The following is a 57,671-nucleotide window of genomic DNA, read 5'->3' as shown; positions in this document are numbered from 1 at the left end:
GCATCACTTTTTCATGAGCCATGACAGCAGCACGCTTTTTCGACCAATGTGGCTCGCTGTAACTGCGTTTAATCAGGTGCTTTGCCAGCGGTTCAATCCACTCCGGTTGGATCTTGGCGATAATACGCCCCCACAACTTTGATGTTTCCACTAGCTCAGCAGACACAATCCACTTTGGCTGTTTCTTAAACAACCCAGACGCAGGGAAGATATGGAAGCGCGCATTCCGTGCCCCTTGGTACTCATTCTTCTCCTGATCTTTCATACCAATGTGAGAAAGTAAACCGACCAGTATCGCACTGTGAGTTGCTTGGTAGCTCGCTGGTTCATCATTGAGTTTGAAGTCCATCTCACGCATAGACTGGTGTATCTGGAAATAGACGTCTTGCCACTCTCGGACTCGGAGATAGTTTAGATAGTCCTGCTTGCACTGCTTGCGGAATTGGTTTCCAGACAGCGTTTTTTGCTGCTTCTGAATGTAATCCCACAAATTAACCAACGTCAGGAAATCAGACTCTTCGTGAAAGAAACGTCTGTGCTTATCGTCTGACGATTGCTGTTTATCGCTTGGTCTCTCTCTCGGATCCTGAATCGAAAGTGCAGAAGCGATAACCATGACTTCTTTCAGTGCCCCATACTTTGGCGCTTCCAAAACCATACGGGCCAAACGTGGATCGATTGGCAAACGAGCTAACTGGCGACCAATTGAAGTCAGACGCTTTTTAGGGTCTTTTGCATTTTCATTGATGGCACCGAGCTCTTCTAATAATCGCACACCGTCTTGAACATTGCGTTTATCAGGCGCTTCAACAAACGGGAAAGCTTGAATGTCACCCAACCCCAGCGCCGTCATCTGAAGGATAACCGATGCTAGGTTAGTACGAAGAATTTCAGGATCGGTAAACTCTGGACGAGACTCAAAATCTTCCTCAGAGTACAAACGGATACAAATGCCCTCCTCAACACGACCACAACGACCTTTACGTTGGTTGGCACTCGCTTGAGATACAGGCTCAATCGGCAGGCGCTGTACTTTAGTACGATAACTGTAGCGGCTGATACGCGCCGTACCCGGATCGATAACATACTTGATCCCTGGTACTGTCAGAGAGGTTTCAGCGACGTTCGTTGCTAAGACGATGCGACGTCCAGCATGTGGCTGAAAAATCTTGTTCTGTTCACCGGCTGAAAGACGCGCGTACAATGGGACAATCTCTGTGCTCTTCAGGTTACGCTTTGCCAATGCATCAGCAGTGTCACGAATTTCTCGTTCACCGTTCATGAAGATAAGAATATCCCCTAAACCTTCATCGCAAAGCTCATCGACCGCATCAAAAATACCTTCTAGCTGGTCACGTTCGACATCATCATCACCACGTAATGGTCGGTAACGCGTTTCGACTGGGTAAGTACGGCCAGACACCTCAATAATGGGTGCATCATTAAAATGCTTAGAAAATCGCTCAGGGTCAATCGTTGCCGAAGTGATGATCACTTTAAGATCAGGACGGCGTGGCAGCAGTTCTTTCAGGTACCCAAGGATAAAGTCGATATTAAGACTGCGTTCGTGCGCTTCATCGATAATAATGGTGTCGTACTGGTTCAAGAAACGGTCATGCTGGATTTCAGCCAGCAAAATCCCGTCAGTCATCAGTTTAATTTGGGTATTGTCTGAAATTTGATCGTTGAATCGGACTTTATAACCGACAAACTCACCCAATTTGGTTTCCATCTCTTCCGCGATACGATTCGCTACCGAACGCGCAGCAAGGCGTCTTGGCTGTGTATGGCCAATCAAACCATATTGGCCACGCCCAAGCTCAGCACAAATTTTGGGGAGCTGAGTGGTTTTCCCTGAACCCGTTTCACCGGCGACAATAACCACTTGGTTTTCTTCAATCGCCTTTGCAATATCATCTTTTTTCTGACTTACTGGCAGAATTTCCGGGTATTCGATGGTGGGTTTGTAACTGGCTCTTTGCTCGACATCCATCATGGATTTAGCAATATCTAAGGCTATTTCATCGAAAACGGCATGACGAGACGCTTCTTTCTTTATTTTACTGGCGCCTGAAATGCGCTTACTCAGACGAAACCTATCTTTGAGCATGCACTGATTCAATGCCTTACGCAGAGAAGTAGCCGTGTTGGCCTGCACTTTCTCTTCAGAGGCGGTATTTTTTTCTGGCTGTGACGAAGTCAAAGCGTTACCTATTCTTTTCACTACATAAAACTGCGACAAATTGTACCACAGTCACCGTGACAAATGTCTCAGTCCATACAACAAAAAAGCCGTTAGTGACGTTCTCACTAACGGCTTTTCATCATCGGCTCAATCAAAAGTCAAACTGCACATAGATGGTATTGTAGTTACTGCCACCTTTAATCCGACCATATTGGGACGCTTGTTCAAATATCGCGCTGCGATGATGTAGTGAATAACCCACCCACATGTTGTCTAAGTCACGCTTGTTGAATAAATCGCCAATGTTGACGTCAAACGAAAAATCGAGATAGTTAAGGAAATTACTCGCGTTGTAGCCCTTAGAGTCCATCTCCGTTTGTTCGATATACGTGATGCTGTCAATGAATGACATCCCTTCAGCCACACCAAATCGCCACTGAGACGGCCAATTAAACGTGTAGTAGGCTTTAATCGCAGCAACGTATTCGGTGCTGGCAGATTGCACATCTGAAGACCAGTGATGAACAATGCCCGGTGTAAAGTAAATATCCAGCGGCACACCAAACAATTCGTCCGTTAAAGGATGGCCATAGAAAAGCGACGTCATTTGGTTATTGTATGGGTCTTTTTCTGTATTGAGCTTCATGATGTCGCCGATATTGGATGGCGTTGCCCAACCATGCGCAATCCGAACGTAACGTTTATTCTTGAGTTCAGGCTTAGGCGCTTTCGATTTATCATTAAAAAAACCAAAGCCAACAAAAAACTCGCCTTGATACCTATCTTCAACGGTATTGGAATGATAGGCGTTATTATCCAGTCGGGTCACGCTGGTAGAACCCAACAGATACAAGTTGGAATAAACGTGATAACGCGCGTCTATTCCTATATTGAGATCAAGGCCACCACCAATATTTTCCTTGGTGATATCGGAAAAAGAGTAATACTGACTATTGAAATCCGCATCCTTATAACGAAGACGGGCATGTGGCCTAAGTTCCCAGTCCCCATAATCAAACTCACCACTCACGCTTAAGTTACTATGGAAACGAAACTCGTCATCTGTCATCAATTCAGCATCTAGGTACCAATCGTCATCAAGGAAATAGCGTAGTTGACCACCAAAGTCGACCGCATCTCCACCGTTAGCATTTTGTTCAGAAGAGGGGATGTCTACAAACCTAAGCCGCATTAATGCACTCAACTGGAAGGCTTCATCCTCTGGCTTAAAAAGATAAGCCCCGCCCTGCAAACCTTCGACAAACACGTGCTCGTTCTCAAAATACATCATCGGTACAAACGTACCAACCGTCTGGTCATTGTTACCCGTGTAAAAAGGGATGGAAGCCATACGATAGACAGCAGCAATACCCCAATCTTGTTCACTGATGCCTTTTTCTTCCTCGGCGACAGCAGAAAAACTGACGGCGTTTACTACTAGCATCGTCAGTGTCGATAGTCTCTTTACGCTAATCATTTTTTGTCCAAAACTGACCGAACGACTCAAATTCTCATCAATCGATAAAGTTAATACTTATCTTTAAGCACGATTCGCCGTTAATATAAGAGTACATGTTCGCCTAAATTCTAAAATTGTGAAAGCATCAGATTTAAAGAAAGTTCTCGACTCATTACCTGAAAACCAAGATCCGCACATAGTGACTGGAGAAGAATGGCTTCCTGAAAGGTTGGTTAATACTCACCTCGACAATGACATGCTATTTTTAGAATTTGATAACGCACCCGAAGAAACCCAAGGAGAGGAAGAAGGTCGTGGGTTTGTCGAGCACGAAGTTGACATGATTCGTCAGCGATTTAAACAAATTCTTGACGAAAGCTCCGATACAAAAACCAAAGCAGATGCTATGCTGGCGCTCTTTCTCATGGGTCACGAAATGTCGAGTTCTGAGATCATCGAAATATTGGAAGACCCTGAAGTACCTAAAGATCCGACAGAGAACCAATGAAACCAACACCTGAATTGCCCTTTCTCTTAGCTGGCCCCATTTTAAGAAAATCTACCGCTGATGAGCTTGTCTTCTGGTTAGCAACCAGTCGTCCCTTAGAGGGAAAGTTCATTCTTTCTCAAGCGTCCGATCACAACGTAGTCTTTCAAGACAATCTTTCTGAGTGCCAGCAAATTCAGGTGGGCACACACTGCTTCGTGACCTTAGCGCATTTTAAAAGTGACTTTCCAACTGATGTGGCGCTTAGTTATGAATTCGAGACTCACCTCGGTCCACTAAGCACGCTTTACCCGCATTTACTGCATACTGACGAAGAACAGTTGACGTTTAAAATCTCGACCAAAGCGAATTATGTCCTACATGGTTCCTGCCGCAATCCGCATTATCCTAGTAAAGATGCGCTCGCCACTATGGATAATAAGGTCGCCACTCAATCTCTAAATGAGAGACCAGACATGCTGATCTTGAGCGGCGATCAAATCTATGCTGATCATGTAGCGGGGCCAATGCTTGATGCGATCTTACAAACCATCGACATACTTGATTTGCCATCAGAGTCGTTTCCTGATGCTCCCATTGATTGTGCCGAGTCTCTATATGCGCATCCCGACTGCTTTTATGGACGAGATAAAATTCTACCCCACTACGTTGATGACGGGACATTCATCAGCAAATTATTTCCTAAGCGCCGTGTCCCTATTTTCAGCTCACGCGAAAACGAAAATCATCTGGTCACTTTTGCTGAGTTCCTAGCCATGTACATTTTGGTCTGGTCTCCCACTCTTTGGCCATGCCTCAATTTGACACGTCTACTCGATAAAGAATTTACCCATGGCGGTCAAACGCTTTCGCCTCGCTGGCAACAGCAATGGCGTGAAGAAAAACAAGTACTCGAAGCATTCATCGGCACTTTGCCTCAAGTACAGCGCTTACTTGCTCATATACCGACTTATATGATTTTCGATGATCATGATATTACTGATGACTGGAATCTGACCGTTGGTTGGGAGAAAGCCGCATACGAAAACCCATTCTCTAAGCGTATTATTGGCAATGGCTTGATTGCTTATTGGTTGTGCCAAGGGTGGGGAAATGAACCGGATAACTTCAATGACGAGTTTCTGTCTGAGGCATTGAATTACCTAAACCAACCCACAGCGCAAAACCAAGATGAGTTCATCAGTTACCTTTACAGTTTCGAGCGATGGCATTTTACCATCCACACTTCACCTAAAGTTGTCGTTCTGGACACCCGCACACGAAGGTGGCGTTCAGAATCAAGAATGAACAAACCCTCTGGTTTAATGGATTGGGAAGCACTAATAGAGTTTCAGCAAGAGCTAATGCATCAAGATAAAGTGATTGTCGTATCCGCAGCCCCCATGTTTGGCGTCAAGTTTATCGAAGCTCTGCAAAAAGGCATGACCATGCTTGGTCAACCATTGGTGATTGATGCTGAAAACTGGATGGCACACCCTGGCAGTGCAAATACGCTATTGAGCATTTTTACTCACACGAAAACACCTGCCAACTTTGTTATTTTGTCAGGTGATGTCCATTACTCATTTGCGTACGATATAAAACTCCGTTTTCGACGCTCTAGCCCCAATATTTATCAGATCACCTGTAGCGGCTTTAAAAGTCAGTTCCCTGAGCCTTTATTAGCAGTGTGTGACCATCTGGATAGGCTACTCTATTCCCCACGCTCACCACTCAACTTTCTGACTAAACGTAAACGTCTGAAAATCAAAAAGCGGGATCCCAATACCGAAGGAGCCCGTCGTTTGGTCAATGCCAGCGCCATCGGCGAAGTAAAGCTGGATGACAACGGTAAACCTAAACGGATCTCGATATTAACGGGAGATGGCAAAGAAATTGATTTTCCACCGATAGGAGAAAAGTAATCTTTTTGTAAAGAGACTTGTGCTTGCTTCGCATCATCACTATCTATAGAACTAGGAAACAAATTTGAGGCGCGTCACATGCTGAATTCCATCACAACTCTATTTAAACAACTTATCGACGGTCAAGATCTCGGAAAACACGTAGAGACAGACCCAAATCTTGCCATCGCCTGTTTGCTCTGCGAAGTCTCCGGTGCTGATCACCAAATCATTGGCGCCGAGACTGAGGCCAAGTGTCAATTGCTCACTCGTCTTCTAAATATCAGTCAACCTGAAGCGTCTTCTCTCCTCGAACGTGCTGCGATAAAAAGTAAAGAGTCTGCCTCTTTGTATGACTTTACTTCACAGTTAAGAGAACTCAGTCAGAATACTCGGTTTGACCTTATTAAAGCGATGTGGGAAGTTGCGCACGCTGACGGAAACATTGATCCACTTGAAGATGCTGTTATTCGCAAAGCCGCAGAATTGCTCTATGTCGATCACAGCGAGTTTATTCGCGCTAAATTGCAGGTGATTGAGAATAATAACGGCTAACCTAAGCCACCATGACGACAGCCTAAGGCCAACTTTCCGCCACTAAAGCATGGTTAACGCTAATTTAGCGAGATTATAGGCGTCAACGTATCCAGAGTGCTGTCGTCCTTCCCAGTCAATATTTTGTGCTTCCTGAGCGGCCTTGTGGCCAATGCGTTTATCTTTAAGGCGATGCTGGATGCGATACAGAGTAGCTAAGTTAATGAACTCTTTAAACGGCATTTCAATGCCTTTATCCTGACATTCTTGCGCTAAGATCAGATCGTCTCTACCCCATGAGGCGTAAATTTTATTCGCGCCGCCGAAGTTTTTGATCATCGACTTGAGCACTTCTTCGAGCGGGCGACCCTGTTTCTCAATTTTACGCGGTGTAATACCCGTTAGTTGAGAACAAAACAGAGACACTTCATTTTGTTCTGGTTTCACATAGTACTGAGCACGTTTGACGATCTCGCCTTTGACAAGATCAATTTCCGCCAGTCCGACTTCGATGATTTCACCAGTAGTACCGACACCGTTTTCATTCCAACAGCACATTTCCAAATCGAAACAAACTATACGGTTATGGTTCATTGCTCGCCTATGTTTTGTTTTCTGATAAAGCGCCGAATTCTACCTCAGTTGAAGCTAAAACTCGAATCACACCGAGTTGGTTGCGCAGTTCTTCCTCAATCTTGTGTCGAACTCACCACCTAATTTTGGTCAACTTACCTATAGTGTGACTCAAAATGCCTAAAAACAAATCAATCAGGCCTGTTACTGCCTCTTTTCTGAAGGCCTGTAGACTTGAATGTGATAATATTTGCCCCAATTTAACCCAATAATTACGACAATAGCACTCAGGTGTGACTGCTATTTCTTCCATCAATTAAGAGAAATGTCATGACGTTCGATTTACAAATGATCCCTCAAACGTTCGATATGCTGCACGCTGGCCTAACGGCATCAAGCGTCCTTTTACTTCTGATTGCGGTATCACGCAAATCTAAAGTCGTCGAGAAAGTGGTTGAAAAGCCCGTTGAGAAAGTCGTCGAAGTTGAAAAGCCTGTCGAGAAGATCGTTGAAGTAGAAAAAGTGGTCGAAGTTGAGAAAGTCATCGAGAAAGTGGTGGAAGTCGAATCTAAACTGGCAACCGCTTCAACAGATTCAGCGATGCAACTTTTATCTATCATGCAGCAGGAAGCCCGTCTGATTGACTTCCTAAAAGAAGACCTAACCTCATTCTCAGATGAAGAAGTCGGTGCGGCCGCTCGCGTTATCCACACGGGGGGGCAGAAAGTGCTGAACGATTACGTTTCGCTTGAGCATATACGTAATGAAGATGAAGACACTCGTATTACGATTGAAGACGGCTTTAACTCGCAGGAGATTCGCCTAACCGGTAATGTGACAGGAAGTGCACCTTTTAATGGCACCTTGATTCATAAAGGCTGGAAAGCACGTGAAATGAATCTACCGAAACTTGCTGAAAACTACGACGCTTCTATTATCGCACCTGCCGAGGTGGAGCTGTAATGGAACACCACAACACAGCGACTGACACGCCTAAATTCAGTGTTGGTATCGACTTAGGCACAACACACTGTGTGATGTCTTTTATCGACACGCACAATGAAGATGCGCAAGTTGAAGTGATGCCGATTCCACAGCTCACTGCACCTGGTACAGTAGAGACTCGCAGCCAATTAGGCTCTTTTCTATACCAACCACATGAGCACGAAATGAACCCGCAATCACGCGTTCTTCCGTGGTCGAGCGAGCCAAAAGCGCTGGTTGGTGCTATTGCACGTAGCCTAGGCTCTAAAACACCAATTCGTCTTGTTGCCAGTGCCAAATCTTGGCTTTGTCACTCAGGTGTGAACCGTCGTGATGCATTCCTACCAGCAGGTAGCCCAGAAGAAGTGGAAAAAGTATCCCCTCTTCGCGCGACAGAACTTTACCTAGAGCACCTAAAAGACGCTTGGAATCACGCGAATCCAAATCACAACCTTGCCGATCAAGACGTGACTATTACGGTTCCTGCTTCTTTTGATCCTGCTGCTCGTGACCTAACAGCAGAAGCAGCACGCAACGTTGGTTTTGTGCACCTAACGCTTCTAGAAGAGCCACAAGCTGCGCTTTACAACTGGATCGATAACAGCAACGACAAATGGCGTGATGAAGTCGAAGTTGGCGACATCGTACTTGTGGTCGATATCGGTGGTGGTACCACTGACCTTTCTTTGGTGGAAGTCACTGAAGACGGCGGTAACCTAACTCTGAACCGTATCGCGGTAGGTGAACACATCCTACTTGGCGGTGACAACATGGACCTTGCACTTGCGTACCGATTGAAGATGAAGCTAGCGCAAGAAGGCAAAGAGCTACAGCCATGGCAAGTTCAGGCAATGACGCACGCATGTCGTGACGCGAAAGAAGCACTATTGAACGACAGCGAGCTTCAGTCAGTGCCAATCGTAGTACCAAGCCGCGGTTCTAAACTGCTTGGCTCAACGTTGAAGACAGAACTGACTCAAGAAGAAGTACAACAAACACTGGTTGACGGTTTCTTCCCTAAAGTTGCGATTACGGACCACCCTGTTCAACGTAACCGTGGTGCACTAACGCAAATGGGTCTGCCTTACGCACAAGATGCGGGCATTACTCGTCACATTGCCGCGTTCCTGTCTAAGCAAGCTAATGCCCTTTCTACTTCAGGAAATGGTGGCACAGAAGCAACTCAAGATTTCAACCCATTCGCTAACATGCCGGGTATGCCAGGTGCTGATACAGCGCAATCGGCTGACTTCATCAAACCAACGGCAATCCTATTCAACGGTGGTGTGCTGAAATCGAAACTTCTAGCCAGTCGTCTAGAAGACACGATCAACGAATGGCTAATTGAAGCAGATGCTGAAATGGCAAAACGCCTAACAGGTGTGGATCTAGACCTTGCAGTTGCTAGCGGTGCGGCTTACTACGGCTCTGTGCGTCGTGGACAAGGCGTTCGTATCCGTGGTGGTATTGCTTCGGCTTACTACGTGGGTATCGAAAGTGCGATGCCAGCGATTCCGGGCATGGCGCCTCCAATGGAAGCACTTTGTGTCGCACCATTTGGTATGGAGGAAGGTTCAAGTGTTGACGTACCAAGCCAAGAGTTTGGTTTGATCATCGGTCAGCCAGTTAACTTCCAATTCTTCGGCTCAACCGTTCGTCGTGATGACCTAGCAGGTACTCACCTAGACTACTGGACACCAGAAGAGCTTGAAGAGCTTCCAGAAATTCAAGTAACGCTACCTGTATCTGAAGGTCGTCGTGAAGGTGAAGTGGTTCCAGTAACTCTAGCTTCTCGCGTCACAGAGCTGGGTACGCTTTACTTAGAAGCCATTGCCGCTGATAACGGTCAAAAATGGCATGTTGAGTTCGATGTGCGCGAAGACGCGAAAAGCGACTCAAACGAAGAAGAATAAATAGACATCAACGGCATCCAATCGGGTGCCGTTTTTAAATACACGAAGGTTTGTATGGCATCTCCTCGTTTTCTTGTTGGTATTGACCTTGGCACCACAAACACTGTGGTGGCGTATTGTGAAATCACCGACAACCTTGAACAATCCGAAGTATCCCTATTCGACATCGACCAATTGATTGGTCCGGGTGAAGTGGTTCGTAAACCATTACTGCCCTCTTTCCGTTACCATCCTGCGGTTGGTCAAATCTCCCCTGCTGACCTAACACTCCCATGGGAAAACGAACCCGTTTCTGGCGACATTAGTAATGTGATCGTGGGTGAATGGGCACGTGAATTAGGTGCGAAGGTAGAAGGGCGTCAGGTCTCCAGTGCAAAAAGCTGGCTATCGCACCAAGCAGTGGATCGTAGTTCAGACATTCTTCCTTGGGCTGGTGCGCAAGACGTGGATAAAGTCTCCCCCGTGATTGCCAGCGCAAGCTACCTCAACCACATTCGCCAAGCATGGAACTACCGTAACCCTAGCAACAAGCTAGAAGACCAAGATGTGGTTGTGACGGTTCCTGCCTCGTTCGATGAAACCGCTCGTAAGCTCACGCTTGAAGCCGCTGAGCTGGCAGGTTTAAACAAAATCGTCTTGCTCGAAGAGCCACAAGCGGTCTGTTACGACTGGTACGCTCGCCACCAGCAAACTGCAGCCGATGAGTTAAAAGAGCTACCACTGATCCTAGTTTGTGATGTGGGCGGCGGTACCACCGATTTGAGTTTAATCGAAGCAAAGTACCACAATGATGAACTGGCACTGGATCGTATTGGTGTTGGCGAACACCTGATGCTTGGTGGAGATAACCTCGACTTAGCATTAGCGCACCTTGCAGAAAGCCGCTTCAATCAAAGTAAGAAGCTCACCGCAGCAAGCCTAACTAAACTGATTCAACAAACTCGTAAAGCAAAAGAAGATTTGCTGTCAGTGAGCGCGCCTGACGAAGTAAAAATCACCATGCTGGGCAGCGGGTCTAAACTTCTGGGCGGAACAAAGAGCATTGCACTAAGCAAACAAGAAGTGCACCAAATTGCTTTGGATGGCTTCTTCCCGCGTTCTGATTTCAGTGAAGTTCCAGATAAACGCCGCAGCGCGGTGGTCGAGTTTGGTCTTCCCTACGTTGCTGACCCGGCAGTGAGTAAGCACGTCGCCGAATTTTTAACTCAGCATCAACAGGTCTCTCGCGCCGCGCTTGGCATTGAAGATGACAAACAAAATGCTATCCCCGTTGGAATACTGCTTAATGGTGGTGTATTCAACAGTGAATTGGTCACAGAGCGTGTCACCACGTTGCTTTCTGATTGGCGCGGAGATCCTGTCACCGTGCTGGATAACCCACACCCAGATTGGTCTGTGGCCCTCGGTGCTGTTGCATTTGGTAAAGCGCGTCGCGGGGCACAACTCAAGATCGGTGGTGGTGCCGCACGTTCTTACTTTTTGCACCTGCAAGAAAAGAACAAGATGGGTAAAGCGCTTTGCTTGCTGGCGAAAGGGACAGAAGAAGGCAACGAAATTCGCCTCAGTGGACGTCGCTTTTCGTTAACGCTTGGTGAGCCAGTACGCTTTAACCTTTTGACATCGACTCACGATACATTAAGCCAAAACACCGCCATTCAAAACGGCGTAATGGTTGATGTTGACCCAGATTTGTTTGCTCCTCTGCCACCTTACATCACCACCCTTGAAGGCGAAGGTGCCGAGCTGAAAGCCAACCAAAAAGAGCGCGTCGAAGTGCAACTGGCGTGTCAGTTGACTGAAGTCGGCACACTGAAAATGGAATGCGTCAGTGCAGAAGACGACAACAAGCGCTGGCAGTTAGAGTTTGAAGTTCGCAACAAGCAGGCCGAAGAAGAGGATCAGGTTGAACTTCACCCTCGTCTGAATGAGTGTAAAGAACTGATCGGTCGACTTTACAGTGGCAATAAGAAAAGCGCTGATGGTAAAGAGATAAAAACCCTAGCTAAAGATCTAGAAAAGAGACTTGGCAAGCGCGACGAATGGGACTTCACCACTCTACGCCAACTGTTTGATGCGTTTGCTCAAGGTCGAAAGCGTCGCCGCCGCTCTGAACCACACGAGAAAAACTGGCTGCGTTTAGCTGGCTTCTCTTTAAGACCAGGGTTCGGTGACGCTACGGATTCATGGCGTATCGAGCAGGTATGGGGGCTTTATCAGCAAGGTATCCAGTTTAAAAACCACCAAGGTTGGACGGATTGGTGGGTCTTTTGGCGTCGTGTTGCAGGTGGTCTTAGCCAAGAGCAGCAAGAAACCATCTTGGCGGACATTGCCAAATACCTCCACCCTGGCGCAATGAAAAACCCACAATCCGCCAAAGCGGCACAAGAAATGGGTTACGAGTCCATGGTACGCCTTGCGGCCTCCTTAGAGCAGTTAGAAGTCGAAGACAAAGTGCTACTCGCAAGCTGGTTTATGAGTAAAGCGATTAATCACAATCAGTTCGAGCAAGCGCACTGGTGGGCTCTAGGGCGACTCGCTTCACGAACACCTCTTTATGGTAGCCAACATAGTGTTATACCTCGCGAGCAAGCTGAACAGTGGTTGCCTAAGCTATTGGAACAAAACTGGCACAAAGAGCCAATGATCGCTTTCGCAGCAGTAATGATTTGTCGTAAGACGGGTGACCGCCTATTCGATATTTCTGACGACTACCGTGAACAAGTTCTCACTAAGCTGAAGCAAAGCAAAGTGCCTGAGTCTTGGTTATCACTGGTTGAAGAAGTCAAAGAGCTGTCTGAGAGCGAATCGAAGCGAGTCTTTGGTGATGCACTGCCGAGTGGCCTAACACTGGTCAATAGCTAAATGTCAGTGGCCTATCTGCTAGAAACATCGAGAGCAGATAGGCCATTGAAACTGTCGTATTGTATATTGGACAGATAAAGCCACACTATTTACGAAGTAAAGCCACACACTCGTCATATGATGGGTTATCACTGACTCCAATGTCCCACAGTTGCTTAGCCGCGTAGTGAGCAAAATTTGGATCAGCTGGGAATAAAGCCTGCCTAGAACGCTTCTTTTTCAGATAGATAATTTTTATTTCTTTTAATTCAGAACCAATAATATGCCTAGAGTTGGCACAGATTTCTGCAAGTCCTTCATAAGCATAAGCGTTAACTTCGGCCATATTAATCGCGGCAAACGCATGAACAGGGGCCAATACAGTCAACAGAATTATCTTGTTATGCTTTCTCATATGTTACGCCCCTGCCACATTACAGGTCGTGAGCGAATGGAACATTCCGAACCTCCAGCGCAAGCCTACATCCACTTGGTGAACTAATCGTCGTTCTGTATGTTTTGTAAAAAAGCGGCTTCCGATTGCATGATTTCACTGTACTCGCCGGTTTCCATCAAATGCTGTAAACCTGCGTTAAATTCTTTGACCAATACTTGACTGCGTTCACTATCAAATCGGCTGAAAATCACAAACATATCATCTTCAAGTAAAGGTTTAGAATCCAATCTAATGTGTTGCCTTAGCTCTTTAGGCACATAGTGTTTTATGAGGTACAAACCGCGTTCAACACCCGTTGGATAAGCATCAAGTCGTCCCTTAGCCATTTTCTGAAAATTAGTTTCTTCAGAGTTATTTATCTCTACTTTAACACCAAGTTTCTGCATCACATGGGTTGCTTGATACCCTTGAGTCGCACCTATTTGATACTTATGAAGATCGGCCACTTCCTGCCAAGAAAATAGCGTATCAGAGTGGTAAAAGAACTGAACCCGTTGACTAAAGAAGGGCTCTGAAAAGATAAACTCTTTGACCCTATCCTCATTTTTCATCCAAGGGAAAGTACCATCAAATTTACCTCTTATCGCATACTGATAAGATCTCACCCATGGGTAGTATTCGAGTTCTACGGTATAGCCTCGAGCTTCAAATGCCCTTCGTACCAATGTTTCCGATATTTTTAGCTCAGGATCAGACAGAGAGCTGGTATATGGCTCCCAATCTCCCACCGCAAACTTAACCACCTTATCGTCCGAAAAAGACGGGAATGAATAGAGTAAAAGAAGTAAAAAACTCACCCAAAAGCACTTCATAACAACACAACTATCAGTAACACCAATTGTAAGTGTAGCTCTAATACTCATATTCGATAAGCAGTATAGATTTTAGAAAGATCGCAGTGTTCTTAGAGCACTAGGTGCTTTGCCTGACCAGCGTTTAAAACTTCGCCTAAAATTCGCGCTATCGCTATAACCAAGACGAAAAGCGATGTCATCAACCGTCAAGTTTGTGCGCAACAAGAACTCTTTGGACAATTCAAAACGGACTTCATCAAGCAGAGACTGATAGCTGGTTTCTTCTTGGTTTAGCTGCCTTCGTAACGTCCGGGTTGAACAAGCGTGTAGCTGGGCGACGTCATCAAACGAAGGGAATACTCCAGCACTTTGGTAAAGATGTGCTTTAATCTGATTGCTCAGTCGCATCGGAGACTGCAATAATGCGATGACAGACTCACAAGAATGGAGGTAAATTCCGAGCAGATCAGCATTATGGGAAGTCAATCGCCAATCCAATACATGAGCGTCAAAGGTCAATGCGAACCGTCGCTGTTCAAAGTTAACTTCACATTGAAAGCGCTGCATATACTCTTCTGCGTACACTGGTGGTGCGAACGGGAGCTCAAGCTTTCTGACCTTGAGTTGTTGCCCCGTCAGTTCAGCAAATAACGATAAAAGTGAGCTAAAAAAGTACTCTGTACAAAAAGGCAATAACTCACCAATATTTAAGTCATTTTCGATCTCAATCGAAGCTGTATTATCGCCCCGTAATACTCTGACCGAGAAGATAGGGCCATTAAGATTCAAATACTTAAATCCAGCTTTTATTGCTTCAGAGACGGTTTGACTGCTCATAATGGCATAACCCAATATACCAAAATGACTGAGTGTGGCTTTTCCACCCAGTAATAAACCTAAGCCGATAGAGGGGTAGCACTGCTGAGCAGAGCGAAATAGCAGAAGCTTGTCCGAGTAACTGATATGGCTCTGGGGCTGCTGCCAATCTAAATCATCAAGGCCCGTTTGTCGTAATAAACTCTGCGAGTCTAAGCCGTATTTCTCTAAAATGGTAAGCAACAAAGAGACATCAAGTACCCCTAACTGATAACGATGTTCAGTGGGTAAATACTCCGCGATCACTTCCATATCAGCTCCCATTTCCAGTTACTGTTTAGAGTAACCAAGTTTAGCTCTCTTAATCGTGATGTTTATTCGTTTTCTGACCGAAAATGACCTGTCAAAATAAACCAAAGCACGTAAAACTAACGGAAATGTTATCAACTTGTGAATACATTATGTTACTGAGTCAAGCGGCTCCAGAGTGCCTAATTCAATCTAATGGGAAGCCTTATTTGGGCCACTTTGATGGCGTACCCAAGCAGCTGGGGATCACCCATTTTGATTATCGAAACAATATGGACCGTAAAGTCGGTAAGATGAAAAAGTACTTTCATTACAAGCAGTTTCAATTCGCAAGTATATCAACGTCTCGCTATGTCATCGGTATCGCTATTGCCGATATCCGCTATGTGGGTTCCGCATTTTGCTACGTCTACGATATGGAAACCGACATACTGATAGAAAAGAGCTGGCTAAGGCCGTTATGTATCGATAAACAAATGGCTGCATCTCCGTACCGCGGTAAGACGACCATTGCTGCAAAGCGCCTGATATTTAATATCGAACATCCTAGATGGCGCATGAAAGCCGATACTGATTTTCTACACCTTGATGTGTCACTGGAGCCATTACGCCATAGCTTACCGCTCTCGCTCTGCACACCGACAGGCTATAACGGCTGGACTTACACCCAAAAGCACAACGCGCTGACCGTGACAGGAAACATTGAAATTGGTGGTGACACTATCGACCTTTCGGGCGCGTTAGGCGGCTACGATTTTTCCGCTGGTTTCATGAGGCGAGAAACCAGTTGGCGATGGGCAAGTATTAATGGCAAGACTAAGGATGGCACACTAGGCCTCAATTTGGCCGCCGGTGTAAACGAGACCGGTTGCCATGAGAATGCCCTATGGCTCAACGGTTCACGACATTTGCTAGGAGCCGTCCACTTTCGTTTTGATCGTCAATCCTCTCAGAGAAAGTGGCATATTTTCTCGGATGATGGTCGAGTTGATCTCACCTTCACACCAATCAACAGAAGAAGCGAAAAGCTTAATCTTTGGCTACTACAAAGTAATTTTCGTCAGTTTATTGGCCGCTTTTCTGGTTTTATTGAGGATGGAAATGGTATCCGTCACACGCTAGATCAACAACTTGGGTTAACCGAAGATCATTTCGCTCGTTGGTAACTCTCTTGGAGCTTCACTCATGGACTTCAGAACTCTTATCGATCACCCAGAATGGCTGCTGATACTGTTAGCCCCCTTATTTATTGGTTTAATGTTAGCTGAATACTTCATCGGACAAAAACGCGGTAAGCTACCTAGAAGCTCTTCCTATATACTCCCTGAAGTTCTGTGTAACTTTACCCTTGCAGGCATGCACCAACTCGCAGATCTATTAACTGGGCTTTTGATCATTCAACTATATCAGTGGTTATTTGGCTGGCGTCTATTAGAGATTGAAATGGGAGTGACCAGCTTTGTGATACTGCTCGTTCTGCAAGATTTCTTTTACTACTGGTTCCATCGAGCCAGTCATCGTACTCGCTGGATGTGGGCAGCGCATGTCGCTCATCACAGTTCTGAGCGTATGAACTTCAGTACCGCCTTTCGCCAGAGCTTGATGTACCCTTTCGCTGGGATGTGGTTATTTTGGGTGCCTCTGGTGATCATCGGATTCGAGCCTAAATGGGTTATTTTCGCCGTACTACTGAACTTAGGTTTGCAGTTCTTCGTCCATACGCAATGGATACGCTCGCTTGGCCCCTTAGAGTCTATTTTTAACACTCCTTCCCATCACAGAGTTCATCACGGAAGAAACCCTCAGTACATAGATAAAAACTATGCGGGCGTATTGATTATCTGGGACAAATTGTATGGCACCTTCGAACCCGAAGTAGAGACCGTCCGCTACGGTGTCACAAAGCCAGTAAACAGCTTCAATCCTTTGATCGTGACCTTTCAAGAGTGGGGAAACCTATACCAAGATGTCTTCAAGAGTAAGACATCGATAGCCCACAAACTAAAGGCTTTATTTTCCCCACCCAAAGATCAATGAGCCCCCTAAGCCTTACAGGTAGGCTTCCCAAACACTACCGGCAAAATTTATTTCTTGTCTTGCCTAACAACCAAGAAATCCAACGTTTTCTGGAATTGAGGACAAACTCTTCCTCTGGGCCGATACCATCAACAATCCAACCATCAACATCCTTGCTTTGGCCAAGTGCTGAAAATTGCCAGTCTTGACTGCTGACTCGCTCGCCCTGAATCAAAGCCTTATTCAACGCTTGACTTCTCACCACGATTTTTATTCCCTCGGCCGAACCAATTCCTAGGCCTGATTCTCCTTTTTGCCCTACTGCAACTGGTATTTTCATCGTGCAGTGATGACCATGTCGATTCAACCAAGTGTAATTGCCTTCTCCCACACGACCTCGAAGCCAAAGCAATTCACCAGATGCCATATCATCGACCTCAAGAATACCCAGTACCTTTTCAGGGTAAATATGAGGGTCAAACCCCGCCATGGCTTCAGAAACAAAAACAAGTAGTAGCCATACTATACACTTCATGAGCATTGTCCTCCATGGCTTTCAGGCACAATGCCCTGCTGAACAAGTAGGTACGTCAACCAGAATGGGCCTAGGGCGGGGATAAAAAACACTAGCCCCCAATAGCCCGACTTGCCAATATCATGCATCCGCCTTGATACCAAAGCGATGATAGGAATAAAACTGGCGATGCTATACAACACGTCAAACGAAGATAAAGACAGGCTAACGTCCACAGCAATAAATACCAAACTCACCACTACATGAACCAACATAAACACCCAAAACTCTTGCCTTGATGAGTGACCCGAAAAGTCCAACCCTCGTTTCCAAGCTAACCAATAGAAGTGCATCTTTGTTCTCTCTAGATTGTAAAATGAGAGTGTATTTTGCTCATGAAAAGAGAAACGATGCGTCCTAAAACGGGTTTTAGGACGTTCTGATACCCGTTTTAGTCTAGTCTGAGCTTCTAATTCAGTTTCATATCGTTATGCTATGACGAGTTTATCTATCACTTTTTCAATCCAGGACAAACTATGCTCGCGATTCCTGTCCCTTTTGTTGTCTCATTGCTTTTAGGGCTACTGGCTGTCAGCCTCTATTCAAATAATCGTGATCAATCAAAGTTTGCTTGCGGTTTCTTACTTCTCTGTGCCTTGACGACCGCTGTTGTAGGGCTTAGATGGACATATCAGGCACCTCTTCTTTTGTTCGCTCAACCTATCTTAGCGTCTATCATTCCAATCGCAGCATGGTATGCATTCACACGTACTCATAACACAGCTCTAAGCTCGATATACAAGCATGCTGTGCTCCCATTGATTGTCGTACTATTTCTCCTTACCCAAACGTTTTGGCAGCCTCCGCTCGATGAATTACTGACGGTTATTTACTTGTTTTATGGCATCGCTTTGATGAGAACCTCTTCTGATAAAGAACTGCTAGTGAATGTCTCGCTGGGCAGTTGGGAAAGAGTGAAGCACGCAAGAGTGATAGCGGGTTGGATGCTCATGTTTTCCGCTTCCATCGACGCTTTTATATCGCTCGATTTTGCCTATAACCATGGCAACCTGACACTGTATATATTAACTATCGGACACCTTGTCCTCTTACCCATTTTATCTTTGGCGGTTGTGATTACAGGTATTCACACATCACCCAGCAGAGCAGAACCGGCATTTGAACACAAAGAACCGACAGCTCAACCTGCTATGTCAACATCTAAAGCCAAGGAAATCGCATCACAGCTGGATGAAACCATCAAAGAAAAGTGCTTATACCTAGATCCAGAACTGACGCTTTCTCGTTTATCGCGCAAGCTTGGTATTCCCGCTAAGCAAATATCGATGGCCGTCAATTTGGTTCACGGCAAAAATATATCAAAGCTCGTCAACGAGTATCGAATACGTCATGCACAGAACGCTCTAATTCAAACCAATGAGTCTGTTACACAAATTATGATGAACTCAGGTTTTCAGACTAAATCTAACTTCAATCGAGAATTTAATCGCATTGCAGGAATGAGCCCCAGCGAGTACAGGAAGCAATCAAAGTGAAGGATGAATAATTTAGGCGTTGTTTTGCTTGATACGGCGACTGAGTTTGCCCGGCGTGATCCGCGCAAAGCTCTTAAACTCTCTGGTCATATGCGCTTGGTCAGAAAAGCCTTGATAAGCGGCTAAGTCGGCAAGCGATAACTCGGGGTTATTTCGCAGCGCTTGAATTGATGTATGCACACGACGCAGGCGTTGAAAGTGCTTAGGGGACATACCAATCCAGTGCTGGAATTTGCGTTCCACCTGTCTTTGACTCTCACCGAAGCACTCACCTATCTTGCCATCCTGAGCTCGTTGAATCAGTTTCGCTCTCTCATCAGTGGTATTGCTTTGAGCCACAAAGCCCAAACACCAACGCATCAAAAGCACGATACGAACACTGTGGCTTGGCGCCTCTTTGAGTTGGGTAAGCAACTCACTTGATCCCTTAAAGGGAAACGTGTCTTGAAAGCACACTTGATTTGTCTCAACCAAACGATCCAAAAACGAAAAGCTCATCCCAGGGTGAAAACGAATACCACAAAGCTGGCTTTTTGGTGCAAGAGTAATGGTTTTGGTAATTTTGCTGTATGGCTGATACATCGCACTCTCAGTGTAGGTTTTACCTTCAAGGCCTACCATCCCTTGTAAAACAAACATCACACCAGAGCCGCCATCACAGTAGAGAGGTTTACAAACCTCACCTTCGTGAGGCACGTTGACCGACCATATTGCTTGAATATGGTCGGCGAGTGGCCCAATTGGGTTAACTATTTGAAAATCCATATTCTGAGAAATAGCTATACTCACTCTTTTGAAAAGCTGCCCACTTCTGGCTTGAATGCTTTGACAATACGATTCCAGCTGTTTATCGCATTGATTGCCAACGTCAGGACAACAAGCCCTTTTTCACCAAATGTATCGAGTGTCACTTGATAGTCAGCATCCGCTACCTGACCACCCTTCGTTAGACTCTCTGCCCAATGTAGCGCAACTTTTTCTTGTTCGCTATACAAAGGCATATCTCGCCATGCACTCAACCCTATCAAACGATGTTGAGACTCACCTTGCTTCAGAGCATCTTTACTGTGCATATCGATACAAAAGGCACATTGATTGATCTGGGATATGCGAAGTTTAACCAGCTCCCACAGCGTGATCGACAATGTACTTTGCTGCTCAAATTGAGCTTTAAGATACTCTTCTTGCCCCATTAAAATTTGGATACCTTCTGGCGCTGCATTAAAGTAATTTAATCTTGGTGTCATAAGTCTATCTCCTTGTTTGATATTGGTAGCCTACCCCCAGCAAAAAACAAAAGATTGAATATTTTCGACATCCCTCCCCACCAATCTTGTCTATGCTGTTAAAACACTCTCCACAACAAGGAATTAGCTAATGCGCAACCTGACATTGATGTTTTTTAGCCTGATCTTGCTAACATCGCCAGTACGTGGCGATGTTCTTACTCTTACATCTCTTGAGTGGCCTCCCTATGCAGGGCGAAACTTAGACGCTCAAGGAGCCTCCGTTGCTGTTGTAAAAGCCGCTGTAGAAGCGATGGGGCACGAGCTAAACGTCGAATTCTACCCTTGGGAAAGAGCGGTCCATCTCGCGAAGAATCAATCAAAATATGCTGGCTACTTCCCAGAATACTACTTCGACGCCTCTGACCTAATATTTTCGAACCCCATAGGGACCGGTCCCTTAGGCTTTGTTGAGAATAAAGCCAATCCCATCTCATGGAGCAGTTTACAAGACTTAAAATCCGTTAAAATCGGGGTGGTGCGTGGGTACGTGAACACCGAGGAACTCGACAGCATGATTGCGAGCGGTACACTTCAATCTGAAGCGGTCACCAGTGATAACCAAAACCTGAAAAAAGTCTCAGGGCAGCGCATCCCTCTCGCCGTTATAGATAGCAATGTTCTTAACTACTTACTGACGAGTGACAAGAGCCTCCAAGCAGCACAAGACAAGTTGCAAATGAACTCAAAGTTACTTGAAGAGAAGGAACTGTTCATTGCATTTGGCAATGATGAAACAGGTAAAAAGTGGAAAGCAATCGTTGATGAGGGGCTGAAAAAAATCGACAGCAAGCAAATTATGTCGGACTACTTTAAAAAATAGTCCTTGTGTTACGGATGCAAATGGGAGAAAAACTCCCATTTGCAGTTATATACTGACCAGATTCATAGATAACGATAACTGATCTCACCCCATCGCTTATCGCCTATTTTTTCAGTCACGGCCTTAACAAGTTCTGCAGATAGACTTCCATCAGTTTCAAATTTCAATTGAGTCATCAAGTTATCTAGACTTGAGCCTGCCCCATTCAAAGCTGAATCCAATTCATACCAAAACGCAGAGCCCTTAAAGTAAAACAACGGGTAATATTGACCTGCTCCCTGTTTATTGTAGAGGCGGTTTGCTTTAATCAGCCCTGTTGTTGAAAAAGGAAATTTTTTAGCAAAACTACCCCAGAAACGAGTCGGTTCTTCAGCAGCATAATCCGTAGCTTGCAGCGATTTTATCGCGTAGTACTCAGCCAAACTTTCCGCTGCCCAAGTTGGTCTGCTAAAGTCTAAAACATGCACTGACTCATGCGCTGCAATCTTGAGTAACATCTTTAGTGAAGCTGGGGTGAGTTTTCCTTTCTCTAGCCAGGCATTAATCAAGATCATATTTTTACCAGCAGCTCCACTTATACTCCCTGACGAGCTGTCCTTTTTGAAAAACGCCATTTGCCAATCGTGTCGCTGTGAGTTCGAGAATACGCTATTCAAGTAATTGAGTGACGTTTTTAATACTGGCTTCCATTGTTCCACCTGTTGCATTACTTGAGGAGCGTCGCTGAAAACGGTGACTTGTTTGTCGTTGATGTTTAATTCTGTACTTTCCATTCCCCAAACAACAAACAAGGGTGGCTCAGATAAGTCAGGCATCGACTGACAGCTATGAGCAGGAGTACAAACGCGAATATCTTCACTCCCTTTGAAACGCGGCAGGGAATTCCACTCACTAACGAAATACCAACCATCATTGATGCTCCTGCTATCAATTTGTTGTGAGGTATCCATACCTTGCTCAGGTGTGTGCTCCATTCGCAACGACCATTGAACCTGTTGGCATTCCTTAGGGTTCAACTGCTCTAAAGCTGTGACCCGCCCCAAACCAGATTGGCATGATACCGACGGCTGAGCCATGGTAGTTAAAGTGCGAGCAGGTATCATCTCTACTTGCTCTAAATTACTCGTGTCTACAGTGACGATGACAATATCAGCGTCATCAGGATCGACAGATAACTGATAAGTCAAAGACGGGTTAGCAAACACCTCAGCTGACACAAACACAGTTATAACGAGCAAAGCATGTTTCAAATTGAACATAAACGTATGGAGTTGAAAAGTTTGCTAGATAGGACATCGACTACATAAATAAAGTTCGACCAAGAAAGTGAAAACTAAATATTCACATAGCAGATTTTCAGTAAATTCGACGCAGAAGAACTTCGGCAAGCTGGTTAACTAACTATGACAAGAGGCCAGAGCTTATTGATAAGCTGCCTTTTCCCAATCAGTGAGCAACTTCATGATCTGGTATGAATCATCAAGGGTAGCACTTGGTCTGCTCAAGCTCTTCTTACCATTTTCAATGGCTTTGCGTATGTTCGCCACTTGGTAGAAGAACCCGTCCCCATCTGCCTCTATTTCGACTTGTCGTTGTGACACTTCATAAACTTCCACAGTGAATTGGTTGCTCTGTGTCGCAAGCCAAGGGTTTGAATCGAGCGAGATCGCCCCTTTGCTTCCCAAAATGGTGAAGCTGTGCTTCAAACCATGATCTTCAGCAGTATGAATTTGAGCGGTTAAGCTGTCACTAAAATGAATCAGCACTGAAGATTCACAAATATTACCGTCTTGCCCTAAACGACCCAAAGCCTGCATCGAGTAACTATCGAAGATCTGATCGCCAAATTGCGATTGAAGGAGTAGGTGCAGCAGAGACATTGGATAGCAGCCTAAGTTATACAGAGCACCTTTACTGCCCGGATTAGTAAACTGTGAGATAGCAGCAATATACGATGCCTGAATTGAACGAATTTCGCCGATGGAGCCCTGATTTAGCTCTTCAAGAATCGCGCTCACTAAAGGGTGATTGAGATACATCAGACCTTCCGCAAAAAAGACTCCACTCTGCTTCACTACTTCCAGTGCTTGCTGAGTTTTCTCCATATCCACCGATAACGACTTCTCACAAAGTATCGCTTTACTTTTTTGAGCCGCTTTAATGACATACTCATGATGAACATGATTTGGAAGCGCAATGTAAATGATATCGACGTTGCCATCATTTAGCACTTCATCGTAGTTTGAATAGGTTTTAACAGGCTTGTAGTTTGAAACAAAATCCTCCAAAGGTGCTTGGCTACGCCCTGCTACTGCATATAACTCGCTGCCTTCATCATTATTGATCGCTTCCGCCATCACGCCCGATATAAAACTGGTTCCGAGGATGCCCCATTTCATCGTTCCACCTCTCCACTTCGTGACTCAAACACCTGCACTAAATCCGTCATACCCATCTCGATAAACGCCTTTGTATGGCACATAGTAAAATGCGCTTCAATCGCTGTGCGATCCTGATACCTTTCCCAAAGAATCACTCGGCTCGGATCCTCTAGATCATACGTGGCTTTAGCTTCCAAGCAGCCAAGCTCATTCTCCATATCCCTACAAAACTGTTCGATCGCCATACGAGCTTCATGGCGCTGCACTTCAGGTTTAATTTTTAATTCGGCCGTGACGTAAATCATTTCTTTACTCTCAGAATTCGATTCATATTCAGACTCCATAATGTAATTATCTCCATTCAATTGATAAACTCAGCTTTAGTTAACTATTTGCAAACCCTGAGTGTTCAATGGATAAATTCACAAGTATGAGAGTCTTTGCCTACGTCGTAGAACATGGCAGTTTTCGTAGGGCAGCGAATCACTTTGGCCTATCACCGACCATGATCAGCAAACACATTAGTCACCTAGAGAGGAATCTGGCGACGCAATTGATCCATCGAACTACTCGAAAACAAACATTGACCGAGTCAGGTCAACTCTACTACAAGGAATGTCTGCGCATTCTTGAGGACATCGCGAATGCTGAGAATCTAATCCAAACGTTGGAAAATCGCCCGAAAGGAACGGTAAAAATCAATTGCCCAATCACTTATGGTAACAAGGTCATCGCACCACTTATTGCTGATTTTCTCTCATTGAACCCCAACATTAACGTCGAAATGGAGCTCAGTAACGAGCTCGTTGACCCACACCTTACTGACGCAGACATGATGGTACGGATCGGCAATCTTGAAAACTCGACTCTGGTCGCACGTTACCTCGGAGATTATCAACTCATCTTCTGTGCTGCACCTAGCTACCTTAGTGCTCACGACCCCATCCATTCAATCTCTCAACTTAACCAGCACCAATGCCTTGGCTTCAGTTACAGTGAAGGCAGCGCCAATCTAACCACGCAACTGGCTAGGAGCGCGTTCTTACGCGGACAGACTCGACTAGCCTCGAACAATGGCGAAGTATTGCGCAGTGCTGCGCTATCCGGTGTAGGTGTGACGCTGCAACCTGCTATATTAGTCGCTGATGATCTAGCGAGTGGCAGACTGGTAGAAATACTCAAGCAGGATGCACCAGAGCCAAAACCCATACACTTGCTTTACAAGAATAAACACCTGTCGCTAAAGAACCGAACATTTGCTGATTTCATCCTCAAAAACTGCCGGCATAGTCAATTGAGATAAAGCCTAACAGGCTGTTATGATGTGGAAAATTTAAAAAGGGCAACGTGTATGACTGTTGAGAAATTTGAACATATCTATCAGAGAGCGGCACAACGAAAAGGTGGTGAAGAGCAACTGGAAGCCCTACTCTCTACTCCGCTGAGTAAAGAAGAGATCGCTGCTATACCCAACGATCGTTGGCTATCAGCATTCAGTATGAAGGTATTCCAAAGCGGGATCTCATGGAGTGTGGTTCGTAAAAAATGGCCTAACTTTGAAGAAGTTTTCTTCGGTTTTAAAATTGAACCGCTACTGATGTTGTCTGAAGAGCAATGGGATAACAAAGCAGCGGATAAACGTATCATACGCCACCATGCCAAAGTGAAATCCATTTATGCTAACGCGCAAATGATTCATGAAGCGTCACTTGAGCATGGTTCTTTCGGGCAAATGGTCTCAGAGTGGCCCACCGAGACTATCACGGAATTATGGCTTTTTTTGAAGAACAAAGGTCATCGACTTGGAGGAAATACTGGTCCATATAGTCTTCGCCAAATGGGCGTCGATACCTTTATTTTGTCCGGTGACGTTGAAGCTTATCTAAGAAACTGCAAAATCATCGAAGGTGGTAAAGACACTAAACGTTCTTTAGAGGCAGCAAATAAAGCCTTCGCTGAATGGCAACAACAAAGTGGACGCAGCCTGACTCAGATTAGCCAGACGATTGCGTTTAGCACCGGAGACAATCGTGTTTAGCCTAAACTAGGTTCTTCAGCACTTTTTCACATAACTGTTTCAACGTAATCAGTTCATCGAGTTCAAGGTCGATTTTACAGCGCATAGCGTTAGGGACTGACTTGGCGGTTTCTTTCAGTGCTTGACCTGATTTGGTTAGGTTAAGCACTCTCACTCTCTCATCGTCCTGACTTCTTCCCCTTATAACAAACCCTTTTGCTTCTAACCTTTTCAGTAATGGTGTCAACGTGCCTGAATCAAGGTACAGCCTTGTACCTAAGTCCTTTACGCTAGCACCGTCTTTCTCCCATAGCAGCATCATCACTAAATACTGTGAGTAGGTGAGATCCAACTTATCAAGCATAGGACGATACGCGCGGATGACGGCATTAGCAGCACTGTAAAGTGGGAAGCAAAGCTGATTATCGAGAAGCAACTTCTCTTCATCTGTTATGTTGTCTACGTTTTGGCATTCTCTCATTCGACGCTCACAGAAACATTTAAGTTGCGCACAATATAGTTGCATTCCAGACAACTTTCGATCTAATATTGCAAGCAATTAAATTGCACACAACACAAATAGAAGGAAAGATAACATGACAACTCTATACAAAACTTCCGCTAAAGCACTGGCAGGTCGTAACGGCCAAGTTAAAACAGACGATGGTTTACTTGATCTAGAACTGACTTATCCTAAAGAAATGGGCGGTAGTGGTGCAGCGACTAACCCAGAACAACTTTTTGCCGCAGGTTATTCTGCCTGTTTCTCTAATGCCATTTTGCATGTTGCTCGTGAAGCGAAAGTGGCCCTTAGCCAAGCACCTGTCACGGCAGAGGTAGGAATTGGTCCAAATGACAATGGTGGATTTGCACTTACTGTAAGCCTAGCTGCAGAAGTGGACTTACCACAAGAACAAGCTTTGGAGCTCACACGCGTTGCCCATCAGGTATGTCCGTACTCAAACGCGGTCCGTGGTAATGTGGATGTTCAGGTCAGTGTAAATGGTGAGTCGATCTAACCTCAAGATCAAAGATGAAATGCCGACATAAAAGCCGGCATCTCATCTTTGGTGTATTAAGCAAATGCCACTCGTAGCTTTTTCGCCGCCGAAACCATGTTAGCCAGTGACGCTTCGGTTTCTGGCCAGTTTCGTGTCTTCAAACCGCAATCTGGATTCACCCACAAACGGTTTGCCGGTATCTTGTCAGCAGCCTTGTACAACAGGCCTTCAATCCACTCTTCAGTTGGGATATTTGGAGAGTGGATGTCGTAGACGCCAGGGCCAATTTCATTAGGATAGTCAAACTCCTCAAACGCTTTTAGTAACTCCATATTTGAGCGAGAAGTTTCTATCGTAATCACATCCGCATCTAATGCAGCCACGGAATCAATAATCTCATTAAACTCTGAATAGCACATATGTGTATGGATTTGTGTCTCGGGCTTGGCACTGGCTGCAGCGATCTTGAATGCCGCTACCGCCCACTCTAAATATTCGGCATGATCACGTTTTTTAAGTGGCAAGCCTTCTCGAATAGCCGGCTCATCAATCTGGATAATATTGATACCTGCCTCTTGAAGATCAGACACTTCATCACGCAATGCTAGCGCCAATTGATTGGTTATTTCTTTGCGACTGATATCCTCACGAGGGAACGTCCAACAAAGAATTGTCACTGGTCCTGTCAACATCCCTTTCATTTGCTTAGAAGTGAGTGACTGGGCATATGTCGACCATTCAACAGTAATGGGTTTTTCGCGCTCGATATCCGCAACGACTATCGCTGGTTTAACGCATCGTGAGCCGTAGCTCTGTACCCAGCCAAATTTGGTGGTTTGAAACCCTGCTAAGTTCTCGGCAAAATATTCCACCATGTCGTTACGTTCGGCCTCACCATGCACCAGTACATCAAGGTCCAGTGCTTCCTGGCGTTTTACAGCATCTTCGATGTGACCTTTCAAGGCTGTCAAATAGTCTGATTCCGATAGCTGGCCGCTACGGTAAGCACTGCGCTGAACTCGTATTTCATTCGTTTGTGGAAAAGAACCAATCGTCGTTGTGGGGAACAATGGCAAACCTAATACCGCATTTTGATACTGAGCGCGCTCCTCATAAGGTACACTGCGATCAGACCAAGCTTTTGTTATCTGATTAAGACGCTGCTGAACTTGAGGCTTGTTGACGTGGACGGCATTCTTACGAGCCTGAATTGAAGCACTGTATGTATCGCACGCTAAAATAGCCTGATGATCACCATCCAAGGCTCTGCCTAATAAGGCCACTTCGGCCACTTTTTGCTTTGCAAAAGCAAACCAACTGCGTACTTCTTCGGTCAACTCAGGTTCAAGATCCAGATCCACAGGGCTATGAAGCAATGAACACGAGCTCGCAACCCATAACCTATCGCCCAGACGCTTTTTCACAGGCTGAAGCCGTGCAAGCTGCGCGCTTAGATCCGCCCGCCAAACATTGCGCCCATTAATAACGCCTGCCGAAAACACCCACTCTTTCGGTAATCGAGAAATGACTTCACTTAACTGTTCTGGGGCTTCTGACAGGTCAACATGCAAACCATCGATCTCTAATTCGACAATCTTGTCCAATGTGTCTTCCACTGAATCAAAGTAGGTCGTTAGCAGTATTTTCACCTCGCCACGAATGACCTGATAAGCAAGCTTGAATGCATCAAGCCAAGGTGCCTCCAACTCTAGTGATAGAATAGGTTCGTCGATCTGCACCCACTCAACCCCTTGGCCTGCTAATTTGGCTAGAATGTTTTGATAAGCGGTAAGAAGACGTGGTAACAGCGTCAAGCGATCAAACCCTTGTTCCACTTCTTTACCAAGGTAGAGATAGCTCAACGGACCTAACAGAACAGGTTTCACATTTTGTCCCGCTTTGATAGCCTCATTAACTTCCTCGAACAGTTGAGGCCAGCTAACTTCAAAGCTATCATCCCGACTAAACTCAGGTACGATGTAATGATAATTGGTGTTAAACCATTTGGTCATATCCGACGCCGCAGATCCGCTACAGCTACAATTTGCCTGAGACTGACCACGTCCAACTTTGAACAAGGTATCCAAATCAGGCTCCCCTTCTCGGTGACGTTTAGGCACATGTCCTAGTAATAAGGTCGTGGTCAGAACATGGTCATACCATGCAAAATCACCTGCGGTAACAAAGCTCAGTTCGGCCTCAGATTGTACTTGCCAATTTTTCTTTCGAAGCTGGACCCCCACTGCTTTGAGCTCAGCTTGGTTAATTTCTCCTCGCCAATATTTCTCCAGTGCAAATTTCAATTCACGCTTTTCGCCGATTCTTGGGTAACCTAGGATATGAGTCGTCGTCGCCATATTTCTAATCCTTCTTGATTATTAAAGCAATTAGGCCTGTACTGCCTAAACAACAGTAAGGCGTCTAGATGGCTAAACTATCTCGATTAAGACATGAATGAACAACCTCCAATTATTCAAGCTGTTTATTAGAAAACTTCATGTCCGCGACAGCGAATTAGCTCAACTAACGAATTCAATCATTAATATCTTTTTAGACGTCTAGATGTTTACATGCCTATAAAACATAGGTAAGTTAGTTATATTCATCATCAGCGAGCAAGATTGAAGGGATTTCATGATTGAGATTAAGCATCTGAAAACATTAGCCACATTGCGGGACACTGGCTCTTTGACTGCCACTGCAACAACGCTACACCTGACTCAGTCAGCCCTGTCTCATCAAATAAAAGATCTAGAAGCTCGTATTGGTGGTCAGCTTTTTCTGCGTAAGACTCGTCCTGTGAGATTTACCTCTGAAGGCGAAATCCTTCTTAGCTTGGCAGATGAAGTGCTACCACGCATTGCCAGAGCGGAAAATGAATTAGCCAGTTTGAAAGAGGACGTTAACGGACGTTTGCATATGGCTATCGAATGCCACTCCTGTTTTCAGTGGCTAATGCCTGCGCTAAGAGAATATCAAGTGGCTTGGCCAAGTGTGACTCTGGATTTCTCATCTGGATTTGGTTTTGAGCCTCTACCAGCGCTGATGAATGGCGAGTTGGACTTGGTGATCACCTCTGATATTCAACCAAGATCAGAAGTCCATTATGAGCCTCTCTTTGATTTTGAAATGCGCTTAGTTACCGCAACCACCCACCCACTGGCATCAAAAACCTCTATTGAGCCGGAAGATTTAGCCAATGAGACCATGTTGTCCTACCCAGTTCAAAAGAACCGACTTGACGTGGTGAAACACTTTCTACAGCCCGCAGGCATTGAGCCCGCCAAATGGAAACAAGCAGACAACACGCTGATGCTAGTACAAATGGTGTCTGCCGGTTTAGGAGTAGCCGCTTTACCTAACTGGGCAATAAGCGAGTTCTCCCGTCAAGGCTTGATTAGCAGTCTCTCTTTTGGCGATGGGTTGTGGCGACGTCTGTTCGCTGCAACACGAAATTCAGACAAAGACAAACGCTACCTTCAAGCCTTTTTTAATACTGCCAGACAACAATCAAAAAGCCATTTAGAAGGGATAAAAACGGTATAAAAAAGGAGGCATCAGCCTCCTGTTTCATTTTATCTATCGTAAGATTTAAACTGATTGGTGAGCGGATCATATTGATAACCCAATATATCCAATTTCCCCACCACTGTTTCGACATCCATTTCATACATGGTCACGAGTTCTTCAAAGCTATCGCACTCGAGTCTCAGCTTTTCATTAACAATGCCAAGTAAAATCGCACTGTCTAACCGACCTACATGAGTCATATCCATAACCACACTCCTGTGTTGACCATCTATATCAAGCGTAGCGTCAAATCTTCAAATTAACAGTGAGCGATTTCTCTTCTAAAGAACAAACAAGCCTTGATTGAACGTCATTGCCGAGATAAGAGTTAATAATGCAATCGCCAACTGAGCCTTATGTACCGTCTTTGACATAATGATATGCCAGCACCAGATAAGAACTGAAGTAATGAGCAGTGCAAACCCAATCAATAGTGGCTGAGTAGCTTGAGCAAGAATGGCTTCATCTAGGCCAAAGGCTTTAAGCAAAATCGCTAAACTCATCAGCATTGCTGAGAGCACACCAGTCACCGGCAGAATACGGTGAAAAGCTTGTAAACGCGTTCTCGCTACGGTGAGGAGCAAGTGAGCAAACAGCGCACCTAAAAGTATGATTTGAATAAACACACTCAGGCTAGCCGCAAGATCGGATTGCTCTCCAATACCAATCGCAACATAGGCAAGTGCCAAACCATTAGCAAGGTACATAACCCACATTGGCCCTTGTACTCGCGTTTTTTTGGTTTGAACTTGAGAGTAGAAGTATGCAATGGCAAACACAATCATCATGGCTTCAATTTTCAATGAAGCAACAGCCAGCCACATAATTGCGAGCACAGGAAGGACCTTATGAATACGGCCTCTCTGACCTGGGCAGATATCACCCTTGACCAAAATGAGCGTCAAAATGAATTGAGCACCTAAAAGCATAGGAGCAAACACTGCTAACAATTGCTGAACCATGATGTCTGATATCGCTGTAATTTCTGATGGGTGCGGATAATAACAGACTTGCTAAGGCCAATTCCACCAGCGATTCATACTTGCTCGTTAGCAAAATGGTTGAGTAGATCCTGATTCGTGACCACACCTAAATACTGACCGGTTTCATTGATAACCAGCCAAGGCGGCTTGATACCACTTTTAATCAGTTCAGGCATTTCAGACATTTTGATCAGGTATGAAGCCCGGTGGATATCACGCCTCATCACTTGGTTAAGCTTTCTTTTCAAAGCAACCACATCTTTGGGGGTTTCTAGCTTTGTCCCAAGAGTATTCGAAAGATGATGGTTCAATTCTTCTCGACCAATGACACCAACACAAATAGTGCCATCAACAATGGGGATGACCTCAAGATTGTATTGCTGAGAAGTAAATAAGCGCCTCGCATCCTCTAAAGTATCTTTAGGTTCTAAGGTTGGTATATGAGTTTGTGTGATACTAAGAATGCCAACCTGCCTCATACTGGAAGCCCGAGTGAGGAAATCTTCCAGTTTCTCACAATAGTTCCAAGCACTTTCAAGCTGATCAAGAGGTAGCGGTTTAGAGAAGAAGTAACCTTGAATATAATCCACTCCAACACCACAAATGACTTCCAGTTCTTGTCGGGTTTCGACCCCTTCTGCCACAACTTTGACATTCAACGTGTGCGCCAATTCAGTAATCATCTTGACGATATGATACTTGTGAGTCCCGACTCTTAAACCCGAGACAAAGTCCCTATCAATCTTTAATAGATCAAAATTACAATCGCTAAGATAACTAAAAGAGCTATAACCCGTCCCAAAGTCATCAATGGCGACGCTGACTCCTCTTCTCCGTATATTTCTAATTAGAGAGGATTGCTCTGACTCGCTATCAAAGTAAGCACTTTCCGTTAACTCAATCGTCACTAGTTCAGGGGTTTTAGCGTACTGGTGCACCAAAGCATCAGCGCTCTGAAGCACTTCATCGACCTCCAACTTGGTATTAAGTGAGCGGTTGATGGTCATCCCTAATTTTTCGCCGTACCGTTCTTGGATCACGGATAAATCTTCAAGCGCTTTCCTTCCCACACACCAATCCAAATCCGATACCAGATCTAAGTCTTCCGCAACCGTCACCATTTCTTGCGTATTGAGCATTGTCCCATTGGGTGCTTTAAAGCGGCTTAACGCTTCAAACTTGACAATATCCCATGTTTTAACATCAACGATGGGTTGATAGTAAACTTCAACAGCATTCGATTTAATCAGCTTAACCGCCCACTCTTCTAGTTCCTTACGACGCAGGACCTCGCGGTGGATCGCACCATGGTAAAAAGTGATAAGGCCTCGAGCATCACTTTGTTGCTCAAGCATGGCTTGCACGGCATGCGGCACCAACAGTTTGGGGTTATGCGCATCATGACCCAGTACTGAGACCCCAACTTTGCCGTGAACTATGGCTAAGTGTACCTCTTTGCCTGCCTTTTGGTTAAGTGACGCAAAGAAGCGTCGAATGGTTTGATGAATAATCCGAATTTGAGAAGGGCCTGGTCGTTTTTCACATTCTAAGCAGGCGACGAAATGATTATTTCCGATATAGCCGACTTGCTGCGCGTTGCGATTTCTCGCTAAGTGCTCGGATAAGACAGATTTAAGCTCAAAGTCATCCTCACGGTTGAACTTAGGCACAAACGCGACAACCATGCTGATGTGCTCTGCCGCTTCGTCCATCCATCGGCTCGCCACTGCTTGCGTAAACTGCTGCTCAGTGGGAAGCTGAGTCAATAGTTCAATACCTCCATGCTCAACATCCGCAACTCGGTAAAGATTCTTCGATAGGTCCAAGTACCAACCCACATAAAGCATATTTTCGCCGAGCGCTAACTTCTGAACGGTTAGGTCTTGCGGAATCGTATTACCTGATTTGGTTTTAATAAGAATGACACCAGACCAAAAGCCTTTCCGCTTCACCTCTTCCCATAAATTTTGATAATAGTCTTTGCTGTGCTTACCTGAGTCTAGTGTATCTAGGCTCTTCCCCGCCAGATCATGATGCAAATAGCCCGTGTGTTCTTGAAAGTAGCGATTACAGGCAATCACGCTTTTTTCCGAATTGGCGAGCACAACACCATGATGAGGGTTATCAAAAAGCTGCTCAAATAATTGGCTAACCAAATCACTGGTTTTATCAAAACTGATTAGAGGCGTAAGGTGCCCGAGTACTCGACCTTGTTTATCACCGCTAAATGAAAACTCTACGTAGCTGACTTTACCTTGTGCCAGATTCAGGCAACAACAGAATCGCCTTTTCTGAGTGGACTTATGTGCCTCTTCAAAATGATGAACTAACGTAGATTGGTCTTGGTAACTCAAGCAAGAAAGTAGAAAGTTGTTGGTTAAACGAGGCAAATCAGACTGAAACAGTTGTACACATTTATCACGATCTATTGAAAAATGGTGCGACTCTGCTTCCCACTGCCATTCAATAGAATTTAGCTCGCTGTTACTTTTGATGTTCGACGCAATCGAACCATGAGAACGGAGATCTCCTAACATCAAGACTCACCCAAAAGAATTATATTATTCGGTATCACTTATAAACTTAGGTGAACTTAGCGTTATTGATAGCATTATTTTTTAATTATCTTACCCAATAAATACTGCATAACTCTTTCATGTTCGACGATACCTTTGAATCGTGATTCATCATCAACCAGCACCCAGGGCAGCGGTGATCTTGCCATTAAGTCTTCCAATTCCATTAATGGTGTATGCCAAGACAGTAGTGATTCCGGTGTAGACATTATACGGTGAGCAGACTTATGCCACATCGTGTGCTCTTTACTGGTCTCATGATCTGTTCCCATATTCGGCGTCAAATGCAAATTCATTGCAGCTCTGCTAATAATGCCCACGCAATGATGTGATTCAATAACAGGCAAAACATTGATCGTTTCCGTTTTAAAATAAGTGTAAATAAGGGACAGAGGTTCGCCCGGGTCAAGATGTGGTAACTGAGGTGTTATCAACTCTAATAACGTACCGGTTTTAGCATTTGACATACTTTGAGTTGACGGTAAAACACAGTAATGACTCACCGATCGTAGATCTTTTATTGGCAATGGCTTCGAGAAGAAATAACCCTGAATGCAATCGACGCCTAAATTACGTAATGTTGTATACTCACTTTCGGTTTCAACACCTTCAGCCACCACTTTTAGCCTGAGTTTTTGGGCTAACTGAATGATGGTATTCACGACATGATATTGCCGACTGCCAAAGCAAATATCTTGAACAAAGCTTCGATCAATTTTCAGTACATCAAAATAGTTTCGATTAAGATAATCGAAAGACGCGCACCCAGTACCAAAATCGTCAACCGCGATGGAGACGCCTGCTTTTCGAATCGCTGCCAGTAACTGCTCTTGATAACTGTCGCCACCAAAATACGCACTTTCGGTGAACTCAATCGTCAGCATGTTTGGTTTAATGCCGCTTTCATCGATGAGCTGGGCACAGTGACGAAGGATTTCGACAATGTCTTGTTTAGAATTGAATGAACGATTAACAGACAGCCCAATGTCCTCGCCAAACAATTGCTGCAGTTCCGGCAATGCCGACATAGCTTTTCGATTGACAACATCATCCAATCGGACAATTAGATCAAGATCTTCAACGACATTGATCAACTCCTGCGTTGAGGCGCTGGCAGTGTCACTTTCAGGAAAGCGACATAAGGCCTCAAATTTATCAATTCTTCCTTTTTTGATATTCACAATCGGTTGGTAAAAAACATCTATTGTCTCTTCCAATATGGCTTGTTCAACCCAGCTTTCCAGCCGTTTCTTACGCTCCACTTGTTCGTGAAGTTCGCGGTCATAAAACCTCACTCTTTTATTTTCGCCTGAGTGCAACTCCAGCAAAGCTTGCAATGCGTGCGAGAGTAATCCCTTGGGCGATTTCGCATCAGAATGCAACACAGAGACACCGGTGAGACCAAATCTAAGTGCTTGTGCAACGGGCGCTTGAGCATGCTTAAAACTGTGGAAAAAAGCTTTAATTAACTTTCGGATAGAGCGGATACTCTCACTCCCCTGCTTCATACTCGCTTTTAGCGTAACGGCAAACCGGCTATCACCAACATAACTAGCAGACGAGACTAGCGAATTTTCAGCAATATAACTGGCAAATTGACGCTTGACTTCCTGCTCATTCTCCAAAGGAAATTGTGGTTGTAATGCCAACATGATCAACAAATCTTCACATTGGCTGTCAGCGTAGTCTTGCTCGAGCTGCTCTAAAAAGCGTTCACGCGATGGTAGTTGCGTCAGTAAATCTACACCGCCAGTTTCTCTGCCATCAATCCGCTGAAGCTGATTCGATAAGTCTGCACACAACCCCAGTAAATACGACTCGCCGTTCCCGGGTTCAATCTTGTGAATTGTCAGTTCTTGAGGCAGTACAGAATCATCAGCCTTTCTTGTCAGCATAGGACCACTCCAATGCCCACGTTGTTCTATGCTTTGCCAAAGCTCACGGTAATAATCATCACTGAGTTTCCCTGCATTCAAAATATTCGTTTTTAGACCAAGGATATCCTCAAGCCTATGGCCCGTTATACGCTCGAAATGACGATTGCAAGCTAGAATTCGAGTCTCTGAGTCCGTTACGACCACACCATGATGCCTATTCTCAAACACAGAATAGAAAATATCGGCTGCCACCATCCGTGATGAAATGACCAAACAAGGTGCAACAACCCCTTTCAGTAAAAACTCACTTTCAGCTTTGATAATGAACTCTACATAAGTAAAGAGGCTATTGGGCGTCAGTAAGCAACAGGGAAAGGAATGGGCTTTGTTGGAGGTTAATGCGGTTTTAAACATGGTGCGAGCCATACGGCGTTGAGCGGTAGGCAATAGCTTAAGTAGTTCCTTAGCCGAAATGGTGAGTTTGTCACAACCGAATAATTGCTTCATCGCTTCTGGCTCACAGCTAAATTCCTGAGTCACAAGGTCCAACTGCCAAGAGTACGTTTTGTACTTTCGCTGACGAGTAGGCGCGACCATCTCCTTCACAGCGGTACCAGAATCAACCTCATACATAAGCGCCCACCTCAAGTTTAGTGCTCATCACTACTCTATAATACTAGTCCCATATGGCACTGTAATCTGTTATATAGCCAACACATCTAATAACAATGTGATGCATAACTAACCGAGAGGCACTTAAACATGCAAAACCTAGGGATATGTTGAGGTAGATACTCCGCTCGCAAGCCGCTATAATTCGCGCTCCCTGGAACAGAGAACAAAATATGTACAGCAATATCACCCTTATTCATGAGCACAAAAAATACTGGGCAGAATGCTTCGGTAATGCCCCTTTCCTACCGACAAGTCGCAAGGAAATGGATGCCCTAGGATGGGACAGCTGTGACATTATTATCGTAACTGGCGATGCTTACGTTGATCACCCCAGCTTTGGGATGGCGATCATTGGCCGCTTGCTAGAAGCCCAGGGATTTCGAGTCGGCATTATTGCGCAGCCTGAATGGCACAATAAAGATGCCTTTACTCAACTGGGTAGGCCAAACCTGTTCTTTGGTATTACTGCAGGCAACATGGACTCAATGATCAACCGATACACCGCTGATCGTAAACTACGCCATGACGATGCTTATACCCCTAATAATGAAGGGGGAAAACGTCCAGACCGTGCAACGCTGGTTTATTCTCAGCGTTGTAGAGAAGCCTACAAAGGGGTGCCGATTGTTCTCGGAGGAATCGAAGCCAGTTTGCGCCGTTTGGCCCACTACGATTATTGGTCAGACAAAGTTCGCCGCTCTATTCTGTTTGATGCCAAAGCGGATATATTGCTGTTTGGTAATGCTGAACGTGCTTTGGTTGAGGTCGCACATCGACTGGCTGACGGCGAAGATATTGGTAATATGACCAACATTCGCGGCACGGTAGTGAGCCTCCCAGCAGCGCCAGAAGGCTACAAGATCATTGACTCTTCACGCATTGAGAAGCCACGTAAAGAGGCCTTCATACCGCCCAATCCATATGCCGTCGAAGAACAATGTGACACTAAAGCAAAAGCAGAAGAACAAACAGCGAAGCCAATCACTATTCGTCCATCACGTCATGATGCAGCAACCACGGCAGTGCGCATTCCACACTTTGAAAAGCTGAATAATGACCGAATTCTCTATGCTCACGCCAGCCGTATTATGCACCTTGAAACCAACCCTTACTCGGGGCGTGCATTGATTCAGCGTCATGGTGATCGTGAACTTTGGGTTAACCAAGCTCCGATTCCTCTTTCAACGGAAGAAATGGATTACGTTTTCGGCCTGCCTTACGCCCGTGTACCGCACCCGAAATATGGTAAAGCAAAGATTCCGGCCTACGACATGATCAAAACCTCCGTGAACATCATGCGTGGCTGTTTTGGTGGCTGTTCTTTCTGTTCTATTACTGAGCACGAAGGTCGTATAATCCAAAACCGTTCTCAAGAGTCGATCATTAACGAGCTTGAAGAGATCCGAGACAAAGTACCAGGCTTCACTGGCACCATTTCCGATCTTGGTGGTCCAACTGCAAACATGTATCGACTCGGCTGTAGCGATCCGAAAGCTGAAGCAAACTGTCGCCGTCCATCGTGTGTTTTCCCTGGGATCTGTAACAAGCTGAATACCGACCACAAGCACACTATCGATCTGTATCGCGCAGCACGTAAAGTGGATGGTGTAAAAAAAGTAATGATAGCTTCTGGCGTTCGTTACGATTTGGCCATCGAATCACCAGAATACGTTAAAGAACTGGTTACACACCATGTTGGTGGTTACTTGAAGATAGCGCCTGAGCACACAGAAAAAGGCCCGCTTGATCTGATGATGAAGCCGGGCATGGGCACTTACGATCGTTTCAAAGAAATGTTCGAAAAGTACAGTGCTGAAGCAGGTAAGAAGCAGTACCTGATCCCTTATTTTATCTCTGCACATCCGGGTACCGAAGATGAAGATATGCTGAACTTGGCTCTGTGGCTGAAGAAAAACGACTTCGAGTGCGATCAAGTACAAAACTTCTACCCATCACCTATGTGTAATGCCACCTCTATGTATTACTCAGAAACGAACCCGCTTAAGCGAGTGAAATACAAACAGCGTGAGGAAGTCCCAGTTGCGAAGGGTGAGCGTCAACGCCGATTACATAAAGCACTACTGCGCTACCATGATCCCGCCAACTGGCCTTTGATCCGCGAGGCATTGATCAGCATGGGCAAAAAGCACTTAATTGGTGACAAGCAGAGCTGTCTAGTCCCAGCAGAAGACAATGAAGCCCTGACTCCCGCACAGCGAAGAAAATCTGGTCGTCATGGCTCGAATCGATTCGCAACCAAACACACCAAGAGCCAGCCAGGTTTTGAAAAGATGAACGGCTCTGGTAACAAAAAGCCAAACAATAGCCGCAACTCAGGCAACGGTGGTAAACCAACAGGTGGTCGCAACGGAAAATCGGCTGGTCAAGGAAATAGCAGGCCAGTAGCGGGCGGGAAACCTTCGGCAGGTCGCAAACCTAAACGTCGATAAGCAAACCACTTTAACACATTTCAAAATCGCAGCTTAGGCTGCGATTTTTTATGACAACCAATCAACATCATGCCGATAATTATCACCGAATTTGTCAATTATTTTTGCACCTTAAGTCATAAGCTCCATACTTAGTTCATTGGAATCCAACTCCCGATGGAGAGATATAGATGAATGTTCGTCTGTCCCATGCCCTCTACATGGGCTTTTCAATTATCATCATTACTACCCTAATATTAGCTTTCGTCGTCTGGTCTCTAGTTAATAAATCCGCCACTATTTCAGAAGATATAGAATCAGATGATGTTCCCGGTGTACTTGCGTATTTCAACGTCTTGGATGAGATAGGTGATCTTCAAACCAACGCTCTGGAATATCTTAATGGAGATGCTGGTCAGCGTAACGCATTTGAAGTGAATGCCAGCGAGTTTCAGCAGCACTACTCTCGACTCCGTTCTCTAGAATCAGCGAAAGCGTCTGACGTCAAAAAAATGGACCGTATCATAGGACTGGCTAACCAATACATAGATCAAGTGAAGCAAGGTGTTTTCACCAAATACAACCCCGCCGACGAGCAACAAGCCATTCAAAAAATAAACCAATTAACCAAAAATGTAGGGGCTCCACTGGAGGATTTACTCAATCAATTGGCTGAAAAACGCTTTACCGAAGCCTACAGTAGTACCGATCTTAACCGCTCTCTCAATCAAGATTTGCCGAGTATTCGCTATTACCTTGAGCTCGTTGACGAAGCAGGCGATATGATTGCAACTCTCAATGCTTATATCATGGGTGATCCGACTGCTCGTGAGACATTTAATGATGATGCTGGCTCCTTCGCTGGCTATCTTGATAAGCTTCGCCCTCTGGAACCAGACCAACAAGCTTCAAGCCAAATCGACGATGTCGAACAATATTACTACGACATTATTCGTACCGCTCAGGAAGTATTTGAAGGCTATAATCCATCTGGAAAAATGTCTGCAAATCAATTGGTAAGGGAACTAAAACAATCTATTATCCTACCACTCGAAAAAGTACTTAACACCTCAGCCACCGAAGAAACCAGTGACTCTATACAAGCTCTCGCAGAACTGAATGGCAACATGTCGACAATTATCTTCTGGCTAACCGTCAATGTCATTGTGGTATTAGTCGTCGGCATTGTTGTCGCTTGGGGGCTTTCAAATATCATACGTCAGAGACTGGATGTGATTGCCGCCAAAGCGAAATCTATTGCCGATGGCGATTTGTCAGAGCCACCCATCAACGAAACCAACAAGGATGAACTGGGCGAACTCGCTCGTGCTATTGATGCTATGCAACAATCTCTCAGACGTGTGCTTTCCAACATCACCAATGTCGCCTCCGAAGTGGCCAGCAACACTCAGATGGTAGATGACACAAGCAAACAGGTTGCTTCAGGTATTAAAGAGCAAGCAGACAAAGCGACATTAATCGCCAGTGCCGTTGAAGAAATGACGGTGACAGTTAATCAAGTTGCCGATCAAAGTAGCGATGCGGCTGAAAGTTCTAAGCAAGCGGGAGAAGAAGCCACCAGTGGCGGAAAACTAATGCAAGAAACCGTTCACGGTATGAACCGTATTTCGGAAGTCGTGAATGAAACTGCGGAGACGATCGATAGTCTAGGCAAGCGAGGAGAAGAGATTGGCAATGTGATCCAAGTGATCAACGACATTGCTGAACAAACCAATTTGCTGGCACTAAACGCTGCGATAGAGGCAGCTCGTGCAGGTGAGTTAGGCCGGGGGTTCGCCGTCGTCGCTGATGAGGTCCGAGGGCTCGCGGAAAGAACCTCGAAAGCAACCGAAGAAGTAGGTGGTTTGATTTCTTCCATTCAGAATGAGACCCGCCAGGCAGTCTCTAGAATGAGTGAAGGCACTCAACTGGTCGCTGAGGGAGTCACTTTATCGAACTCTGCGGGTGATGCTCTGACACAAATTGTTTCGAGAGCCCAAGATGTCAATCAAATGATCGATATGATTGCCACAGCAGGTAATGAACAAGCCACCGCTGCGCAAGAGATATCACGTGATATCAACGCCATTAGCCAAATTGCAGGTAATTCCGTTCGGACGACTCAAGATGGTGAGCAGGCCGTTAGTCAGCTGTATAGAAAAGTCGAAGAACTAGAGCAAGTCGTGGCGAGATTCCGGCTTTAAGCCATAAAAAAGGCTTAGCCATTGTGGCTAAGCCTTTGTCAGTTTATGAGTTAAGCGTTCTCTGCTTCAAACTCTTTCATAAACTCAACCAGCGCTTTAACCCCTTCAACGGGCATCGCGTTATAAATCGAAGCACGCATACCTCCCACAGCACGGTGGCCTTTCAACGAAACAAGGCCTTTTTCCGCGGCCTGCTCTAAGAACACGCTGTCTAATTCTGGTTTTGCTAACTGAAAAGGTACATTCATTCGGGAGCGGTTCTGAGCATGGACATCGTTTTTATAAAAATCCGAACTATCAATGTAATTATACAAGATCGCGGCTTTCTCACGGTTAACCTGCTCCATCGCTGCAACACCACCCTGTTCTTTCAGCCATTTGAACACCAAGCCTGACAGATACCATGCGAAAGTTGGGGGCGTATTAAACATTGAATCTTTTTCAGCTAAAATTTTATAACTGATAAAACTCGGTAAAAGATCGTGGGCAAGATCGAGTAAGTCATCGCGAACTATGGCAATACAAATCCCTGCCGGACCAATGTTCTTTTGCGCACCGGCATAAATAACACCATATTGAGAAACATCTATTTCTCGTGACAATATGTTAGATGACATATCCGCAACGATAGGTTTGTCGGTCTTTGGCAAATCAGAGATTTCAATACCATCGATCGTCTCGTTTGGACAAAAGTGCACATAAGCTGATTGAGGGTCAATTTGCCATTCAATAGGGTCTGTAACCGTTAGTTTGCCATCTTTTGTCGTTTTGGCATTAAAAACATCAACTTCGCAGTATTTCTCTGCTTCTTTGATCGCACTTTCCGCCCAGTAACCTGCATTGATATACGTCGCTTTCTTAGCACTCCCTAAAAGGTTCAGAGGAACCGCTGAAAACTGAGCACGAGCCCCACCTTGACAGAATAAGACTTTATAGTTGTCAGGGACATTCAGTAGGTCGCGTAGATCTTGCTCTGCTTCTTCTGCTACCTTAATGAATTCTTTACTTCTATGACTAATTTCCATCACAGAGGTGCCAAGTCCATTCCATTCAACGAATTCAGCTTGTGCTTTTTCCATTACAGCTCTAGGTAGACCAGCAGGCCCAGCACTAAAGTTATAAACATTGTCCATTTCGAGGTTCCTTGCTCATACTTCAATAAGAAATTAACAGGATTAATAGCATGTTTTTCCACGTATAAAAAGCAAGAAAAGGAGCCTTTCAGGCCTTTGTTTAAGTAGAAGTGCAGAAAATTGAGTATCCCACCATGATGAAATTCGATGTTATCACTCATTGAGGAGGGTGATCGCAGCCCACTTAGGCTTTGATGTAGTCCAATAATTCATCTTTCAATTCACGCAGTACACCTGGCTTGGGCTGTGTATGAGACAGAGTACGGATCCCATAAATACCCATAACTAAAAATTGAGCCAATTGGGTCGCTGACTTATGCAGGCTAGCTTCTCCTGCTTGCTGTGCTAAAGCAATTTTATCTTCAATCGACTGATGCCAATCTTGTAGCATCATACTGATTAAACGCTCTACTTCATCATCTTGCTGTGCCATTTCGCTGAGTGATTTCTGCAGTAAACAGTCTTTGATCTCCTCTGTTTCACACTCTTCAAGCACCCAATTTAAGTACATCTCAAAACCAGCCATAACACTGGTCTGAGATTCAAAAAGAGTTTGAAAGTCTCGTTTTTTATCATCACGGTATTGCTCTAGAGCTGCGATTAGCAAGCCTCGTTTATTTTCAAAAGCACAGTAGATCGACCCGGGGTGCAACCCGGTTACGGCTTTTAGATCTTGCATACTGGTTTTAGCGTAACCCTTGGTCACAAATGCATCCATAGCAGAACGTAGGACGTCTTTTCGATCAAATTCAGCGCTGCGCATCGGCTCTCTTATCTCAATCATCAATATGTGGTGATTCTACTTTATTTTGAACAATCATTCAAAAAGTAGTTGAACGAAGGTTCAAATTAGAATAACTTGAATGGGCATTCAAGAAATCATACAAGGGAACATCATGAACAACCTATTTGAGCCAATAGCACTGAACGACACTATTACGCTAAACAATCGAATTGTGATGGCTCCACTGACCCGCTGCATGGCAGACAATCACTTAGTACCAACTCAACAAATGGTAGATTATTATGCCCGTCGTGCAGACACTGGACTTATTATCAGCGAAGCAACCATCATTCGCCCAGATGGGCAAGGCTACCCTAACACCCCGGGTATCTACAGTCAGAAACAAATAGCAGGATGGCGAAAAGTGACAGATGCTGTTCATGCCAAAGGAGGAAAAATATTTGTTCAGCTGTGGCACACCGGTCGCGTTGCTCACCCACACTTTTTCAATGGTGAATTCGTTTTAGCGCCCTCTGCCATAGGCGTTGAAGGAAGTGTACCGCGCATGCGTGAGCTGACATACACCATTCCTAAACCAGCCTCTCGCGAAGAAATTGAAGAGTTGGTTGAAGATTACCGCCAAGCGGCCATCAATGCATTAGAGGCGGGCTTTGATGGCGTTGAAATCCATGGTGCAAATGGCTATCTAATCGATCAATTTCTTCATTATTCAAGCAACACTCGTGACGATGAGTTTGGCGGTTCGGCAGAAAATATGGCACGTTTCCCCCTACAAGTCGTAGACGCTGTCGTTGATGCCATTGGTAAAAATAGAACCGCACTGCGGATCTCTCCTGGCGCTTACTTCAACATGGAAGCCGACAATCGTGATCGATTGGTGTTTGATTACTTACTTCAAGCACTAGAAAGTCGAGACTTGAGCTACCTTCACGTTGGCATTTTTGATGACAGTATGACATTTGATTATTTAGGCGGCACAGTATCTGAGTATATGCGCTCTCATTATAGTAAGACGTTAATGGGGGTTGGTGGCTTTACACCAGAGACAGGTAGTGCTGCCCTTGAAGCTGGGAAATTCGATTTACTGGCAATCGGTCGGCCATTGATCGCAAACCCAGATTATGTAGAGAAAGTAAAATCCGGCTCTGATCTAACTGACTACTCTGAAGAAATGTTGGCGCAACTAGTTTGAGCCCATGACTAGAGATCGGCAGCTTTCGCTGCTGATTTTGATTATGTACGCCATAATCAAAAAAGCCCTGACCTTACGGTCAGGGCTTTCTTAACTTGGAGCGACACACGAGGTTCGAACTCGTGACCTCAACCTTGGCAAGGTTGCGCTCTACCAACTGAGCTAGTGTCGCATAAATGCGTTAGATGGTGCCCCGGGCCGGACTTGAACCGGCACAGCGCGAACGCCGAGGGATTTTAAATCCCTTGTGTCTACCAATTCCACCACCAGGGCACACAAATCTAATTTGTGATGGAGACACCATCTTGGATATCGCTACATTCTCAGCGCTATCCTGAAATTTGGAGCGACACACGAGGTTCGAACTCGTGACCTCAACCTTGGCAAGGTTGCGCTCTACCAACTGAGCTAGTGTCGCAAATGGAGGCGCGTCCCGGAGTCGAACCGAGGTCCACGGATTTGCAATCCGCTGCATAGCCACTCTGCCAACGCGCCTTCGTAACTCCAATTGGTCGCTTTTCTGCGTTCCTCTTGGGTACGGGATGCATTCTACGGATTCGAACTAATGAGTCAACACTATTTTTAATTTTTTGAATCGTTTGTCTAATTAACAGTCAAAAGCAGCTAATTTGATTAATTTACTGCCAAAATTCTTTTGATTTTGACTAAGTTAGCTTAAACAAAGTAAATTGCAGGCATAAAAAAACGGGCAACCGCCCGCTTCTTTAGTGATGTTCTTCATTAAGTAGATCGTCTTTCGCAGCCATAAGATACTGCGCCATCGACCAATAGGTAAGCACTGTTGCTATATACAAAGCCACATACCCCAGCCAAACCATCCAATCATCATAACGCCAGATAAGTACCCACAAAGCAAACATCTGGCTAAGCGTCTTCACTTTACCGACCCAAGATACAGCCACACTCGCGCGTTTACCGATCTCTGCCATCCATTCTCGTAACGCGGAAATAATGATCTCGCGAGCGATCATAGTTACAGCAGGGATCGTCACCCAAATAGAGTGATAATGTTCAGTGATAAGAATAAGAGCCGTCGCCACGAGAACTTTATCCGCAACAGGGTCGATAAAAGCGCCGAAACGGGAAGTTTGACCCAACTTTCGAGCTAACATTCCGTCTAGCCAGTCTGTAAAGCCTGCCACCCAGAACACCATCGCAGCAGCAAACGGAGCCCAGCCATAAGGTAAATAGAAAACTACGACAAATACAGGGATAAGGAAAAGTCGTAGTAAAGATAAAATGTTAGGGATATTTAAACGCATATTTATTGAGGCTCTTATCGTTTGCGTATTGCTCTGTTTACTGCTGAAAAACAGGGCTCTTATGGTGCGGGATTTTTCCTATTGTTTCAATGCTTGATAAATGTTTTCTGCCAAAGAAACACTAATCCCAGGAACTTTGGCGATTTCTTCAACGCTCGCACGCTGCAGTTCCTGTAAACCTCCCATGTATTTGAGCAAGGCTTGACGACGCTTAGGCCCTATCCCTTCAATACCTTCGAGTGCACTGGTTCGCCGAGTTTTACCGCGCTTAGCCCTGTGCCCAGCAATCGCATGGTTGTGGCTTTCATCACGGATATGTTGCATTAAGTGCAAGGCAGGCGCATCACTGGGTAGATTGAATTCTTCACCATCTGAGCTAATTAAAGTTTCCAGCCCCGGCTTACGGGTCACACCTTTTGCAATGCCAATCAAGCGTGGTCGCTTAGGCCAATCTCCCCAATATTGAGAGATAATTTCAAGCGCTCGGTTAAGCTGCCCTTTGCCACCATCAATAAACACAATGTCAGGAATTTTCTCGACATCCAATTGCTTCGAGTAGCGCCGCTCTAAAGCTTGCCCCATCGCAGCATAATCGTCACCACCTGTGATTCCAGTGATATTGTAGCGGCGGTATTCTTGTTTGACAGGGCCTTCATGATTGAACACTACACATGAAGCGATAGTGCTTTCCCCCATCGTATGCGAAATATCAAAACATTCCATCCGTGAGATGTTATCCATCCCCAACACTTCTCGTAGCTCTTTAAAGCGTTGCGAGATGGTCATTTTGTGATTGATCTTAGTCGTAATTGCTGTCAGCGCGTTGGTATTCGACAATTTAAGATAGCGACCTCGAGTGCCCGTCGGGTTTACGTGGAAGTGAACTTTTCTCCCTGCAATGTCCCCTAATGCATCTTGCAGTGATTGTAACTCCGTCATCAACCCAGAGTTAAGGATAATTCGTGTAGGAATGGTTCGAGCTTCGTTGTGACTCAGGTAATACTGACTCAAAAAACTATAGAAAACCTCTTCCTGAGTAGTGTCATTAGGAATTTTAGGAAAGTGACTTCGACTGCCTAAGATCTTACCTTGACGGATCATAAGGATATGAATACAGGCGATACCATTTTCTTGAGCAAAACCCAGTACATCCATATCGTCTTGAGAGTCTTCAGATACAAATTGCTGTTCCTGAATGCGACGTATGGCTTGGATTTGGTCTCTAAATTTCGCCGCCTCTTCAAACTTAAGGCTACGACTGGCAAGCTCCATTTTCTCAACCAGGGTCGTCAATACTTGCTGATCTTTGCCTTGCAGGAATAAACGCACAAACCCAACTAACTCAGCGTAATCTTGATCAGAAATAATGCTGCTAACACAAGGGCCTGCACATCGGCCAATCTGGTACATCAAACATGGGCGTGTCCGATTACTGTACACCGTATCTTCACACTGTCTAACAGGAAAGATTTTCTGAATAAGATGTAGCGTTTCTCTTACTGCTCCAGAATCAGGGTAAGGCCCAAAATACTCACCTTTCCGCTTTTTAGCCCCACGGTGCATCGATAATCTAGGGTGCTTATGTCCGCTGACAAAGATGTAAGGATATGATTTATCATCACGCAGTAACACGTTGTACTTAGGCAAGTACTGCTTAATGTAATTATGTTCTAGGATCAGCGCTTCTGTTTCACTGTGCGTGACCGTGACATCAATCTTGTTAATATTACTGACTAATGCACGTGTTTTTTCACTATCTACCTTCTTGCGAAAGTAGCTAGAAAGACGCTTTTTGAGATCTTTGGCTTTACCAACATAGATCACTACAGCCTCAGCGTTATACATTCTGTAAACGCCGGGCTGATTGGTCACTGTTTTAAGAAAGGAAGCCGAGTCAAATGTGGCATTCACTACAATGTCTCGGTATCTAACATTCCATGACGGATAGCAAGGTGGGTCAGCTCGACATCACCGCTTATGTCCAGCTTGTTGAACAGGCGGTAACGGTAGCTGTTGACGGTTTTCGGACTCAGGTTTAGCTGCTCTGAAATATCCGTCACTTTCTGCCCTTTGGTGATCATCATCATGATCTGTAACTCACGCTCAGACAGATCGGCAAAAGGGTTTTCCGATGCTGGAGAGAATTGGCTAAGCGCCATCTGCTGAGCAATTTCAGGTGAGATATAACGTTGGCCGCTATTAACGACACGAATGGCGTTGACCATTTCATCTGGTCCCGCCCCTTTAGTCAGGTAGCCAGCGGCACCTGCTTGCATCACTTTAGTTGGAAACGGATTTTCCGTATGAACAGTTAAAACAATGATTTTCACATCAGGATTGAAACGCAGTATTTTTTTGGTTGCCTCTAAGCCACCAATACCCGGCATATTCATATCCATCAAAATGACATCGGCATGGTTGCCTCGACACCATTTTGCTGCATCTTCACCGCTTTCAGCTTCCCCTGCTACGTTCATTCCACGGACGTCTTCAATAATACGTCGTATCCCTGTGCGAACCAGCTCGTGATCATCTACAAGGAAAACACTTATCAAACTTGTATCTCCACACTTCTTGATTGGCTCTGTATCTACTCTGAAGCAGATGACAGCATAGCAGCCTATTTTAACTCAAATTTCGTTTTTTGCTTACTCTGAATATGTGCCCAAACGCAAACTTTAGCAAGTACTTATTTTCACATCTGCCGCTTAGTACACTAATGGCATTACAATCAATAATTTAAGCCATACACTGCGGTTATGATTCAGAAATCTGCATATAGCCACACAACACAAGGCTTACCATTGAAAATGAATCTAATTTCACTTATTAATACATAGTGCATACATACAATTGCACAAAATAAATACACTTTAAATGATATCTTATAAGGATATATTATGAAAAAGCTTCTAGCAGTGGCAGCCCTAGCAACAACTCTTCCAATGTCTAACTTTGCACTGGCTGATAACGATGTAGGTTGTGGTTTGGGTACTATGGTATTTGACGGTCAATCAGGTAAGGTTTCTAAAATTCTAGCGGCGACAACGAACGGCACTTCTGGTAACCAAACTTTTGGTATCACTTTCGGTACTTTAGGTTGTGACGGTACTGGCACTATTTCTTCATCTGAAAAACTAGCCATGTTTATTGATGGAAATATGGATAACCTAGCACGTGACATCGCTAAAGGCGAAGGCGAAACTCTTGCAACTCTTTCTGAAGTTTGGGGTATCAATGAAGCGGACAAAGCAACATTCAATACTCTAGCTCAAGAAAACTTTGCCCAAGTTTTCAAATCTGAAAATGTCACTTCTCAAGAAGTATTTGTAAACCTAAACAATGTTGTTGCCGATAACGCACAACTAGCAGGTTACGCTATTTAAGTTATACCCCCTAAAAGGTGCCTTCCTAGGCACCTTTTTAACATCACTCTCAAGCCTTCCTATTATTCGTTGTGTCTTGACGCAGAAAGTAAGAAACTCAACCAAACCGTAAGACTGTGTATTAGATGAAGTCACCTGTGCTGAAAACCTCTTTGTTGTGCGGCTTAAGCTTAAGCCTTTTATTACCTTCGACGTTAATGGCTAGTGAGTTCGATGTCGATCAGCTTTCAAAGCACTCCTATTGGCTCAAACTCGGCCACTATTTGCCGACGTTTCTATCTGGCTACGAAAGTACTGTTGATAAAAGTGAGTTTTTTCTTGCGAAAGAGGGAAAATACTCCCCTAAAGCAGAACTGGAAGCAACTATCAGTCGGCTGTACTCCGAAGACAAACAACTCGCTGTAGAGACTCAATGCCAATACCCTGCGCGTTATCACTGGTTGGAGCAACAACAAGGCCGCCAGGCAAAACTCAATTGTCCAGAGCTAGAAACTTGGAGCCAAGTGATTGACCCTGCTGGCCTTACGCTGGTTTTTCCCACAGCGTTTATGAATAACCCTTCTTCTATGTTTGGACACACTCTGCTGCGTGTCGATTCCAAAGACCAAACGAGACACAAAGAATTAGTCGCGTTTGCCATTAATTTTGCTGCGGAACCAGAAACCGACGACAACCCCGCCTTATTTGCGCTCAAAGGGTTGTTCGGTAGCTACCCCGGTCGTTATACCGTGATGCCATACTATCGAAAAGTTCGAGAATATAATGACATCGAATCTAGAGATATCTGGGAATACAAACTCAACCTCACTGAAGAGGAAGTCAATCGCGTTTTGCTCCACTTATGGGAAATGCAGCGGGCAGAGTTTGATTACTATTTCCTAGATGAAAACTGCTCTTACCAGCTTCTTTCACTATTGGATGTCGCCCGAGACGACTTACGATTAATTGAAGGCTTTCCAATCCAAGCAATCCCATCAGACACTGTGTATGCCTTGGCTGAAAATGGATTGTTGGCAGAACCTCATTACCGAGAAGCGTTTGGAACCCGATTATTACACCAAGCTAATGAAGCCAACGAGGAGATCTTCGAGGCGGCGCAAAGAGCCATACAAGGTGAATACCCAAGTGAAAGCGAGTTCTCAGATCAAGAGCGAGCAGCAATCCTAGAACTCGCTTACGAATGGCTTAACTTCCAACTATACGATTCTGGTTTAGAGCGCGATCCGACAGCCAAAAGGCTAACCAAGCTACTTTATCTGCGTAGTAGAATAAAAGTAGAGTCTCCATTTACTCCTGTTCCGCAACCTGAAGTCCCACCGGAAAAAGGACATGCATCCGCTCGAATCGGATTGAGCTACCAATACTGGGATGAACACAATAATCAAGCCACTATTGAATGGAGAGCAGCGTATCACGATTTGCTTGATTCTCAGGACGGCTTTATACCCGGAGCCCAAATCAACTTCCTAGATACGCAAGTGAGTGTCGACCAGCAAGGCACTTCTCGACTCGATAGATTTTATTTTATCGACACAATGGCGCTCGCACCCAGCAATAGGGTGTTCAATAGTTGGGCTTGGAATATTCGTACGGGCTTTGATAGGCAGCCTATGTCCGATGAATTGGCTGGAAGATGGTTTGGTCAAGGTGGATTTGGTAAAGCTTGGGGCTCTTCGGATAAACTCCACGTATACTCGCTCTTATCAGGTGCGGTAAGTGGCGGCACTCTGACTCAATATGATGCGATCCCGGGGCTAGGTTTAGAGATGGGCGCCATTTACCAAGCAGGCCGTCACCACAGAATCGGATTACAAACTCAATACATGGCGCTAATCGACTCTCAGGATGACAGTCATGTTGAGATTGATGCCAGCTGGAACTGGAGCTTTAACCGTAATTTTGCCGTGCGGACACAATTGAGTTACCAAAGTTGGCAGTCTGAGAATATTGGTGCAAAGGTGTCAGGCTTTATCTATTATTAAGAGCACGCCTGCTTATGCTAAGCTAGTGAAACCAAGCTTCATCCGTTGCTTGGTTTTCTTTTAGAGCAGTTTCATGGCAGTCCAACACGGTTTTCTCCTTACTCGACAAGCCAGAGATATTTCTGGTAAAACGCAAATTGATTTGTGGCTCTCGACTGATAGCGGCCCGACTAGGCTTGTGATCATAGGTGAAAAACCTGTTTTCTTTATTCCTCAAGCGGATATAGCTACAAGTCTCTCCTTGATGAAGCAATTATCCGTTGATGCCGAAGTAAAGCCTCTCTCTCTTGAAAGCTTCGATGGCACCAAGCTGGCTGCTTGTTACTGTTCAACGATTAAAGACTCACAACTACTGAGTCAAAAGCTCAAGCACCAAGAAATCCTCGTCCTAGAGGATGATATACGCCTGGCGGATCGCTATCTCATGGAACGCTTTGTTCAAGGCAGCGTTGAGTTTACTGGTCAGCCACAAAAGAGAAACGGTTATACTCAAGTTGCCAATGTGAAATGCCGCCAAGGTAGTTATACCCCTCAGTTAAAGGTCGTTTCACTTGACATCGAATGCTCAGAAAAGGGGCTTCTCTACTCTATCGGTTTAGATAGTCCAATGGACAGCCGTGTCATCATGATTGGAGAACCACAAGAGGCAGAAACGGAGATCGAGTGGGTCAAAGATGAAAAGCAATTACTCCTCTCATTGATCTCGTGGTTTAGGCAATTTGACCCCGATGTCGTCGTAGGTTGGAATGTCATAGATTTTGACTTTCGACTCCTACATAAAAGAGCTGAATGGCACAAAGTTCGATTAACCATTGGGCGAGCCAACCAAGCGAGCTTTTTCCGTACCTCAAATAGCACACAGCAAGCCTTTATTTCTATCCCAGGACGTGTGGTGATGGACGGCATTGATACTCTGAAAACGGCAACCTACCATTTTCGCAGTTGGTCATTGGAGTCAGTGTCACAGGAGCTGCTCGGCGAAGGGAAGCAAATTCACAACGTCCATGACCAAATGGCAGAAATCAACCATATGTTCAAAAAGGACAAACCGTCACTGGCCAAGTACAACCTGCAAGATTGTGTTTTAGTTAACAAGATTTTTGCCCACACTCACCTACTCGAATTTGCTATTGAGCGCTCCAAGCTCACTGGTGTTGAGTTAGATCGTGTCGGTGGCTCAGTCGCTGCATTCACCAATCTCTATTTGCCACAAATTCACCGTGCCGGCTACATTGCTCCTAATCTCCAACCTGAGAACTGGTTGGCAAGCCCTGGGGGATACGTAATGGATTCGATTCCCAATCTTTATGACTCGGTACTTGTGCTGGATTTTAAGAGCCTTTATCCATCGATTATCCGTTCATTTCTCATCGATCCCATGGGCTTAATAGAAGGCCTTAAATTGGAAGTAGGTAAAGGTGAAAATCAGGCTGTAGCAGGATTTCGCGGGGGTCAGTTTCATCGTCACAAACATTTTCTGCCTGAGATGATCGAACACTTATGGGCTGCCCGTGATGTTGCTAAGAAAAACAATGAAAAAGCCTTCTCACAAGCGATTAAAATCATCATGAACTCCTTCTATGGCGTATTGGGCTCTTCCGGTTGCCGCTTCTTTGATACTCGCCTAGCATCAAGCATCACCATGCGTGGGCATGAAATCATGAAGCAAACCAAGAAACTGATTGAGGAGAAAGGCTATCAGGTGATCTATGGGGATACTGACTCAACCTTTGTATCACTAAACGGAAAATTCTCGCAAAGCGAAGCCGATGAGGTTGGGCACCAGCTTGTTGAGCACATTAACGCTTGGTGGACTGCTCACCTAAAAAACGAATACAACCTCACTTCTATCTTAGAGCTAGAATATGAGACTCATTATAAAAAATTTTTGATGCCAACCATTCGCGGCCAAGAGACTGGATCTAAAAAGCGTTATGCAGGCCTAATAGGTGAAGGTAGAGAAGAGAAAATTGTCTTTAAGGGTCTGGAAAGTGCGCGTACCGATTGGACACCGCTCGCTCAACGCTTCCAACAAGACTTGTACAGTCTAGTTTTTCACGGTGAAGACCCTTCCAGTTACATTCGAGGTTTTGTTGAGAAGACCATGGCAGGTCAGTTTGATGAAGAATTGGTTTATCAAAAGCGCTTACGTCGAAAACTATACGAATACCAGAAAAATGTGCCTCCACAAGTACGTGCCGCTCGATTAGCCGACGAAATTAATGCTCAGTTAGGCCGCCCTTTGCAATACCAAAATAAAGGGCGAATAGAATACTTGATCACGATCTCTGGTCCAGAACCCAAAGAGTACCTTAAGAGTACTATCGATTATCAACATTACATTGATAAACAACTCAAACCCGTAGCCGAAGCTATCCTACCTTTTATTGGCATCGACTTTGCGACACTCAGCGAACCGCAGCTAGGTTTATTCTGATCCAGCCGAGCTCTTACCCTATCTTAAATTCGGTTTTTTTGTACTGCTTCGCCAACCACTCACCGAAGCCATCAAGAATACCTATGACAGAGCGCTTTGCGATCACGCGGCCAGTGAGCAAAATCCCCAAGCGCTCTATCTCGACCTTTTTTTCTGGATAATAGCGCAGAAAGTTCTGACCACACTCGACAGGATCGTCAAACCAATTCTTGTCTTTGTACATAACCAATGAATAACTCGCACGTAGCAGCTTCTTAGCAATAATTTTCTGAGCTTTGGACTGCTCTTCTGGCGTTGCAGAGCGCGCAATACGATTGCGATAAACGGCAACCCAATCTTCCACATCCATGTTCCAATGTTTAGCAATTTCCCAGCTCGGCTCATAGTCGCCAAAACATTCAGATAAGTCTTCACCATAAATACAAACAGAACAGTGGCGTAGCTGGAAACCCCAAGAAAAAATACTCTCTAAACTTGCTACTTCTTTCGCGAGTGTATTTTTTAAAGAGACCTCAGTGATGAAAGGGTAAGACTTCTGAAATCGCCACTTTATCGAGTTGAAGAGCGTTGTTCTGATATCACTAAAGCTCTCATGCGTAACGACTAGGACATCAAGATTCGAACGATGTGGCTTCGCTCGTTTGCGAGCCACGCTTCCATAGATATATACGCTGTGTAAATTATCGCCTAATCCTCCTCTTAGAAAAGCAATAAGATCATTGATGGCAGGTTGGTACCTTTCTTGAAAAGGTTGCTTAGGATCGATAACGGAAAGAAGCATTAAATTGATAGCAATAATTGTTAGACTTTCGATATCTTAATGTTCGCCTACACGCTGACACGAATCAAGATATTCCTTACCCTAAACTCTATGTATATAATACGACAATTCCATTCCACACTAAGGAAACACTTTTATGCCAAGGGCAAGTGAGCTTAAAAAAGGTTTTGCGATTGAATCTAATGGTAAAACTCTCCTGATCAAAGATATCGAAGTTACCACACCAGGTGGACGTGGCGGCGCAAAAATCTACAAACTGCGTTGTACTGACCTTTCCACTGGCGCACGAGTTGACGAACGTTTTAAATCGGACGACGTGGTTGAGACCGTGGACATGTTTAAACGTGCTGTGGCTTTCTCGTACGTCGATGGCGACGAATACATCTTCATGGATAACGAAGACTACACGCAGTACACTTTCAAGAAAGAAGAGATCGAAGAAGAGCTCATGTTCGTTACTGAAGAAATTCAGGGGCTACACGTTATTGTGGTCGATGGCAACGCTGTTGGTCTAGAGCTTCCTGCTTCCGTAGAGCTTGTTATTGAGGAAACCGATCCATCAATCAAAGGCGCATCAGCCTCTGCCCGCACAAAACCTGCACGTTTTGCAACAGGCCTTACGGTTCAAGTACCGGAGTACATAGCAACAGGTGATCGCATTGTGATCAACACAACTGAACGCAAATACATGAGTCGAGCCTAATTATGTCTGAACTTATCTCTTATGACGACGCCATTGAGACGGCTTACGACATCTTCCTAGAGATGGCTGCGGATAATCTAGAAGCGGCAGATGTGATCATATTCACCGCTCAGTTTGATGACCGTGGTGCAGCTGAACTGGTTGAAACTGGCGACGATTGGGTGGGCCACGTAGGCTTTGAAGTCAACAAAGAAACCTACGCTGAAGTACGTATAGGCCTAGTCAATGAAGAGAATGATGTGTTAGATGAAGTGTTTGCTCGTTTGTTAGTGAGCCGAGATCCAGAACACAAATTCTGCCACATTCTATGGAAAAGAGATTAAGAACAAAAATACCCAAGCTGTGATAGCTTGGGTATTTTTTTAGAAATAGCTAGAGGACGAATTATAGATTAATCCGTCTTCTAGAATTCTGTAGGTTTCAACTGACAAGCATCATGCGTGTTAGTCTTCTACCTTGGCATTTTCTACACGGGCTTTTAGTTTTTGCCCCGGGCGGAAGGTGACAACGCGACGAGCACTGATTGGAATGTCTTCACCCGTCTTTGGGTTTCGACCTGGACGTTCATTTTTTTCTCGGAGATCAAAGTTACCAAATCCAGACAGTTTTACCTGTTCGCCACTCTCTAGTGCCTTACGAATTTCTTCGAAAAACGCCTCAACCGTTTCCTTGGCATCCCGTTTACTGTATCCGAGCTTCTCAAACAGGTTTTCTGCCAAATCGGCCTTTGTGAGCGCCATAAAACTTTCCTCAAAGCTGTGTTAAACATTGCTACCGAATGGGTAGCGCCAAAGCATTTTGCCCAGCCAATCAACAACATATCGGCTTTACTTGGGAAAGTGTATGCCAACCTTCTGATTTTCGCCAACTTTTTTGTTAAGAGAACGCAAATTAACCAAAAAAATCAGCAGTATATAGTATTCTTAATCTAGATTTATGTATTACTCAGGATCTAATCTGGCTCTATAAATCCAGAGATTAACCTCCATATTTCTAGCTTCAAGGAATTTCATTCTGATTATATTTACATAAAACTCAAAAACGAATGCTAACCAAGTTAAATCATCATTTTATCGCTACTGCCAATGATGCCTAAACCAGGCTCACAGTAATCGCTAAAACCTAAACACCCCAACAACTAAATACTACTTTCCATCGATTTTTGTAACAGCCCCGATTATAAAACCCAAAGTTACATTAACAATCTGTCATATTTTTATAAAATGATGAGATGAAGCTCAGATAGTCATACAAATCAAGTTGCATTGACACTGTCATCATGTAAATAGACAAGTATAAAAATATAAATGCAACTTACAACGTCTATGGTTAATACAAATCAATTACTACCGACAGGTAAACTGGAAGATAAGAGAGCATCGTGGTTCAAGAAATTAAAAGGCTTATTTGAAAACGAAACTCACCTATTTTTTAATCAAGTTCTGAATGCTCGCTTTAAACAAATAGATGAACTTATTCCTGACCTTAAATATCAAAGTTCATCAAAGAAGGTAAACTCAACCTACTACCAGAAAATCATTAGCAAGGAGTGCCCTTATCTACCGCAGGGTTGGCACACTATAGAACGTCAAGCCTATCAGTTATTCGATAACTGGGCGGAAGCTTGGTGCGAATATCTAATATGGCAAATTAAAGAAAAATATTGTGGTACTTCTTCCATGAGTGGAAGCTATCCAAAACAGATCTCAATCAATGAAGATAATTTCACTGATAGTGTTATTGAAGACATATCTAACCATGAACAGCAATATTATACTCTGCATTCTGATACCCCGATGAAATTGTCAGATGCAGTCACATTAATAAACCTTTCGACCTTTGTTAAAGAGCAACAATGGTACGAGATGCTTGGTTCAATTGAACTGTCAAACGCAGGGAGGCACTTTATACTGACGTATAATTCGGAAGAAACAACTGTCCCCACGATAGTCTCAACGGTGAGAATAAACTTATATGAAGACGCTAAGAATTGGCTTTATTTCTCATCTTTCTTTATGTCTCCAAACTGGCAGTTAGTTCCTAAGCGTAATATTCTGGCACAACTTGGAGTAACACATCACCTTCTCTCTAGCCCCCTGTCACTTTCAGCATCCGACTTTGACACACAAATTTGGCCGGAACTATCCACTAAACATCATTGTTGTGAGATCATTCGCATGACAGTCAGTGGAACTCAGAACCAGAAAATGTTCTTTTTGTACCTATCACAAAAGCGATTAATGAAGCAGCTTCACGAGAAAAACTTCGAGATCGCTTTTGTTGTGATCGAACAACCGTTCATGATCAAGTATTATGAGAGTCTACCCACTGACGCATACTGTCATATCAGTAGGAATACTCTCTCCGATAGCGGGTTTTCGACTTACAAGGGGCTGTGGTTGATAAAAAACCTTAACTATGAATTACAAAACTCTGACTTTAGAAAGTACAAAAGACAAACTTTAAGTCAGCTTAAACAACATCACAAGCCGGTGCTAGAAGAACATCATGTCCAGTTATCTATTTAGTCAAATTTTGTATACAAAAGCTGTGTTCTTAGCCCTTACTGCTACTCTAGTTCTAGTATGGACAGGCTATTTCTGCATGGCTTTAGCTAAAAGACACGGTTCTTTGAGCTTGAAGCAATATTCCTACTACATCTCATACACTGCGGGTTTGTTCATTTGGATATTGAGTAATAGCTACTTTCATACTGGGCTACTGAAAGAATTTGGAAATGCTATTGCAATTAATATGGCAGTAGTAGCAAATATTTCAGCCTTAGTGGCGTTTACTTCTGCTTATCTCTTTTCTGTAAAATTACAAACCTACTACGCTCATAAGTCCGTTGCTGCATGGCAAAGC

At 44.7% G+C, this 57,671-nt stretch carries 50 protein-coding genes and 4 tRNA genes (2 of these 54 only partly in view); 24 read left to right on the top strand and 30 right to left on the bottom strand.

Annotated elements, in window-relative coordinates; genetic code table 11:
* Nucleotides 1–2,203 carry the 5' portion of an ATP-dependent RNA helicase HrpA gene (hrpA, locus tag L1D23_RS16430; protein WP_239868389.1) on the bottom strand. Its footprint begins 1,727 nt before the window's first position, so only the first 2,203 of its 3,930 coding nucleotides appear in the window; it begins with the start codon at nt 2,201–2,203; its stop codon lies beyond the left edge, outside the window.
* Between the two features lie 133 nt (nt 2,204–2,336).
* The gene (locus tag L1D23_RS16425) at nt 2,337–3,629 is read right to left on the bottom strand and encodes a MipA/OmpV family protein (RefSeq protein ID WP_239868572.1); all 1,293 of its coding nucleotides are present in this window, start codon (nt 3,627–3,629) and stop codon (nt 2,337–2,339) included.
* A 151-nt stretch (nt 3,630–3,780) separates the two neighbouring features.
* Between L1D23_RS16425 and L1D23_RS16420 the strand changes: the two genes are divergently transcribed.
* The 3 genes from L1D23_RS16420 (at nt 3,781) to L1D23_RS16410 (ending at nt 6,590) form a co-directional block, all read left to right on the top strand.
* Nucleotides 3,781–4,152, top strand: coding sequence for a hypothetical protein (locus tag L1D23_RS16420; RefSeq protein ID WP_239868386.1), 372 nt, complete (start codon nt 3,781–3,783; stop codon nt 4,150–4,152).
* Nucleotides 4,149–6,056, top strand: coding sequence for an alkaline phosphatase D family protein (locus tag L1D23_RS16415; RefSeq protein WP_239868383.1), 1,908 nt, complete (start codon nt 4,149–4,151; stop codon nt 6,054–6,056). Before L1D23_RS16420 ends, L1D23_RS16415 begins: the two co-directional genes overlap by 4 nt.
* 78 nt (nt 6,057–6,134) lie before the next feature.
* Nucleotides 6,135–6,590 (top strand): TerB family tellurite resistance protein, encoded by a 456-nt coding sequence (locus tag L1D23_RS16410; RefSeq protein WP_239868380.1) that lies wholly within the window; start codon nt 6,135–6,137, stop codon nt 6,588–6,590.
* 42 nt (nt 6,591–6,632) lie between these two features.
* Here the strand turns inward: L1D23_RS16410 and L1D23_RS16405 are convergent, their stop codons facing one another.
* Nucleotides 6,633–7,163, bottom strand: coding sequence for a 3'-5' exonuclease (locus tag L1D23_RS16405; RefSeq protein WP_239868377.1), 531 nt, complete (start codon nt 7,161–7,163; stop codon nt 6,633–6,635).
* A 309-nt stretch (nt 7,164–7,472) separates the two neighbouring features.
* Here L1D23_RS16405 and L1D23_RS16400 point away from each other — a divergent pair, with 309 nt between their 5' ends.
* The 3 genes from L1D23_RS16400 to L1D23_RS16390 are packed head-to-tail and all read left to right on the top strand — an operon-like array spanning nt 7,473 to nt 12,901.
* Entirely contained in the window at nt 7,473–8,105 is a 633-nt protein-coding gene (locus L1D23_RS16400) for a DUF2760 domain-containing protein (RefSeq protein WP_239868374.1), read from the top strand.
* On the top strand, nt 8,105–10,039 hold the full coding sequence (locus tag L1D23_RS16395) for an Hsp70 family protein (RefSeq protein WP_239868371.1): 1,935 nt from the start codon (nt 8,105–8,107) through the stop codon (nt 10,037–10,039). The genes L1D23_RS16400 and L1D23_RS16395 overlap by 1 nt, the downstream gene beginning before the upstream one ends.
* Before the next feature lie 54 nt (nt 10,040–10,093).
* A complete protein-coding gene (locus L1D23_RS16390) occupies nt 10,094–12,901 on the top strand; it encodes an Hsp70 family protein (protein WP_239868368.1) in 2,808 nt (935 codons plus the stop codon).
* An 85-nt stretch (nt 12,902–12,986) separates the two neighbouring features.
* On the opposite strand, the gene L1D23_RS16385 is transcribed toward L1D23_RS16390, so the two are convergent.
* The 3 genes from L1D23_RS16385 to L1D23_RS16375 form a co-directional block, all read right to left on the bottom strand.
* Nucleotides 12,987–13,295, bottom strand: coding sequence for a hypothetical protein (locus L1D23_RS16385; RefSeq protein WP_239836633.1), 309 nt, complete (start codon nt 13,293–13,295; stop codon nt 12,987–12,989).
* Nucleotides 13,296–13,378: 83 nt separating this feature from the next.
* The gene (locus L1D23_RS16380; RefSeq protein WP_239868365.1) at nt 13,379–14,134 is read right to left on the bottom strand and encodes a transporter substrate-binding domain-containing protein; all 756 of its coding nucleotides are present in this window, start codon (nt 14,132–14,134) and stop codon (nt 13,379–13,381) included.
* Between the two features lie 87 nt (nt 14,135–14,221).
* Complete coding sequence (locus L1D23_RS16375; protein WP_239868362.1) at nt 14,222–15,259, bottom strand: AraC family transcriptional regulator; 1,038 nt, start codon at nt 15,257–15,259, stop codon at nt 14,222–14,224.
* A gap of 149 nt (nt 15,260–15,408) precedes the next feature.
* Between L1D23_RS16375 and L1D23_RS16370 the strand changes: the two genes are divergently transcribed.
* On the top strand, nt 15,409–16,422 hold the full coding sequence (locus L1D23_RS16370; RefSeq protein WP_239868359.1) for a DUF2804 domain-containing protein: 1,014 nt from the start codon (nt 15,409–15,411) through the stop codon (nt 16,420–16,422).
* A 19-nt stretch (nt 16,423–16,441) separates the two neighbouring features.
* Entirely contained in the window at nt 16,442–17,293 is an 852-nt protein-coding gene (locus L1D23_RS16365) for a sterol desaturase family protein (protein ID WP_239868356.1), read from the top strand.
* A 34-nt stretch (nt 17,294–17,327) separates the two neighbouring features.
* On the opposite strand, the gene L1D23_RS16360 is transcribed toward L1D23_RS16365, so the two are convergent.
* Both L1D23_RS16360 and L1D23_RS16355 read right to left on the bottom strand, forming a co-directional pair.
* Entirely contained in the window at nt 17,328–17,807 is a 480-nt protein-coding gene (locus L1D23_RS16360; RefSeq protein ID WP_239868353.1) for a hypothetical protein, read from the bottom strand.
* Nucleotides 17,804–18,139 carry a DUF805 domain-containing protein gene (locus L1D23_RS16355; protein ID WP_239836639.1) on the bottom strand — a complete coding sequence of 112 codons (336 nt, stop codon included), beginning with the start codon at nt 18,137–18,139 and terminating at the stop codon, nt 17,804–17,806. The genes L1D23_RS16360 and L1D23_RS16355 overlap by 4 nt, the downstream gene beginning before the upstream one ends.
* Nucleotides 18,140–18,322: 183 nt before the next feature.
* On the opposite strand from L1D23_RS16355, the gene L1D23_RS16350 reads away from it, so the two are divergent.
* Nucleotides 18,323–19,342 (top strand): helix-turn-helix domain-containing protein, encoded by a 1,020-nt coding sequence (locus L1D23_RS16350; RefSeq protein ID WP_239868350.1) that lies wholly within the window; start codon nt 18,323–18,325, stop codon nt 19,340–19,342.
* 12 nt (nt 19,343–19,354) lie between these two features.
* Here L1D23_RS16350 and L1D23_RS16345 read toward each other — a convergent pair whose 3' ends face one another.
* Complete coding sequence (locus tag L1D23_RS16345; protein WP_239868348.1) at nt 19,355–20,107, bottom strand: helix-turn-helix domain-containing protein; 753 nt, start codon at nt 20,105–20,107, stop codon at nt 19,355–19,357.
* A 20-nt stretch (nt 20,108–20,127) separates the two neighbouring features.
* On the bottom strand, nt 20,128–20,589 hold the full coding sequence (locus L1D23_RS16340; protein ID WP_239868345.1) for a carboxymuconolactone decarboxylase family protein: 462 nt from the start codon (nt 20,587–20,589) through the stop codon (nt 20,128–20,130).
* Nucleotides 20,590–20,719: 130 nt separating this feature from the next.
* On the opposite strand from L1D23_RS16340, the gene L1D23_RS16335 reads away from it, so the two are divergent.
* Complete coding sequence (locus L1D23_RS16335; protein ID WP_239868342.1) at nt 20,720–21,451, top strand: ABC transporter substrate-binding protein; 732 nt, start codon at nt 20,720–20,722, stop codon at nt 21,449–21,451.
* 62 nt (nt 21,452–21,513) lie between these two features.
* Here L1D23_RS16335 and L1D23_RS16330 read toward each other — a convergent pair whose 3' ends face one another.
* From L1D23_RS16330 to L1D23_RS16320, 3 genes are all read right to left on the bottom strand, one after another.
* Nucleotides 21,514–22,689, bottom strand: a complete 1,176-nt coding sequence (locus L1D23_RS16330) for a hypothetical protein (protein ID WP_239868339.1) — start codon at nt 22,687–22,689, stop codon at nt 21,514–21,516.
* A 183-nt stretch (nt 22,690–22,872) separates the two neighbouring features.
* Nucleotides 22,873–23,850 (bottom strand): Gfo/Idh/MocA family oxidoreductase, encoded by a 978-nt coding sequence (locus L1D23_RS16325; protein ID WP_239868336.1) that lies wholly within the window; start codon nt 23,848–23,850, stop codon nt 22,873–22,875.
* Nucleotides 23,847–24,176 carry an antibiotic biosynthesis monooxygenase gene (locus tag L1D23_RS16320; RefSeq protein WP_239868334.1) on the bottom strand — a complete coding sequence of 110 codons (330 nt, stop codon included), beginning with the start codon at nt 24,174–24,176 and terminating at the stop codon, nt 23,847–23,849. The genes L1D23_RS16325 and L1D23_RS16320 overlap by 4 nt, the downstream gene beginning before the upstream one ends.
* A gap of 68 nt (nt 24,177–24,244) precedes the next feature.
* Between L1D23_RS16320 and L1D23_RS16315 the strand changes: the two genes are divergently transcribed.
* Complete coding sequence (locus L1D23_RS16315) at nt 24,245–25,135, top strand: LysR family transcriptional regulator (RefSeq protein ID WP_239868331.1); 891 nt, start codon at nt 24,245–24,247, stop codon at nt 25,133–25,135.
* Nucleotides 25,136–25,183: 48 nt separating this feature from the next.
* Nucleotides 25,184–25,870 (top strand): DNA-3-methyladenine glycosylase I, encoded by a 687-nt coding sequence (locus tag L1D23_RS16310; protein WP_239868327.1) that lies wholly within the window; start codon nt 25,184–25,186, stop codon nt 25,868–25,870.
* A 1-nt stretch (nt 25,871) separates the two neighbouring features.
* Here the strand turns inward: L1D23_RS16310 and L1D23_RS16305 are convergent, their stop codons facing one another.
* Nucleotides 25,872–26,330 (bottom strand): MarR family transcriptional regulator, encoded by a 459-nt coding sequence (locus L1D23_RS16305; RefSeq protein WP_239868324.1) that lies wholly within the window; start codon nt 26,328–26,330, stop codon nt 25,872–25,874.
* Nucleotides 26,331–26,445: 115 nt separating this feature from the next.
* On the opposite strand from L1D23_RS16305, the gene L1D23_RS16300 reads away from it, so the two are divergent.
* Nucleotides 26,446–26,868, top strand: coding sequence for an organic hydroperoxide resistance protein (locus L1D23_RS16300; RefSeq protein ID WP_239836648.1), 423 nt, complete (start codon nt 26,446–26,448; stop codon nt 26,866–26,868).
* Nucleotides 26,869–26,924: 56 nt separating this feature from the next.
* On the opposite strand, the gene metE is transcribed toward L1D23_RS16300, so the two are convergent.
* Nucleotides 26,925–29,207 carry a 5-methyltetrahydropteroyltriglutamate--homocysteine S-methyltransferase gene (gene metE / locus L1D23_RS16295; RefSeq protein ID WP_239868320.1) on the bottom strand — a complete coding sequence of 761 codons (2,283 nt, stop codon included), beginning with the start codon at nt 29,205–29,207 and terminating at the stop codon, nt 26,925–26,927.
* A 277-nt stretch (nt 29,208–29,484) separates the two neighbouring features.
* On the opposite strand from metE, the gene metR reads away from it, so the two are divergent.
* Nucleotides 29,485–30,396, top strand: coding sequence for an HTH-type transcriptional regulator MetR (metR, locus tag L1D23_RS16290; RefSeq protein WP_239868317.1), 912 nt, complete (start codon nt 29,485–29,487; stop codon nt 30,394–30,396).
* Nucleotides 30,397–30,425: 29 nt separating this feature from the next.
* On the opposite strand, the gene L1D23_RS16285 is transcribed toward metR, so the two are convergent.
* The 4 genes from L1D23_RS16285 to L1D23_RS16270 form a co-directional block, all read right to left on the bottom strand.
* Entirely contained in the window at nt 30,426–30,626 is a 201-nt protein-coding gene (locus L1D23_RS16285) for a DUF4250 domain-containing protein (protein WP_239836651.1), read from the bottom strand.
* A 75-nt stretch (nt 30,627–30,701) separates the two neighbouring features.
* The gene (locus tag L1D23_RS16280; RefSeq protein ID WP_239868314.1) at nt 30,702–31,382 is read right to left on the bottom strand and encodes a hypothetical protein; all 681 of its coding nucleotides are present in this window, start codon (nt 31,380–31,382) and stop codon (nt 30,702–30,704) included.
* Between the two features lie 74 nt (nt 31,383–31,456).
* Nucleotides 31,457–33,940: an EAL domain-containing protein gene (locus L1D23_RS16275; protein ID WP_239868311.1), complete on the bottom strand. Its 2,484-nt coding sequence runs from the start codon at nt 33,938–33,940 to the stop codon at nt 31,457–31,459.
* Between the two features lie 74 nt (nt 33,941–34,014).
* The gene (locus L1D23_RS16270; protein WP_239868308.1) at nt 34,015–36,489 is read right to left on the bottom strand and encodes an EAL domain-containing protein; all 2,475 of its coding nucleotides are present in this window, start codon (nt 36,487–36,489) and stop codon (nt 34,015–34,017) included.
* Nucleotides 36,490–36,701: 212 nt separating this feature from the next.
* On the opposite strand from L1D23_RS16270, the gene L1D23_RS16265 reads away from it, so the two are divergent.
* Both L1D23_RS16265 and L1D23_RS16260 read left to right on the top strand, forming a co-directional pair.
* Nucleotides 36,702–38,981 carry a YgiQ family radical SAM protein gene (locus L1D23_RS16265; protein WP_239868305.1) on the top strand — a complete coding sequence of 760 codons (2,280 nt, stop codon included), beginning with the start codon at nt 36,702–36,704 and terminating at the stop codon, nt 38,979–38,981.
* 170 nt (nt 38,982–39,151) lie between these two features.
* Entirely contained in the window at nt 39,152–41,164 is a 2,013-nt protein-coding gene (locus tag L1D23_RS16260) for a methyl-accepting chemotaxis protein (protein ID WP_239868302.1), read from the top strand.
* A 50-nt stretch (nt 41,165–41,214) separates the two neighbouring features.
* On the opposite strand, the gene serC is transcribed toward L1D23_RS16260, so the two are convergent.
* Entirely contained in the window at nt 41,215–42,297 is a 1,083-nt protein-coding gene (serC, locus tag L1D23_RS16255) for a 3-phosphoserine/phosphohydroxythreonine transaminase (protein ID WP_239868299.1), read from the bottom strand.
* Nucleotides 42,298–42,481: 184 nt separating this feature from the next.
* Entirely contained in the window at nt 42,482–43,060 is a 579-nt protein-coding gene (locus L1D23_RS16250; RefSeq protein WP_239868296.1) for a TetR/AcrR family transcriptional regulator, read from the bottom strand.
* 130 nt (nt 43,061–43,190) lie between these two features.
* Here L1D23_RS16250 and L1D23_RS16245 point away from each other — a divergent pair, with 130 nt between their 5' ends.
* Nucleotides 43,191–44,234 (top strand): alkene reductase, encoded by a 1,044-nt coding sequence (locus tag L1D23_RS16245; protein WP_239868569.1) that lies wholly within the window; start codon nt 43,191–43,193, stop codon nt 44,232–44,234.
* Nucleotides 44,235–44,330: 96 nt separating this feature from the next.
* On the opposite strand, the gene L1D23_RS16240 is transcribed toward L1D23_RS16245, so the two are convergent.
* The 7 genes from L1D23_RS16240 to uvrY form a co-directional block, all read right to left on the bottom strand.
* Nucleotides 44,331–44,406, bottom strand: a tRNA-Gly gene (locus tag L1D23_RS16240).
* Nucleotides 44,407–44,420: 14 nt separating this feature from the next.
* Nucleotides 44,421–44,507: transfer RNA gene (locus tag L1D23_RS16235), tRNA-Leu, on the bottom strand.
* A gap of 69 nt (nt 44,508–44,576) precedes the next feature.
* Nucleotides 44,577–44,652 (bottom strand) — tRNA-Gly (locus tag L1D23_RS16230).
* 3 nt (nt 44,653–44,655) lie between these two features.
* A tRNA-Cys gene (locus tag L1D23_RS16225) sits at nt 44,656–44,729 on the bottom strand.
* A gap of 230 nt (nt 44,730–44,959) precedes the next feature.
* On the bottom strand, nt 44,960–45,517 hold the full coding sequence (gene pgsA, locus L1D23_RS16220; RefSeq protein ID WP_239836659.1) for a CDP-diacylglycerol--glycerol-3-phosphate 3-phosphatidyltransferase: 558 nt from the start codon (nt 45,515–45,517) through the stop codon (nt 44,960–44,962).
* A 78-nt stretch (nt 45,518–45,595) separates the two neighbouring features.
* Entirely contained in the window at nt 45,596–47,428 is a 1,833-nt protein-coding gene (gene uvrC, locus L1D23_RS16215; RefSeq protein WP_239836660.1) for an excinuclease ABC subunit UvrC, read from the bottom strand.
* A complete protein-coding gene (gene uvrY / locus L1D23_RS16210; RefSeq protein ID WP_239836661.1) occupies nt 47,428–48,072 on the bottom strand; it encodes a UvrY/SirA/GacA family response regulator transcription factor in 645 nt (214 codons plus the stop codon). The genes uvrC and uvrY overlap by 1 nt, the downstream gene beginning before the upstream one ends.
* 345 nt (nt 48,073–48,417) lie before the next feature.
* Between uvrY and L1D23_RS16205 the strand changes: the two genes are divergently transcribed.
* From L1D23_RS16205 to L1D23_RS16195, 3 genes are all read left to right on the top strand, one after another.
* On the top strand, nt 48,418–48,903 hold the full coding sequence (locus L1D23_RS16205) for a DUF3015 domain-containing protein (protein WP_239836662.1): 486 nt from the start codon (nt 48,418–48,420) through the stop codon (nt 48,901–48,903).
* Between the two features lie 125 nt (nt 48,904–49,028).
* On the top strand, nt 49,029–50,885 hold the full coding sequence (locus L1D23_RS16200; protein WP_239868293.1) for a DUF4105 domain-containing protein: 1,857 nt from the start codon (nt 49,029–49,031) through the stop codon (nt 50,883–50,885).
* 73 nt (nt 50,886–50,958) lie between these two features.
* Nucleotides 50,959–53,322: a DNA polymerase II gene (locus tag L1D23_RS16195; protein ID WP_239868290.1), complete on the top strand. Its 2,364-nt coding sequence runs from the start codon at nt 50,959–50,961 to the stop codon at nt 53,320–53,322.
* Nucleotides 53,323–53,335: 13 nt separating this feature from the next.
* Here the strand turns inward: L1D23_RS16195 and L1D23_RS16190 are convergent, their stop codons facing one another.
* Nucleotides 53,336–54,103: a nucleotidyltransferase domain-containing protein gene (locus L1D23_RS16190; protein WP_239868288.1), complete on the bottom strand. Its 768-nt coding sequence runs from the start codon at nt 54,101–54,103 to the stop codon at nt 53,336–53,338.
* A 136-nt stretch (nt 54,104–54,239) separates the two neighbouring features.
* Here L1D23_RS16190 and yeiP point away from each other — a divergent pair, with 136 nt between their 5' ends.
* Both yeiP and L1D23_RS16180 read left to right on the top strand, forming a co-directional pair.
* Entirely contained in the window at nt 54,240–54,806 is a 567-nt protein-coding gene (gene yeiP / locus L1D23_RS16185) for an elongation factor P-like protein YeiP (RefSeq protein ID WP_239836666.1), read from the top strand.
* Between the two features lie 2 nt (nt 54,807–54,808).
* On the top strand, nt 54,809–55,129 hold the full coding sequence (locus L1D23_RS16180) for an HI1450 family dsDNA-mimic protein (RefSeq protein WP_239868284.1): 321 nt from the start codon (nt 54,809–54,811) through the stop codon (nt 55,127–55,129).
* Nucleotides 55,130–55,249: 120 nt separating this feature from the next.
* On the opposite strand, the gene ihfA is transcribed toward L1D23_RS16180, so the two are convergent.
* The gene (gene ihfA, locus L1D23_RS16175; protein ID WP_045974367.1) at nt 55,250–55,546 is read right to left on the bottom strand and encodes an integration host factor subunit alpha; all 297 of its coding nucleotides are present in this window, start codon (nt 55,544–55,546) and stop codon (nt 55,250–55,252) included.
* A 567-nt stretch (nt 55,547–56,113) separates the two neighbouring features.
* Between ihfA and L1D23_RS16170 the strand changes: the two genes are divergently transcribed.
* Nucleotides 56,114–57,334, top strand: a complete 1,221-nt coding sequence (locus tag L1D23_RS16170; RefSeq protein ID WP_239868281.1) for an acyl-homoserine-lactone synthase — start codon at nt 56,114–56,116, stop codon at nt 57,332–57,334.
* On the top strand, nt 57,315–57,671 hold the start of the coding sequence (locus L1D23_RS16165; RefSeq protein ID WP_239868278.1) for a response regulator. It continues 2,160 nt past the right edge of the window; only the first 357 of its 2,517 coding nucleotides appear in the window; it begins with the start codon at nt 57,315–57,317; its stop codon lies beyond the right edge, outside the window. The genes L1D23_RS16170 and L1D23_RS16165 overlap by 20 nt, the downstream gene beginning before the upstream one ends.

It is taken from the genome of Vibrio sp. Isolate24 (assembly GCF_022398215.1).
GTDB classification, from domain to species: domain Bacteria; phylum Pseudomonadota; class Gammaproteobacteria; order Enterobacterales; family Vibrionaceae; genus Vibrio; species Vibrio coralliilyticus_A.
The sequence above is the reverse complement of the archived record's forward strand: the minus strand, read 5'-3'. Positions and strand labels throughout refer to the sequence as shown.

Bases quoted from the DNA above. Each gene is read 5' to 3' on its own strand.
- L1D23_RS16425 (WP_239868572.1), bottom strand. From the start codon at position 3,629: ATGCTAGTAGTAAACGCCGTCAGTTTTTCTGCTGTCGCCGAGGAAGAA.
- L1D23_RS16415 (WP_239868383.1), top strand. From the start codon at position 4,149: ATGAAACCAACACCTGAATTGCCCTTTCTCTTAGCTGGCCCCATTTTA.
- L1D23_RS16410 (WP_239868380.1), top strand. From the start codon at position 6,135: ATGCTGAATTCCATCACAACTCTATTTAAACAACTTATCGACGGTCAA.
- L1D23_RS16405 (WP_239868377.1), bottom strand. From the start codon at position 7,163: ATGAACCATAACCGTATAGTTTGTTTCGATTTGGAAATGTGCTGTTGG.
- L1D23_RS16400 (WP_239868374.1), top strand. From the start codon at position 7,473: ATGACGTTCGATTTACAAATGATCCCTCAAACGTTCGATATGCTGCAC.
- L1D23_RS16395 (WP_239868371.1), top strand. From the start codon at position 8,105: ATGGAACACCACAACACAGCGACTGACACGCCTAAATTCAGTGTTGGT.
- L1D23_RS16390 (WP_239868368.1), top strand. From the start codon at position 10,094: ATGGCATCTCCTCGTTTTCTTGTTGGTATTGACCTTGGCACCACAAAC.
- L1D23_RS16385 (WP_239836633.1), bottom strand. From the start codon at position 13,295: ATGAGAAAGCATAACAAGATAATTCTGTTGACTGTATTGGCCCCTGTT.
- L1D23_RS16375 (WP_239868362.1), bottom strand. From the start codon at position 15,259: ATGGAAGTGATCGCGGAGTATTTACCCACTGAACATCGTTATCAGTTA.
- L1D23_RS16370 (WP_239868359.1), top strand. From the start codon at position 15,409: ATGTTACTGAGTCAAGCGGCTCCAGAGTGCCTAATTCAATCTAATGGG.
- L1D23_RS16365 (WP_239868356.1), top strand. From the start codon at position 16,442: ATGGACTTCAGAACTCTTATCGATCACCCAGAATGGCTGCTGATACTG.
- L1D23_RS16360 (WP_239868353.1), bottom strand. From the start codon at position 17,807: ATGAAGTGTATAGTATGGCTACTACTTGTTTTTGTTTCTGAAGCCATG.
- L1D23_RS16355 (WP_239836639.1), bottom strand. From the start codon at position 18,139: ATGCACTTCTATTGGTTAGCTTGGAAACGAGGGTTGGACTTTTCGGGT.
- L1D23_RS16350 (WP_239868350.1), top strand. From the start codon at position 18,323: ATGCTCGCGATTCCTGTCCCTTTTGTTGTCTCATTGCTTTTAGGGCTA.
- L1D23_RS16345 (WP_239868348.1), bottom strand. From the start codon at position 20,107: ATGGATTTTCAAATAGTTAACCCAATTGGGCCACTCGCCGACCATATT.
- L1D23_RS16340 (WP_239868345.1), bottom strand. From the start codon at position 20,589: ATGACACCAAGATTAAATTACTTTAATGCAGCGCCAGAAGGTATCCAA.
- L1D23_RS16335 (WP_239868342.1), top strand. From the start codon at position 20,720: ATGCGCAACCTGACATTGATGTTTTTTAGCCTGATCTTGCTAACATCG.
- L1D23_RS16325 (WP_239868336.1), bottom strand. From the start codon at position 23,850: ATGAAATGGGGCATCCTCGGAACCAGTTTTATATCGGGCGTGATGGCG.
- L1D23_RS16320 (WP_239868334.1), bottom strand. From the start codon at position 24,176: ATGGAGTCTGAATATGAATCGAATTCTGAGAGTAAAGAAATGATTTAC.
- L1D23_RS16315 (WP_239868331.1), top strand. From the start codon at position 24,245: ATGGATAAATTCACAAGTATGAGAGTCTTTGCCTACGTCGTAGAACAT.
- L1D23_RS16310 (WP_239868327.1), top strand. From the start codon at position 25,184: ATGACTGTTGAGAAATTTGAACATATCTATCAGAGAGCGGCACAACGA.
- L1D23_RS16305 (WP_239868324.1), bottom strand. From the start codon at position 26,330: ATGAGAGAATGCCAAAACGTAGACAACATAACAGATGAAGAGAAGTTG.
- L1D23_RS16300 (WP_239836648.1), top strand. From the start codon at position 26,446: ATGACAACTCTATACAAAACTTCCGCTAAAGCACTGGCAGGTCGTAAC.
- metE (WP_239868320.1), bottom strand. From the start codon at position 29,207: ATGGCGACGACGACTCATATCCTAGGTTACCCAAGAATCGGCGAAAAG.
- metR (WP_239868317.1), top strand. From the start codon at position 29,485: ATGATTGAGATTAAGCATCTGAAAACATTAGCCACATTGCGGGACACT.
- L1D23_RS16285 (WP_239836651.1), bottom strand. From the start codon at position 30,626: ATGGATATGACTCATGTAGGTCGGTTAGACAGTGCGATTTTACTTGGC.
- L1D23_RS16280 (WP_239868314.1), bottom strand. From the start codon at position 31,382: ATGGTTCAGCAATTGTTAGCAGTGTTTGCTCCTATGCTTTTAGGTGCT.
- L1D23_RS16275 (WP_239868311.1), bottom strand. From the start codon at position 33,940: ATGTTAGGAGATCTCCGTTCTCATGGTTCGATTGCGTCGAACATCAAA.
- L1D23_RS16270 (WP_239868308.1), bottom strand. From the start codon at position 36,489: ATGTATGAGGTTGATTCTGGTACCGCTGTGAAGGAGATGGTCGCGCCT.
- L1D23_RS16265 (WP_239868305.1), top strand. From the start codon at position 36,702: ATGTACAGCAATATCACCCTTATTCATGAGCACAAAAAATACTGGGCA.
- L1D23_RS16260 (WP_239868302.1), top strand. From the start codon at position 39,152: ATGAATGTTCGTCTGTCCCATGCCCTCTACATGGGCTTTTCAATTATC.
- serC (WP_239868299.1), bottom strand. From the start codon at position 42,297: ATGGACAATGTTTATAACTTTAGTGCTGGGCCTGCTGGTCTACCTAGA.
- L1D23_RS16250 (WP_239868296.1), bottom strand. From the start codon at position 43,060: ATGCGCAGCGCTGAATTTGATCGAAAAGACGTCCTACGTTCTGCTATG.
- pgsA (WP_239836659.1), bottom strand. From the start codon at position 45,517: ATGCGTTTAAATATCCCTAACATTTTATCTTTACTACGACTTTTCCTT.
- L1D23_RS16205 (WP_239836662.1), top strand. From the start codon at position 48,418: ATGAAAAAGCTTCTAGCAGTGGCAGCCCTAGCAACAACTCTTCCAATG.
- L1D23_RS16200 (WP_239868293.1), top strand. From the start codon at position 49,029: ATGAAGTCACCTGTGCTGAAAACCTCTTTGTTGTGCGGCTTAAGCTTA.
- L1D23_RS16195 (WP_239868290.1), top strand. From the start codon at position 50,959: ATGGCAGTCCAACACGGTTTTCTCCTTACTCGACAAGCCAGAGATATT.
- L1D23_RS16190 (WP_239868288.1), bottom strand. From the start codon at position 54,103: ATGCTTCTTTCCGTTATCGATCCTAAGCAACCTTTTCAAGAAAGGTAC.
- yeiP (WP_239836666.1), top strand. From the start codon at position 54,240: ATGCCAAGGGCAAGTGAGCTTAAAAAAGGTTTTGCGATTGAATCTAAT.
- L1D23_RS16180 (WP_239868284.1), top strand. From the start codon at position 54,809: ATGTCTGAACTTATCTCTTATGACGACGCCATTGAGACGGCTTACGAC.
- ihfA (WP_045974367.1), bottom strand. From the start codon at position 55,546: ATGGCGCTCACAAAGGCCGATTTGGCAGAAAACCTGTTTGAGAAGCTC.
- L1D23_RS16170 (WP_239868281.1), top strand. From the start codon at position 56,114: ATGCAACTTACAACGTCTATGGTTAATACAAATCAATTACTACCGACA.